At 34.7% G+C, this 57,671-nt stretch carries 47 protein-coding genes (1 of these 47 running past the window's edge); 24 read left to right on the top strand and 23 right to left on the bottom strand.

Features of this window, described 5'->3' with window-relative positions:
* From ABJF08_RS04180 to rpmH, 3 genes are all read right to left on the bottom strand, one after another.
* Positions 1-25: the 5' end (the start) of a hypothetical protein gene (locus tag ABJF08_RS04180; protein ID WP_348114806.1), read on the bottom strand. It extends 806 nt beyond the left edge of the window; 25 of the gene's 831 nt are visible here — the first part of the coding sequence; the start codon lies at positions 23-25; its stop codon lies off the left edge, out of view.
* 764 nt (positions 26-789) lie between these two features.
* A complete protein-coding gene (gene carB, locus ABJF08_RS04175) occupies positions 790-3,642 on the bottom strand; it encodes a carbamoyl-phosphate synthase large subunit (protein ID WP_348114805.1) in 2,853 nt (950 codons plus the stop codon).
* Between the two features lie 104 nt (positions 3,643-3,746).
* Positions 3,747-3,911, bottom strand: a complete 165-nt coding sequence (gene rpmH / locus ABJF08_RS04170; protein ID WP_082438615.1) for a 50S ribosomal protein L34 — start codon at positions 3,909-3,911, stop codon at positions 3,747-3,749.
* A gap of 447 nt (positions 3,912-4,358) precedes the next feature.
* Here rpmH and ABJF08_RS04165 point away from each other — a divergent pair, with 447 nt between their 5' ends.
* Positions 4,359-4,874, top strand: a complete 516-nt coding sequence (locus ABJF08_RS04165) for a hypothetical protein (protein ID WP_104515143.1) — start codon at positions 4,359-4,361, stop codon at positions 4,872-4,874.
* A 75-nt stretch (positions 4,875-4,949) separates the two neighbouring features.
* On the opposite strand, the gene ABJF08_RS04160 is transcribed toward ABJF08_RS04165, so the two are convergent.
* The 5 genes from ABJF08_RS04160 to rpsA form a co-directional block, all read right to left on the bottom strand.
* Complete coding sequence (locus tag ABJF08_RS04160; RefSeq protein WP_348114804.1) at positions 4,950-5,855, bottom strand: ribonuclease Z; 906 nt, start codon at positions 5,853-5,855, stop codon at positions 4,950-4,952.
* Positions 5,856-5,936: 81 nt separating this feature from the next.
* Positions 5,937-6,269, bottom strand: a complete 333-nt coding sequence (locus tag ABJF08_RS04155; RefSeq protein ID WP_348114802.1) for a ribonuclease Z — start codon at positions 6,267-6,269, stop codon at positions 5,937-5,939.
* Positions 6,262-7,197, bottom strand: a complete 936-nt coding sequence (locus ABJF08_RS04150; RefSeq protein ID WP_104515147.1) for an aspartate carbamoyltransferase catalytic subunit — start codon at positions 7,195-7,197, stop codon at positions 6,262-6,264. Before ABJF08_RS04150 ends, ABJF08_RS04155 begins: the two co-directional genes overlap by 8 nt.
* Complete coding sequence (gene pyrR, locus ABJF08_RS04145) at positions 7,197-7,742, bottom strand: bifunctional pyr operon transcriptional regulator/uracil phosphoribosyltransferase PyrR (RefSeq protein ID WP_104515148.1); 546 nt, start codon at positions 7,740-7,742, stop codon at positions 7,197-7,199. The genes ABJF08_RS04150 and pyrR overlap by 1 nt, the downstream gene beginning before the upstream one ends.
* A gap of 338 nt (positions 7,743-8,080) precedes the next feature.
* Positions 8,081-9,925, bottom strand: coding sequence for a 30S ribosomal protein S1 (rpsA, locus tag ABJF08_RS04140; protein WP_348114801.1), 1,845 nt, complete (start codon positions 9,923-9,925; stop codon positions 8,081-8,083).
* Positions 9,926-10,404: 479 nt separating this feature from the next.
* On the opposite strand from rpsA, the gene ABJF08_RS04135 reads away from it, so the two are divergent.
* Both ABJF08_RS04135 and ABJF08_RS04130 read left to right on the top strand, forming a co-directional pair.
* Complete coding sequence (locus ABJF08_RS04135; RefSeq protein WP_348114800.1) at positions 10,405-11,049, top strand: carboxypeptidase-like regulatory domain-containing protein; 645 nt, start codon at positions 10,405-10,407, stop codon at positions 11,047-11,049.
* Positions 11,050-11,085: 36 nt separating this feature from the next.
* Positions 11,086-11,550, top strand: coding sequence for a DUF1801 domain-containing protein (locus tag ABJF08_RS04130; RefSeq protein ID WP_348114799.1), 465 nt, complete (start codon positions 11,086-11,088; stop codon positions 11,548-11,550).
* A gap of 794 nt (positions 11,551-12,344) precedes the next feature.
* Here ABJF08_RS04130 and cmk read toward each other — a convergent pair.
* From cmk to ABJF08_RS04110, 4 genes are all read right to left on the bottom strand, one after another.
* On the bottom strand, positions 12,345-13,037 hold the full coding sequence (gene cmk, locus ABJF08_RS04125) for a (d)CMP kinase (RefSeq protein WP_348114797.1): 693 nt from the start codon (positions 13,035-13,037) through the stop codon (positions 12,345-12,347).
* A complete protein-coding gene (porQ, locus tag ABJF08_RS04120; protein ID WP_348114795.1) occupies positions 13,038-14,051 on the bottom strand; it encodes a type IX secretion system protein PorQ in 1,014 nt (337 codons plus the stop codon).
* A 79-nt stretch (positions 14,052-14,130) separates the two neighbouring features.
* Positions 14,131-15,459: a tRNA (N(6)-L-threonylcarbamoyladenosine(37)-C(2))-methylthiotransferase MtaB gene (mtaB, locus tag ABJF08_RS04115; protein ID WP_348114794.1), complete on the bottom strand. Its 1,329-nt coding sequence runs from the start codon at positions 15,457-15,459 to the stop codon at positions 14,131-14,133.
* 162 nt (positions 15,460-15,621) lie between these two features.
* Entirely contained in the window at positions 15,622-15,984 is a 363-nt protein-coding gene (locus tag ABJF08_RS04110) for a nuclear transport factor 2 family protein (protein ID WP_348114793.1), read from the bottom strand.
* A 170-nt stretch (positions 15,985-16,154) separates the two neighbouring features.
* On the opposite strand from ABJF08_RS04110, the gene ABJF08_RS04105 reads away from it, so the two are divergent.
* From ABJF08_RS04105 to ABJF08_RS04080, 6 genes are all read left to right on the top strand, one after another.
* The gene (locus tag ABJF08_RS04105) at positions 16,155-16,763 is read left to right on the top strand and encodes a tRNA-(ms[2]io[6]A)-hydroxylase (RefSeq protein WP_348114792.1); all 609 of its coding nucleotides are present in this window, start codon (positions 16,155-16,157) and stop codon (positions 16,761-16,763) included.
* A 29-nt stretch (positions 16,764-16,792) separates the two neighbouring features.
* Positions 16,793-17,845: a COX15/CtaA family protein gene (locus ABJF08_RS04100; RefSeq protein ID WP_348114791.1), complete on the top strand. Its 1,053-nt coding sequence runs from the start codon at positions 16,793-16,795 to the stop codon at positions 17,843-17,845.
* Positions 17,846-17,949: 104 nt separating this feature from the next.
* Positions 17,950-18,426: a Dps family protein gene (locus tag ABJF08_RS04095; RefSeq protein WP_348114790.1), complete on the top strand. Its 477-nt coding sequence runs from the start codon at positions 17,950-17,952 to the stop codon at positions 18,424-18,426.
* A 161-nt stretch (positions 18,427-18,587) separates the two neighbouring features.
* Positions 18,588-18,815 carry a DUF2007 domain-containing protein gene (locus ABJF08_RS04090; protein WP_348114789.1) on the top strand — a complete coding sequence of 76 codons (228 nt, stop codon included), beginning with the start codon at positions 18,588-18,590 and terminating at the stop codon, positions 18,813-18,815.
* Between the two features lie 152 nt (positions 18,816-18,967).
* Entirely contained in the window at positions 18,968-19,498 is a 531-nt protein-coding gene (locus ABJF08_RS04085; protein ID WP_348114788.1) for a hypothetical protein, read from the top strand.
* 3 nt (positions 19,499-19,501) lie between these two features.
* Positions 19,502-20,560 (top strand): nucleoid-associated protein, encoded by a 1,059-nt coding sequence (locus ABJF08_RS04080; RefSeq protein WP_348114787.1) that lies wholly within the window; start codon positions 19,502-19,504, stop codon positions 20,558-20,560.
* Positions 20,561-20,629: 69 nt separating this feature from the next.
* Here the strand turns inward: ABJF08_RS04080 and ABJF08_RS04075 are convergent, their stop codons facing one another.
* Positions 20,630-21,694 carry a hypothetical protein gene (locus ABJF08_RS04075; RefSeq protein WP_348114786.1) on the bottom strand — a complete coding sequence of 355 codons (1,065 nt, stop codon included), beginning with the start codon at positions 21,692-21,694 and terminating at the stop codon, positions 20,630-20,632.
* Between the two features lie 59 nt (positions 21,695-21,753).
* Between ABJF08_RS04075 and ABJF08_RS04070 the strand changes: the two genes are divergently transcribed.
* The 11 genes from ABJF08_RS04070 to ABJF08_RS04020 all read left to right on the top strand — a co-directional run bounded on the left by ABJF08_RS04070 (position 21,754) and on the right by ABJF08_RS04020 (position 40,110).
* Positions 21,754-22,650, top strand: a complete 897-nt coding sequence (locus ABJF08_RS04070) for an ATP-binding cassette domain-containing protein (protein WP_348114785.1) — start codon at positions 21,754-21,756, stop codon at positions 22,648-22,650.
* Positions 22,651-22,658: 8 nt separating this feature from the next.
* Positions 22,659-23,501: an ABC transporter permease subunit gene (locus tag ABJF08_RS04065; protein ID WP_348114784.1), complete on the top strand. Its 843-nt coding sequence runs from the start codon at positions 22,659-22,661 to the stop codon at positions 23,499-23,501.
* Positions 23,502-23,638: 137 nt separating this feature from the next.
* Complete coding sequence (locus ABJF08_RS04060; RefSeq protein ID WP_348114783.1) at positions 23,639-26,914, top strand: T9SS type B sorting domain-containing protein; 3,276 nt, start codon at positions 23,639-23,641, stop codon at positions 26,912-26,914.
* A gap of 30 nt (positions 26,915-26,944) precedes the next feature.
* Entirely contained in the window at positions 26,945-28,993 is a 2,049-nt protein-coding gene (locus tag ABJF08_RS04055; RefSeq protein WP_348114781.1) for a gliding motility-associated C-terminal domain-containing protein, read from the top strand.
* Between the two features lie 33 nt (positions 28,994-29,026).
* Positions 29,027-31,951 carry a gliding motility-associated C-terminal domain-containing protein gene (locus tag ABJF08_RS04050; protein ID WP_348114779.1) on the top strand — a complete coding sequence of 975 codons (2,925 nt, stop codon included), beginning with the start codon at positions 29,027-29,029 and terminating at the stop codon, positions 31,949-31,951.
* A gap of 198 nt (positions 31,952-32,149) precedes the next feature.
* Positions 32,150-32,608, top strand: a complete 459-nt coding sequence (locus ABJF08_RS04045; protein ID WP_104515169.1) for a MarR family transcriptional regulator — start codon at positions 32,150-32,152, stop codon at positions 32,606-32,608.
* Position 32,609: 1 nt separating this feature from the next.
* Positions 32,610-35,018 carry a 3-hydroxyacyl-CoA dehydrogenase/enoyl-CoA hydratase family protein gene (locus ABJF08_RS04040; RefSeq protein ID WP_348114776.1) on the top strand — a complete coding sequence of 803 codons (2,409 nt, stop codon included), beginning with the start codon at positions 32,610-32,612 and terminating at the stop codon, positions 35,016-35,018.
* Between the two features lie 4 nt (positions 35,019-35,022).
* The gene (locus ABJF08_RS04035) at positions 35,023-36,213 is read left to right on the top strand and encodes an acetyl-CoA C-acyltransferase (protein ID WP_348114775.1); all 1,191 of its coding nucleotides are present in this window, start codon (positions 35,023-35,025) and stop codon (positions 36,211-36,213) included.
* A gap of 39 nt (positions 36,214-36,252) precedes the next feature.
* A complete protein-coding gene (locus ABJF08_RS04030; RefSeq protein ID WP_348114774.1) occupies positions 36,253-38,058 on the top strand; it encodes an acyl-CoA dehydrogenase family protein in 1,806 nt (601 codons plus the stop codon).
* A 161-nt stretch (positions 38,059-38,219) separates the two neighbouring features.
* Entirely contained in the window at positions 38,220-39,041 is an 822-nt protein-coding gene (locus ABJF08_RS04025) for a mechanosensitive ion channel domain-containing protein (protein WP_348114772.1), read from the top strand.
* A gap of 208 nt (positions 39,042-39,249) precedes the next feature.
* Positions 39,250-40,110 (top strand): mechanosensitive ion channel domain-containing protein, encoded by an 861-nt coding sequence (locus tag ABJF08_RS04020; protein WP_348114770.1) that lies wholly within the window; start codon positions 39,250-39,252, stop codon positions 40,108-40,110.
* A gap of 64 nt (positions 40,111-40,174) precedes the next feature.
* On the opposite strand, the gene ABJF08_RS04015 is transcribed toward ABJF08_RS04020, so the two are convergent.
* Positions 40,175-41,029, bottom strand: a complete 855-nt coding sequence (locus ABJF08_RS04015) for a polysaccharide lyase family 7 protein (RefSeq protein ID WP_348114768.1) — start codon at positions 41,027-41,029, stop codon at positions 40,175-40,177.
* A 272-nt stretch (positions 41,030-41,301) separates the two neighbouring features.
* Between ABJF08_RS04015 and ABJF08_RS04010 the strand changes: the two genes are divergently transcribed.
* From ABJF08_RS04010 to crcB, 3 genes are all read left to right on the top strand, one after another.
* Positions 41,302-42,642 carry a M28 family metallopeptidase gene (locus tag ABJF08_RS04010; RefSeq protein WP_348114767.1) on the top strand — a complete coding sequence of 447 codons (1,341 nt, stop codon included), beginning with the start codon at positions 41,302-41,304 and terminating at the stop codon, positions 42,640-42,642.
* Positions 42,643-43,095: 453 nt separating this feature from the next.
* On the top strand, positions 43,096-44,118 hold the full coding sequence (locus tag ABJF08_RS04005) for an SRPBCC family protein (RefSeq protein WP_348114766.1): 1,023 nt from the start codon (positions 43,096-43,098) through the stop codon (positions 44,116-44,118).
* Positions 44,119-44,496 (top strand): fluoride efflux transporter CrcB, encoded by a 378-nt coding sequence (crcB, locus tag ABJF08_RS04000; protein ID WP_348114765.1) that lies wholly within the window; start codon positions 44,119-44,121, stop codon positions 44,494-44,496.
* Here the strand turns inward: crcB and ABJF08_RS03995 are convergent, their stop codons facing one another.
* On the bottom strand, positions 44,497-44,706 hold the full coding sequence (locus ABJF08_RS03995) for a DUF1328 domain-containing protein (protein WP_348114764.1): 210 nt from the start codon (positions 44,704-44,706) through the stop codon (positions 44,497-44,499).
* A gap of 55 nt (positions 44,707-44,761) precedes the next feature.
* Between ABJF08_RS03995 and ABJF08_RS03990 the strand changes: the two genes are divergently transcribed.
* Entirely contained in the window at positions 44,762-45,538 is a 777-nt protein-coding gene (locus tag ABJF08_RS03990; protein ID WP_348114763.1) for a DJ-1/PfpI family protein, read from the top strand.
* A gap of 48 nt (positions 45,539-45,586) precedes the next feature.
* Here the strand turns inward: ABJF08_RS03990 and ABJF08_RS03985 are convergent, their stop codons facing one another.
* From ABJF08_RS03985 to ABJF08_RS03950, 8 genes are all read right to left on the bottom strand, one after another.
* Entirely contained in the window at positions 45,587-45,982 is a 396-nt protein-coding gene (locus ABJF08_RS03985) for an endonuclease/exonuclease/phosphatase family protein (RefSeq protein ID WP_348114762.1), read from the bottom strand.
* Positions 45,982-46,668, bottom strand: a complete 687-nt coding sequence (locus ABJF08_RS03980) for an endonuclease/exonuclease/phosphatase family protein (protein ID WP_348114761.1) — start codon at positions 46,666-46,668, stop codon at positions 45,982-45,984. Before ABJF08_RS03980 ends, ABJF08_RS03985 begins: the two co-directional genes overlap by 1 nt.
* 72 nt (positions 46,669-46,740) lie before the next feature.
* On the bottom strand, positions 46,741-47,244 hold the full coding sequence (locus tag ABJF08_RS03975) for a DUF805 domain-containing protein (protein WP_348114759.1): 504 nt from the start codon (positions 47,242-47,244) through the stop codon (positions 46,741-46,743).
* An 81-nt stretch (positions 47,245-47,325) separates the two neighbouring features.
* The gene (locus ABJF08_RS03970; RefSeq protein WP_348114758.1) at positions 47,326-49,608 is read right to left on the bottom strand and encodes a BamA/TamA family outer membrane protein; all 2,283 of its coding nucleotides are present in this window, start codon (positions 49,606-49,608) and stop codon (positions 47,326-47,328) included.
* A 10-nt stretch (positions 49,609-49,618) separates the two neighbouring features.
* Positions 49,619-54,733, bottom strand: coding sequence for a translocation/assembly module TamB domain-containing protein (locus ABJF08_RS03965; RefSeq protein ID WP_348114757.1), 5,115 nt, complete (start codon positions 54,731-54,733; stop codon positions 49,619-49,621).
* A gap of 107 nt (positions 54,734-54,840) precedes the next feature.
* A complete protein-coding gene (locus ABJF08_RS03960) occupies positions 54,841-55,593 on the bottom strand; it encodes a hypothetical protein (protein ID WP_348114755.1) in 753 nt (250 codons plus the stop codon).
* A 343-nt stretch (positions 55,594-55,936) separates the two neighbouring features.
* Positions 55,937-56,896, bottom strand: coding sequence for a DUF3078 domain-containing protein (locus ABJF08_RS03955; RefSeq protein ID WP_348114754.1), 960 nt, complete (start codon positions 56,894-56,896; stop codon positions 55,937-55,939).
* A 177-nt stretch (positions 56,897-57,073) separates the two neighbouring features.
* Positions 57,074-57,671 (bottom strand): T9SS type A sorting domain-containing protein (locus ABJF08_RS03950; protein WP_348114753.1); only part of this gene is annotated, 598 nt, incomplete at its 5' end.

Raw genomic sequence — 57,671 nt, 5'->3', positions numbered from 1 at the left:
TCAATATGTAAAAGGTTTTTTTCAAATAATTATTTTTAATATCATAAAAATATAATTAAAATAGACATTTCAGCAACTATTATCAATAATTCAGAAATTTAAAAACAAATAAAAGCCAGTTAAGCGATAATCGAGATCTTTAAATAAAATCAAGAAATGATTTAGACAATGCCAATACAGATAGTTGGCATGTCAAATCTTACCGACTTCTCCAAAATCAAAAAGTTTTTAGAAACCAACATGCAAAGTATTTCTCTTGGCATGTTTGGTTTAAATCGAGATCTTTAAAGAAAATCGAGAAATGATTTAGACAATGCCAACACAGATAGTTGGCATGTCAAATATTAACGACTTCTTCGAAATCAAAAAGTTTTAGAAACCAACATGCAAAGTTTTTGTCTTGGCATGTTTGGTTTAAATCGAGATCTTTAAATAAAATCGAGAACAGATTTAGACTATGCCAACACAAATAGTTGGCATGTCAAATCTTACCTACTTATTCAAAATCAAAAAGTTTTCAGAAACCAACATTCAAAGTATTTCTCTTAGCATGTCTGGTTTAAACCAAGATCTTTAAACATAATCAAGAATAGATTTAGACTATGCCAACACAAATAGTTGGCATGTCAAATCTGAAATGCTTCTTTAAAACTAAAAAGCCCTAGAAGCTTAATGCTTTTAGGGCTTTAATTTATAATACTGTTGCCAGTCTGAGCCTGTCTAAGACGAATTACTATCGAGATGTTAAATAAACTTCGACAGGTTCAATTTTATACTTACATATGTAATTTACTTACTCAAATACATTCTTCTACGAGCATACAAGTCATAGAAAGCATCGTCTTTAAGACTGTCTATAAATAAGATACTTTCTCCAGTAGATTTCATTTCTGGTCCTAGACGTTTATCTACGTTAGGAAACTTGTTGAAAGAGAATACCGGCTGCTTGATCGCATAACCATCTAACTGCGGATTAAAATCAAAATCAGTTACTTTATTATGACCTAACATAACCTTAGTAGCATAGTTTACATAAGGTTCTTTGTATGCTTTGGCAATAAATGGTACCGTACGAGATGCTCTAGGATTTGCTTCAATGATGTATACTTTTTCATCCTTAATCGCAAACTGTATATTAATCAACCCTACTGTATCTAGCGCAAGAGCTATCTTCTTAGTATGATCTTTAATTTGTTGCATAACCAGGTCACCTAGATTAAATGGTGGTAATAACGCATTAGAATCTCCAGAGTGGACTCCACAAGGTTCTATATGCTCCATAATACCTATTATGTAAACATTCTCTCCGTCACAAATAGCATCTGCCTCTGCTTCTATCGCTCCATCTAGATAATGGTCTAATAAAAGTACATTGTTAGGTATCTTCTTTAAGATATCTACTACATGCTCTTCTAGCTCGTCTTTATTGATAACGATTTTCATCCCTTGACCACCTAATACATAAGAAGGTCTAACTAAGATAGGGAAATCTAATTTCTCAGCTACTTGAAGCGCCTCAGCTGGTGTAGTCGCTGTTGCAAATTCAGGGAAAGGAATGTTATTCTTAAGTAACATTTCAGAGAACAGCCCACGATCTTCGGCAAGATCTAGAGCTTTATAACTCGTTCCTAAAATCTTAATACCGTAACGTTCTAGTTTTTCAGCAAGCTTTAAAGCCGTCTGTCCACCTAGTTGTACGATAACTCCTTCTGGCTTTTCATGACGTATAATGTCATAAATATGTTCCCAGAATACTGGTTCAAAATATAACTTATCTGCAGTGTCAAAATCGGTAGAAACCGTTTCTGGATTACAGTTAATCATGATCGTTTCATAACCACATTCTTGCGCTGCATAAACTCCATGCACACAACAGTAGTCAAATTCTATTCCCTGACCGATACGGTTAGGACCAGAACCTAGTACAATAACTTTCTTTTTATCAGATACCACGCTTTCATTTTGCACGTAGCGCTCTCCATCTGCTGTTTCTATATCAGCCTCAAATGTGGAGTAATAATATGGTGTATCTGCTTTAAATTCTGCCGCACAGGTATCAACGAGTTTATAGACTCTATTGATTTTCATTTCTTCACGTAAATTATATACCTCTGACTCGAGACATCCTAACATATGCGCGATCTGGCGGTCTGCAAATCCTTTTTGTTTTGCTTCTAGTAGTAGCTTTCGCGAAAGCGTGCCCACATCATATTTCCCTATTTCTTTTTCTAATAAGAAGAGTTCTTCAAACTGCTTTAAGTACCACATGTCTATTTTAGTAATCTCAAAAATTCTATCTAATGAGATTCCCATAGCTACAGCATCATACAGAGCAAAAACACGATCCCAACTTGCGTTAGTCAGTTTTTCAATCACCTGATTATAATCGGTATAGCCTTTACCGTCTGCTCCTAGACCATTGCGTTTAATTTCTAATGACTGTGTCGCTTTATGAAGTGCTTCTTGGAAAGAACGACCTATTCCCATTACCTCACCTACGGCTTTCATCTGAAGACCTAGGGTACGATCAGATCCTTCAAACTTATCAAAGTTCCAACGTGGTATTTTTACAATTACATAATCTAAGGTAGGCTCAAACAATGCCGATGTATTACCTGTGATTTGATTATTTAACTCGTCTAGTGTGTAACCTAGCGCTAGTTTAGTTGCAATTTTTGCAATAGGGTAACCTGTCGCTTTACTTGCTAGTGCTGAAGATCTAGATACTCGAGGGTTGATCTCGATAGCGATAATCTCTTCTTTTTCATCAGGACTTACTGCAAACTGTACGTTACATCCACCTTCAAACTCACCTATACTACGCATCATGTGAATAGCCATATCACGCATTTTCTGGAAAGTGCGGTCTGATAGCGTCATAGCAGGAGCAACTGTAATAGAATCTCCCGTATGGATTCCCATAGGATCCATATTTTCAATGGTACATATAATAACTACGTTATCATTCTTATCTCGTAGTAATTCTAATTCATACTCTTTCCAGCCTAGTAAGGCTTTATCGATCATTACCTCGTGAATAGGAGAAACTTCTAGACCGACGGTTAACAACTCGTCATAATCTTCTTCATTATGAACAATAGCTGCACCAGCACCACCTAGAGTAAATGAAGATCGTATACATAAAGGAAAACCAAATTCTTGGGCAATTTCTTTACCTTTTAAGAACGAAGTAGCAGTGGCCTGTGGTGCCATACCTACTCCTATTTCACCCATTAATTTTCTGAATTTTTCTCTATCTTCAGTAATGTTAATTGCATCGATATCTACACCGATCATATCTACATTATGATCTTCCCAAATACCTTTTTCTTGTGCCTCGATACAAAGGTTTAAAGCTGTCTGTCCACCCATAGTAGGAAGTACGGCATCAATTTGAGGATGTTCTTCAAGAATTTGTCTAAGAGATGTAGTTGTTAATGGTAATAGGTATACATGATCTGCCATGGAAGGGTCAGTCATGATAGTTGCCGGATTTGAATTTATTAAAATGGTCTCTATTCCTTCTTCTCTTAGAGATCTTAAAGATTGAGAACCTGCATAATCAAACTCACAAGCTTGACCTATGATTATAGGCCCGCTACCTATTAATAAAATGGATTTGAGGTCTTTTCTTTTTGGCATTATAAAGTGATTTTATGGGACTTAGGTAATTTGGTAATAGGGTACAAAAAAAGGCGTCAATTCTAATGAATTAACGCCTAAAGTATAATTAAAGATAAATCATATTATCTTTTGTGTCTTCTTTCAGTAGAAACAGATAATTTTTTACGTCCTTTAGCTCGGCGACGAGCAAGAACTTTACGACCGTTTGCAGAAGCCATGCGCTCTCTGAAACCGTGCTTGTTTCTTCTTTTCCTTTTACTTGGTTGGTATGTTCTTTTCTGTGCCATAGCTTGAAATCTGTATCTATATAATAAAAAGGCTTTAAACCTTAGATTTTAATCGGCTGCAAATATAACAACTCTTATTTTACTTACAACAGGAAATTGACTTTTTTTGAAATTATTTTTCTACTAATTCCTAATCAGTTTCATTTTCAAGTATAAAGATAATCATAAGCTCAATACCTATCTAACAAGGAAGGCATAAAGTTTTAATACTACCATCTCTAATCTTATCACGCAGTAACATTGCACCTATTCCTAGTCTGTACAAAAACCAACAAGATTAATATCTAAGTGAGAATAACCTATGTTCTTATATTATCGTACTAGTAATTTTTTTAAACCACCCTATTATTAAGATCTATTTTTTTTTAATAGATAAAACCCTGCCAATTCCTAAAAACAAAAACTCCTTAAATACTTATCTTTGCAAACTTCAAAACACACCTACTAATGTTTAACAAAAACATCAAACTGGTTATCACTGCTATTATTGTAGCATATGCCATATATCAATTTACTAGAAACGAGATTCTTACAGGAATTTTCTTAATCTTATTTTCAGGAATCTTCATATTTCTATACTTTAAAAATGAGATGATCTTACTTGCATTTAATCGTTTAAGAAAGCAAGATTTTCCAGGTGCAAAAAAATGGTTAGATAAAATAACAGACCCAGAAGCTGCTCTAGTACAAAAGCAACAAGGTTATTACAACTATTTACACGGTCTTATGATTTCTCAAGAAAACATGACCAAAGCTGAGAAATACTTTAAAAAAGCAATCGCATTAGGTCTAAACATGGACCAAGATCTTGCGGTTGCAAAATTAAACCTCGCAGGTATCTCTATGATGAAGCGCCGCAAACGTGAAGCTACCGCCCTACTTAGTGAAGCAAAGAAACTAGACAAACAAGGAATGCTAGCCGATCAAATTAAAATGATGAAACAGCAAATGAAGAAGATTTAATTTTTCTTAGAATGTATTAAACAACAAAAGCCCAATCTTGCGATTGGGCTTTTGTTGTTTAGCAAGTAAGTTTACCTAAAACTCAAACACCTTTCCATCCATAGCTAGCTTACTGTTTTCAAAGACTTCTCTAGCCTCTGACCTGAAGAACTCATAATCACCATAACGAGCCGAATAATGACCTAATATAAGTGTACCTACTTTTGCTTTTAAAGCGATAGTAGCCGCTTGCTCTGCTGTGCTATGCTTTGTTCTATCGCAAAGATCTTCATGCGCTTTTAAGAATGTACTTTCATGATACAAGGCTGTTACACCTGTAATTTGTGGTACGATATCTTCTTTGTACACCGTATCACTACAAAAAGCATAACTTTTAGGCGTATCACCATCCATAGTTAACTCTTCATTTGCAATCACATCGCCGTTATCCAGAGTCACATCATGACCTTGTTTTACTTTACGATAATAAGCCTGATCTACTCCATATTCTTCACAAGCGACTATATCCAGACGCCTATCTCCTGGCTTTTCTTGAAATAAGAAACCATGTGTAAATACGCGATGCTCCAGCGGTATAGTTGTTACCGTTAGAGAATCATCTTCTAGTAGAAGTTGTGGGATATTTTCTACGCTTTCGCGAAAGCGTAAATCAAAAGCTGTATATACTTTTGCTAACTTTAATTGAATTAGAATTAACTCCTTAATCCCTTTAGGACCATAAATAGTTAACTCAGAATCACGACTTAACAAACAAAAAGTAGAAATTAAACCTATCAATCCATATACATGATCACCATGTAAATGAGAAATAAAAATATGCTTGATACGAGCAAACTTAATTCGGTTTCTACGCAACGCCATTTGTGTACCTTCTCCACAATCTATGAGAAATAAATGACCTTTCATCTCTAGAATTTGAGCCGTAGGACGTGCGTTATCTCTAGGTGTTGCACTATGACAACCGAGTATAGTTAATTTCAAATCGTGAGTTTTAAGGCTATTAAATAGCGTTTAAGAATCTATGAAAGTCACCGCTTTATTGCAGCAGTATGATTGTTAAATCTAAAAACCTAGATCGCGCTCTATCTCTTCCATCTCTATCACATCTTGAGCTTCTTGAATAGTAGGCACAATCATTAATTCTTCTGGAATCTCGTCTATAGAAATTGCTGTATTTACCATCACAAAAGACTGCTTTGAAGCTCTGTGACTATTACTTAATTCTAAAAAGGAAATTAAATCCATTAAAGAAGCTTTATCATACTGTAGGAGGTCAACGACTACATTCTTACCAGTAAATTGATCTTTTATTCGGTTTAAAAATGAGGCGAAATCTTTAATATCATCTCGTTCATCTTTCAATATTATATACTTATCGTGTTCTTCACTAATCATTTCTTCTAATTTTTGCAGCTACTAAATATAAAACTGCCATTCTAATAGCGACACCGTTTTCTACCTGATTCAAGATAATTGCTTGATCAGAATCTGCGACATCACTTGTTATTTCTACACCTCTATTAATAGGTCCAGGGTGCATGATGACGATATCTTTTTTAAGGCTGTCCAATAACTCTCGATTTACACCGTATTGCTGAACATATTCTCTTACACTTGGGAAATAAGAAATATCCATACGTTCATTTTGAACGCGTAGCATATTTGCTACATCACACCACTCTAAAGCTTTTTTAAGATTAAGCTCTACCTTCACTCCTAAAGATTCAATGTGTTTAGGTAAAAGAGTCGCAGGACCACATACCATAACCTCGGCTCCTAGTTTCTTAAGACAGTAAATATTTGATAATGCTACACGACTGTGTAATATATCTCCTACAATAACTACTTTCTTACCTTTAAGACTACCTAGTTTTTCTCTTATAGAATAACTATCCAGTAACGCTTGTGTAGGATGCTCGTGAGCGCCATCTCCTGCGTTTACTATTCTTGCGTCTACATGTTTAGAAAGAAAAACTCCAGCACCAGGATGAGGATGCCTCATCACGACTAGATCCACCTTCATTGCTAGAATATTATTCACTGTATCAACAAGAGTCTCTCCTTTCTTAACTGAACTTTGTGCCGCACTGAAGTTAATCACATCTGCACTCAATCTTTTTTCAGCAAGTTCAAAAGATAGTTTTGTTCTTGTAGAGTTTTCAAAAAAGAGATTTGCTATGGTAATATCTCTTAAAGAAGGCACCTTTTTAATAGGTCTGTTGATCACTTCTTTAAACTGATCTGCAGTTTTGTGAATTAAATTGATATCCTCGACAGTAAGGTATTTAATCCCTAAAACATTATCAACACTCAACTCACTCATTAGTCTTCATTTTTTAAAAGGTAAACAGCATCTTCTCCTCCATTCTCTTTCCAGAGCACTTTTACTTTTTGATTATTTATTGCATCTACCTGTCTACCATTATAATCTGGCTGTATAGGTAAATGTCTAGAAAATCTTCTATCGATAAGAGTTAACAACTCTATAGTATCTGGCCTACCGAAGGATTGTAACGCAGTAAGTGCTGCACGTATACTTCTACCAGTATACAACACATCATCCACTATAACCACACGCTTATTTTCTACTAAAAAATTAATCTCTGTAGAATTTGCTTTTAACGGCTCATCATTTCTTCTGAAGTCGTCTCTATAGAAAGTAATATCTAACAAACCAGTTTTTAAGTTTTTAATCTTATAGTTGGTTTTTAAAATCTCTGCAAGTCTATTCAGTAAAAAACTACCTCTAGGCTGCAAACCTACAAGAGCAGTATTCTCAAATGTATCGTGATTTTCAATTAATTGGCAAGCTAATCTGTGAAGTATAATATCCAGAGCTGCGGCGTCGAGAAGTAATTTTTGACTCATGAAACCAATTTAATTTCAAAATTACAGCAGTAAAATTACTGCTTATACTAGCAAAGATAAGTATTTTGAACTGTCCTTAAACTCTGTATTTTGTTTATTGAAATAAAAAAAGAAGTTTAGATAAAAATGGACTGCATTACTATCATAACAAAGGCCTGAAAAACAATATAAAAACTAGTTTTTTTTATCACATAGCATACAGGATACTTCTTATTATAATTATATACATTACCTATTACCATCCTATTAATACTAGTTAGATCATTAATAAAAGGCATAAAAAAACCCTTATCAGAAAACTGATAAGGGTTTTAAAGTTCAGAATTTAAAAACTATTACTAGTTCTTACCTTCCATTCTATCTTTAAGTGCTTGTAACTTAGAGTTTGCATCACCTAATGTAGGCTTAGACTCTTCAGCAGACTTAGCAGCTGCTTGTTGTACATTCTTAGCTTCTTCTTCTTTATGAAGAATCATGTGAGAACCTACTACACGCTTAAATTCTTTGTTGAATTCAATGATCTGGATTTGCGCCTTCTCACCTTTCTTCAATTTAGAACCGTCTTCTTTTTCTAAGTGACGTGTTGGAATAAACACTGAGATATCTTCATTAAAGTTAACTACAGCACCTTTGTCTACAGTTTCAGTAATTTCAACATCATGAGTTGTTCCTACACCGAACTCACCTTCGTACTTATCCCATGGGTTAGGCATAGTTTGCTTATGACCTAGAGATAATTTACGTCCTTCTACGTCTAGTTCAAGAACCACTACTTCTAGTGTATCTCCTACTGCACAGAATTCAGATGGGTGCTTCACTTTCTTAGTCCAAGAAAGGTCAGAGATGTAAATTAATCCATCAACACCTTCTTCAAGTTCTACGAATACACCGAAGTTAGTAAAGTTTCTTACTGTACCAGAGTGCTTAGAACCTACAGGATACTTAGTAGTAATGTCAGTCCATGGATCTGGGTGAAGTTGCTTCATACCTAGAGACATCTTACGATCTTCTCTATCTATAGTAAGAACCTCAGCATCGATGATATCACCTACTTTTACAAAGTCACCAGCACTTCTTAAGTGCGTAGACCATGACATTTCAGAAACATGAACAAGTCCTTCAACTCCTTCTTCTACTTCTACAAATGCACCGTAATCAGCAATAACTACTACTTTACCTTTTACTTTATCTCCAGTTTTGATCTTGTCAGAAAGAGCTTCCCAAGGGTGAGCTTCTAATTGCTTAAGACCTAATTGGATACGAGATTTATCTTCGTCAAAGTCAAGGATTACCACGTTAAGTGTCTGATCAAGTTCTACAACCTCGTTAGGGTGGTTGATACGTGACCAAGAAAGGTCAGTAATGTGAACAAGTCCATCAACACCACCTAGATCAACAAATACACCGTAAGAAGTAATGTTTTTAACAACACCTTCAAGTACCTGTCCTTTTTCTAGACGAGAGATAATTTCTTTCTTCTGCTCTTCGATATCTGCTTCGATAAGCGCTTTGTGAGATACTACAACGTTTTTGAATTCGTGGTTGATTTTCACAACTTTAAATTCCATTGTTTTATCTACGTACTGGTCATAATCACGGATAGGCTTCACATCAATTTGTGAACCTGGTAAGAATGCTTCGATACCGAATACATCTACGATCATACCACCTTTAGTACGACATTTAACGTAACCATTTACGATTTCGCCAGTGTCATGTGCATTGTTAACGCGTTCCCAAGCCTTGATAAGACGTGCTTTACGGTGAGAAAGGATCAATTGACCAGTCGCATCTTCACGTACATCTACAAGAACCTCAACCTTATCACCTTCTTTAAGGTTCTGGTTGTAACGGAATTCGTTAAGAGAAATAGCACCTTCAGACTTTGCGTTAATATCAATGATAGCATCACGATCAGTAATCTTGATAACTACACCTTCAATTACATCAGTATCGATAGTGTCAACAAAGTTGTCAGATACTAATTTTTCAAAAGCCTTTAATTGCTCCTCATCAACTTTTTCAATTCCTTCACTGTAACGTTCCCAGTCAAAAGAGTCTAGAAATGCAGCAGGATCTTCTTGTTGTGGAGAAGTAATTACTGGAGTTTTTTTCTCAGTTTGAGCGTCTGCTACACCATCTTGTGAAGCGTCCCACTCTTTGTTTGTTTGATTTTCAGCCATAATAGGTTGCTGATTAAAATTTGTATTCTAAAAAAGTAGCGGAAACTTATAGAACCTTTTAAAGAAGAGTTATATAAAGATTTGATTCCCAACCGGTTTCCTTATTCTCGATTTGGGTTTGCAAAAGTACGTTCTTTTTTAATCATTAACAATACTTAAGTAGTTGAAAATAATGATTTAAAAATTCCGCTTTCGCGAAAGCGGAACTCGCAACATACACTCACCACATACAGCTTTTTACATAATCAAATCCCTCGTTCACTCATTATAGATGGTTACTTCTCTTCTAAATATGTAGTTTTATAAAAAGGTTTAATACTATTTAAATGAAATCAGACGTTTGTTGATCCTATCTAGAATCAAGAACGACAATCTAAGATTACTTAAATAAAACCTCGCAGGTGACTAAAATGATTGACTTAAAAGCCAGAAGTATGATCATTATCTGCGAGGTTATTTATAGATTTAAAATACTTGTTATGAAATCAATCTCTTTCTTATTTCTTATCACATCATTATTCTCTTATAGTCAGCAAAAAATTAGTGGAACTGTGCATGATAATAATGGCAGCTTATTTGGAGCAATCATATCAATTCATAAAACAAATAAAGTAACATCAACAGATTTTGATGGAAATTACAGCATACTAGCTACCACAGGAGACACATTACATTTCAAACATGACGGATATTTTTCAGATCAAGCTGTAGTAGAAAATGATACTATCATAAAAACAAAGATGAAAATGATAGCACCATACACCTACATAGGATATCAAGGTGTTTATATGAAATGTTTTGGTGCTTTCACTATACCGATTAATTACTTACCATTAAGAGATTTGTTAATGGCAAGAAAGAATATGGAAAACTCAATTACAACACAATTAATTGATGGTAGATTAATCTCTCTAGATGGTATTTTCATAAATAAAAAAGAATTCAACAATATTCCTCCGCTAGAAATTAAGTCTATTATTCTTTTGAAAAACTCAAAAGAAAATATTGGACATATGAAAACTACTCCTCATTTGATAATAACTACAAAAGAAGAGAATTTCAAAAATTTATTTGAATTCATAAAAGACTTTAGAGATACTATTCCAGTTGATTTAAGGAAATGAAAAGTAATTGTATTTTTAAATTCTAATTTACAACTCATGACCTCAACAGCAACCACACCGCAAGAATACTTGAAGCAATTACCAGAAGAACGCAAAAAAACAATTCAGGACCTGCGAGAAGTATTACTCCATAATTTACCTAACGGCTATGAGGAAGGAATGCTTTACGGTATGTTGGGTTATTATGTACCCAAAGAGATTTATGAGCCAGGTTACCACGTAGGCAAAGAATGGACGCCATTACCATTTATAAATATCGCTTCTCAAAAAAACTTTATAGCTTTATATCACTCTGGCATTTATGCCAGTCCTGAATTAATGGAATGGTTTAAAGAAGAATATCCCAAGCATTCTAAATATAAACTGGATATGGGTAAAAGTTGCATCCGTTTTAAGAAAGTAAATGATATTCCATTAGATCTTATTGCAGAATTGTGCCAGAAAATGACACCGCAAGAATGGGTGAAGATTTATGAAAACGTGATTAAAAAACAATCATAAAGAAACCAGAGTTTTTATACCTATTGCTTGGAGCTAGTTTTGTTTCATATCGTTTTGCAAAAAGATTTGTAAAGGATAAATTAAAATCAGATTTTAAATATGATATTATTTTAAACTATTCAAATGACGACCATGCTATGGAACAATTTGATTTATATCCAGAAGATAATGATAAAAGATTTTTCAACCTTAATGAGAATGAAGTTGTCGATATATTATGTAGAAATAACAAAGTTCCCGTATGGATAGATATTTCAGTATGTAAAGTAGATAGAAATTTACAACATTCAATTTATTATGCGCAGGACGATACTCTGATAATCCTGATGAATATTATTATAAGATAAATGGTTCAGGCCCATTCGGTATTAAAAGCCCAAATTTCCCACCTGGACATAATAAAGATGAAAAATTTAAGCTCAAGAATTCTAATCAATTAAAGTTTTAAGAATAATAACTTTCTAACGAAAGGGAAAATAGGGAAATATAAACTTTTGGAAATTAAAAAACTATCATCGAGATCAGATATATACAATGCCAACACAATTAGTTGGCATGTCAAATCTCACAAATTCTTCCAAAAGTAAAAAGCAGCTTTGTTTGGCAAAGGAAAGGTGGGCAAAGTGAGCGGTAGCGAGTTTTGGTCGGAAAGGATTGTTGCGATGTTTTTACTCTAGACAATTTCAAAAATCAATTGAACAAGTTCCAGCAGATCCCTGGTAAATTTGGAACTAGCACTTTGCATTAATTAAAAGTCTTGAGCGAAATATTATAGGATGACAGTAAAACATTAACTAATCCAACAAAGCCTCCTCAGCCCAAGAGACTAACAATTCAAACTGCTCTTCTCTCGTCATTTTTGAAGTGTCTAATAACTTTGCGTCTGGTAACTGTATAAGTGGACTATCTTCTCTAGTAGAATCTATATGATCTCTTCCTATTACATTTTCTAGCACTTCTTCTAGCGAGACGTCATCACCTCGTTCTAACAACTCTGCATAACGTCTTTGCGCACGTACTTCTGGTGCTGCGGTCATAAATACTTTAAGCTCTGCATCTGGGAAAACAACACTTCCTATATCGCGACCATCCATAACGATGCCTTTCTCCTCACCCATAGCTTTTTGTTGCTCTACTAGCTTTGCACGCACTTCAGATATTTCTGCCACTTTACTCACTATGCCACTTACTTCGAGCGTGCGTATTTGCTTTTCTATATTTTCTCCATTTAAATACACATCTGCCCTATCAGTTTCTTTATTGTATTTAAAACTGATGTTAATATCAGGTAAAAAGTTAACAAGTTTTTCAATATCTAAAGAACCTTTTACAAGCAAGTTTTCGCGTAAAGCGTAAAAAGAAACCGCTCTATACATCGCTCCAGTGTCTACATACACATATTGCAATTTTACAGCAAGTTGTTTTGCTGCTGTACTTTTACCAGTACTAGAATGTCCATCTATAGCGATTGTAATTTTCTTACTCATTTATTGCAAATTTATATTGACACCAAAAAGGCTCGTATGTGACGCTAGAGTGTACCTAGCATGTGTGTAACTAAATCTTAAATTATTCATTTTTAAAGAAAAACCAGCACTCACACCAGAAAAAGCTCTCGTGTTCTCAATGCGTAATTCTTCGGCTCTTCTAAAACTGTAACCCAAACGTACTTCAAAAACTTGTTCAGGAAAAATCTCTAATCCTAATACAGTATGACGTAACGCATTATTAATAAAACCAGGCTCATCATCTGTTACATTACCATCTAGATCTGTTTGTGCATTTGCCTCATTTACAAATGCTAAATTCCATTGCTGTAGATTTTCTAAAGTAACGTGCAATCTTAAAGGAAGATACTTCATGTTATTAGAAAAACCTGCCGATATTTCTAAAGGTAAATCTTCATAAATCTCGTTATAAGGTGTAAACTGTGTCCCTAGATTACGTATAACTACGGCTGCACGTATAGCTTTGTCTTCATTATAATATAAGAAACCTATATCTACCGCTCCACCAAAAGATGTGTAGATATCTAATTTTGAAGAAATAAATTTCAAGTTAGCGCCTACATAAAAATCTGACCACGGTATATTATAGGCGTAACCCATAGAAACGGCCACCTCACTACCACCGAATTCTCCAGTAGAATTACCTTGCTCATCAAAACCATCAAATTTTCCGTAATTTAAATAAGTAACACCGGCATGAAAGGTTTGAACGTGTCTGTCCCAGGTATAAGCATAACTAGCAGTACCATAATTTACATCTCCTAAGTAATTGACATAATTTACCTGTAACTGATTATCCATTTTAGGATTAATGGTCGCCGGATTAAGAATTCCAGACGTAGGATCATAATCCACTGCAGTAAGTACCCTACCACCTAGAGCTGCTTGCTTTGTTCCAGATACCAGGTTTAAAAACTGATAAGTAGATTGTCCTCCTATTTGCGCTTTCGCGAAAGCGGAACATAACAAAATAACAAGAAACAAGTGACGCATCAATGGTTTTTGAATAACTGCAAATGAATAACGCTTGCAAGTTTAATTTATTTTTATGGTAAGTAAGGTATTTTAATGTTTAATCTATTAATTCTATGCGCACTAATCCATCCTCTTCTATAGATAGCAATTTTACATCATGCAATTGGTTTACATATTCTGGATTCCAGTAGGTTTTTACTTTTACATAATTCTCTGTAAAACCATGTATAAAACCTTCTTTATTCTCTGCTTCCCAAAGAACTGTTTTAGTCTTTCCCAACTGGCTTTCATAAAATGCACGACGTTTCTTTACAGAAAGACCACGCAGCATTTTTGATCTTTTCTTACGCACATTCATAGGTACAGCACCTTCCATAGTAGCGGCTGGCGTATTTTCTCTCTCTGAGTATGTGAATACATGTAGATAAGAAAGATCTAATTCACTTAAATAATTATATGTATCTAGAAAATGATCATCTGTCTCTCCTGGAAAACCTACTATCACATCTACTCCTATGCAACAGTCTGGCATTACTTCTTTAATCTTACTGACACGATCTGTATATAGTTCTCGATTATAGCGACGCTTCATCTTACCTAACAACTCGTTATTACCTACTTGTAATGGGATATGAAAATGAGGCACAAATGCATTTGCTCCAGAGACAAATTCTATGGTCTCATTTTTTAATAAATTAGGCTCTATAGAAGAAATACGCAAACGCTCTATTCCTTTTACTGTGTCCAGTGCATGAACTAGATCTAAAAAAGTATGCTCATGACGTTTATTACCGTGTTCTCCTTTTCCATAATCACCTATGTTAACACCAGTAAGAACTATTTCTTTAATCCCTTGCTCGCTTATCTGCCTTGCGTTATCCATTACATTTTGTAAAGTATCACTACGCGAGATTCCACGTGCTAGTGGTATGGTACAGTATGTACATTTATAATCACAACCATCTTGTACTTTAAGAAAAGCCCTGGTTCTATCACCTATAGAGTAGGATCCTACGTAAAAATCTGCCTCGTCTATTTCACAAGAATGCACTTGTGCTGGCTCTTCTTTAGACAGCTGATTCAGGTAATCTGTGATTTTAAATTTTTCTGTAGCACCTAGAACGAGATCTACACCATCTACAGCGGCCAGTTCTTCTGGTTTTAATTGCGCATAACAACCTACTGCTATCACAAATGCGTCTTCATTTACCTTCTGTGCTTTTTTAACCACAGATTTAAAACGTTTATCTGCATTTTCTGTAACACTGCAGGTATTCACTACATAGATATCTGCTTTTTCTTCAAAATCTACTCTACCAAAACCTTCTTGTTCAAAAGAACGAGCAATGGTACTGGTCTCACTAAAATTAAGTTTACAACCTAATGTGTAAAAAGCGACTGATTTTGTAGCTGTTTCTACGGGCATAATCTATGATGATTTAAGGGCTGCAAAGATAGTTTTTTAGTCGTAGAATTTTACCTCAACCCTGTAGACTGTTTTAGGATTATGATTAGGATGTTTTTTCCGCTTTCGCGAAAGCGAATTTTACATCAAAAAATAAGATATTTTTAAACAACAGAAATAAAACTACTCTTCAGTATCGTAGAAAAATTGCTCTCTCCATATTTTACCGTTTTTCACCTGGTACACTCCTATTTCATTCATTTGAGAACGCTGTCCACTAGGTTTATGAGTGGTATCCATCCAGAAGGTGACAGCAAAATGACCGTCTGCAACTACAGGATCTGAAACCCTATTGCCATGCACTTCAAAATTTTCTTTCCACCACTGCCCCTTTTTCTGTAATCCATCAAAACCTTTTACTTCTTTCATAGGCTCTGACATTTCTACACTAGTTATATCTGGACTATACAATTCTTCATAAGCTTTATGCTCTTCATTATTGCGACAGTATGCTACTAATTGATCTGCTACTTCTTTGGTGGTCATGATGATATGATTTTAAGTTAGAACTTAAATGTACAATAATTATTTTTTAAGTGACTGCTTTAATAACCATATGTAAATCGAGAGAACTATTTACTGGTTGCATATAATTTTATAGAATGAAAAGTCAACAATTCTTGTTATAAATCCACAAGGTTCACGACCTTTGTATTATGAAAATGAAAGCCGAAAAGAAATTTACACTAGGTCTTAAACTACCTACTGATCCACGATGGGCAGATATTTCTACCATTAGTTTACAACACATTCTTACCGACCATGCTTTTTGCGAACAAAAGGCAACAAGTAACATCATATCGTTGATACAACAATATTCTGAACGTGAAGGTATCGTAGAACTTCTATCTCCTGTAGTTACAGAAGAATGGGGCCATTTTAGAATGGTTATTGCTAAGTTAAAAGAACGAGGTCTAGAACTAGGTTTACAAAGACAAGATGAATATGTAAAAAAACTGGTCAAAGGAAAGAAAAAAGGCCAAAGCCGTGAAGGGTATTTTCTAGATCAACTTCTTATTTGTGCTATGATAGAAGCTCGTAGTTGTGAGCGTTTTAAAACGTTATGGCAAAATCTAGATGATGCAGATTTACAAGAGTTCTATTATAAGTTTATGGTTGCCGAAGCTTCTCATTATAAACTCTTTTTAGAACTTGCAAAAATGCATTTTCCTGAAGATGACGTCATGGTACGCTGGAACTATTGGTTAGAATATGAAGCTAGCTTTATAAGTGACCTAGAAGTACGTGGTGATAGATTACATTAATTAAGAAGGTTATAAAAGAAACGATTGCAATGAATAACACTATCCAAAATTTCTTCTCAGAAAAAAGATACCGTCAGTGGCTATCTCTCAGCATCTTACTAATTTATCTTATAGTTATCGCTGGCGCTGTGGTACGCATGACTGGTAGCGGTATGGGATGTCCAGACTGGCCTAAATGTTTTGGTTACTTAATACCACCTACAGAGCAATCTCAAATAGAGTTCTCTCCAGAGACACCTTATAAAGAAGGTATGGTGATTATAGTAGACGAAGAATTGCGTGTAGCCAAAGATGATTTTTTCTCTACAAAAACCTTTTCTGAAGAAAACTGGGAACCTTACACTAAACACGATTATGCAGTATTTAACGTCTATCACACTTGGACAGAATATGTTAACCGACTAGTAGGCGCACTAGGTGGTCTGGTAGTTTTGATCATGTTTATATTTTCATTGCGCTATATTAAGAAAAGACCATGGCTTACTGTATTGAGTTTTGTTGCTGTTATATCTATGGGTGTTCAAGCTGTAATAGGAAAAATAGTTGTAGATACTCATTTATCCCCTGCATTAATTACCTTTCATATGATAGTAGCGTTACTTATAGTAGGGCTATTGATCTATTTGTTGCACGAGGTAAAACCTATTGATTACCGTTTTAAATCCAATAAGAAAATGGCTCGATTTGCTGTTTTGCTTATCATTCTAACTCTTGTGCAGGTAGCGATGGGAACACAAGTACGACAGTTTATAGATCATCAAGTAGATTTATTGGGCTATCCATTAAGTTCTACATGGTTAGAGAATGGGCCGTTAGTTTTTATTATACATAGAAGTTACTCTATCTTATTAGTAATTGCACACATTTGGTTTTTCTACCAGATGATAAAGAGGTTTCAACATCCTAAAACTCCATACTATCTGCTGGCAGGTTTATTTGTAATTACCATTTTAAGCGGTGTTTTTATGAATTACTTAAATTTTCCTTTTGGCTCCCAAGCGGTTCATTTAGTTATCGCCTCTTTGATCTTAGGCGTACAGTTCTATTTATGGATGCGATTAAGGGTTGCACTAAAGTCATAACATGAATAGTGCAATAAGTAACATGTGTCACATAAACCTCTATAGATAAAGACTAACTTTATATCAAATAATTAAGAATCCACACAATTTTAAAATTATATACCATGAAAAATACCAACTTAATAGGACTCGACAGCGACAAAGCAAAAGAACTAGCTGAAAAACTAAATGAACTTCTAGCTAATTACTCCATTTTCTATCAAAACACCAGAGGTTATCACTGGAATATTAAAGGAGAAAAGTTTTTTGAACTACACGTAAAATTTGAAGAATTATACAATGACCTTGTTCTTAAAATAGACGAAGTTGCCGAAAGAATCTTAACACTAGGACACACTCCTAAGCACAACTATGCAGATTATAGAGCTGCTTCTCAAATTAAAGAAAGTGCACAAGTAAGCGATGGTATTGTAGCAGTAGAAGACATTTTATCTTCTTTTCAAACTATAATTATCCTTCAACGTGAATTACTAACTCTTTCTTCTGATGCTGACGACGAAGGTACTAGCGCCCTAATGAGCGATTACATAAGTTCTCAAGAAAAATTAGTATGGATGTATTCTTCATTCTTAAATAAGTAAGAAATGTAAACCATTATTTTTATAAGTAAATAAAACTCTCATAATCCTTAAAAAGATTACGAGAGTTTTTTTTTTATGAAATTCTTATCAAATATTTGAATTTTCCATGAACTAAGTCCATCAATCTAACGTTTTAAATAAAAGCATTAAACAACATACTCATGGCAGATCAAATAAGAATATACACAGCAAGTGCTATAACTATTAACAGACTAGCACAATTACTAGAAGAACAAAACATACCTTCTATTATAAAAAACAATCAAGAGTCTGGTAGACTAGCCGGTTTTGGTACCACAGCAGAAAGTGTAGAACTATACATTCTAAACACTGATTTAGAAAAAGCGCAAAAAGTAGTAGATGTGTTTAATTTAAAAAACACGCCATAAATATCGTTTTAATAATTCTTTAAAGAAATGGTTTAGAAATGAAAAAGAAATTCTAATCTACAAAGTGATTTATTACTCAAATAGATCACCTTCTTATCGCCTAACTTCAGATTCAAAATTCATATCTTTGCCATCCTTAAAAATTGAAGTAAATGATCTATAGAATAAGAGTTCTACTTGATGCAAATGATGACTGTTTTAGAGACATAGAAATTGATGCAAATAGCACACTTGAAGAGTTTCACAACGTTATTGTGCAGTCCTTTCAACTAGAAGGTGATGAAATGGCTAGTTTCTATGCTAGTGATGAAGAATGGAATCAAGGTGAAGAGTATTGCCTATTTGATATGAGTGGTGGTATGGCTCCAGTTAAGAAAATGGCAGACACTTTATTAGAAAACGCCATGAGTAAAACTAAGACTAGGATGATCTATATTTATGACTTCCTAAGTCTTTGGACATTCTCTGTAGAACTAGCAGATATTGTTAGTAATGTATCTGGAACAGCTTATCCACAGGTTATATTTTCTGTAGGTGAATTACCTGATAACGCTCCTGATAAAGAATTTGAAGCCGACCCACGTTTTCATGAAGATGGAGAAGAAGAATATCGCGGTGATATAGATGACGGTGATGACGAGTTCTATGACGAGCATTCCTTTGACGAAAACGACCTATACTAGCCTATGATCAATTTATTTAATACTAGAATTGAAAACCTTGCCATACATCGTGTAGGTAATAAGAATAAAGGAGAGCACCTTCTTACTTCAGATAACACCACGCCGCTAGATGACGAGATGCATTCTCTTTTAAAAGAATATTTCTTAAAATCTTTCCGTTCTAAAGAAGAGGCTTATTATAGTTTCACACATGAAGATGACTTAGAGTTTCATGAGATGTACGCTTACGCGAAAGCGATATTCTCAACACCAGCTTCCTTACTAGAAAATAGTAAGAAGATGGCAAAACACTTATACCAGCAGTCAGACCATCCACACATAAGAAGTGGTGAGATATATATCTGTTACTTTGATAACGTAATGGTGGACAACAATAAAACTGACGCAATAGGTATCTTTAAGAGTGAGATAAAACAAGAGTTTTTACAATTTGAAGAAGGAGAGTCTGATTTAAAGATGATCTTACAACAAGGAGTTAACTTAAATAAACTTGATAAAGGTGCTATCATATTTAACGTTGAAGAAGAAGTAGGGTACAAAATCCTTTCTGTAGATTCTAACCGTTATGATGCAAAATACTGGCTAGAGAGTTTCCTAGGTGTAGATGTTTTTGAAGACGAAAATTTCTTTACTAAGAAGTATTTGAAATTTTGTCAAGACTTTGCAAAAGACGTAGTTCTACCTGCTGAGGATAAGAAGGAAGAAGTAATGTTTATGAATCGTGCAGTAAATCATTTTGCAAAAAATGACACTTTTGAAGAATCTGCCTTTTTAAATGAAACATTAGATAATCCAGAACTAATTCCAGAATTTAAAAATTATAAAGTAGATCAAGGTGCAAAACACTCTATAGAAGATGTATCTAGCTTTCCTATCTCTAACACTGCAGTAAGTGCAGCTCGTAAAGGAATAAAAAGTGTTATCAATCTAGATACTCATGTTCAAATAAAAATGGACTTTACTAATCCTGATAGTGCTGATAAGTTTATTGAAAAAGGATGGGACGAAGAAAAACAAATGTATTACTATCTAGTTTACTTTAATCGTGAAGAAAAGAAATAAACTTTCTTACTCACAATTTAAAATTTAAAAATGTCTCTAACGTACTTAAATCGTTAGAGACATTTTTATTTAATGATCTAAATCGTGGTAATTTCTTTTAACAAACTCCATAGCAGTATTTAAAATACCTCCCATACTTCTTGCTGTTTTAAATTTAACATCACCAGTAAATTCATGTAATTCTCTTTTGAGTTGTTTAAACTTTATAGGTGTAGATATAAAGTCGGCTCTCATACACTTTATAAGCTGTTTATACCTAGTTTGAGTATTAATTAAACGCTTTGCGATCAAGGCACGTTCTTCTTTTTTATATTGTTCAATACTGGCGCTTTTTAAACACTCTGCAACATTAGTTACCATAGGAAGGTTTTCTTTAAAAAACTGCGGTCGATACACTTTTAATTTCCCCTCATAGGATTGCTGGTCAAAATCTATCGCACGTATAGCGTAACTTACTCTATCAAAATCATGAGTTGGGATAACCACATAGTTGTAAGAACGCATATCGCCTAGCAACCGTATCAAACAACGTTCATTAAACTTTACAAATTCCTTTGCAATTTGAGTTAGCTCTTGATGATCGCAACCATCCATATAGTCTGCAATAAATTCATCACCTGGTATACCTGCTATATGCTCTTCTATAAGAGTGTCTTTATAAACTAAAAAATTAATACGGTGTGGTGAAAGCAAATGCTCTAACTCTAGCCCATAAACGCGGGAGGCATCTGCTTTTTTTACATAAAAATAGGTAAATGCATCATTAAGAATATTACTCACCTTAATACGGAATGGCTTCGTATTACCAAAAGTGCAATAATCAACAGCATCGACACTTAAGTAGTCTAGAGTCTCATCACGTCCATCACTATGGAGAATATCATAAATTCTTTTAAGATGTCTATCTATTTGCTCCCTATCAGAATCAGAATAATAACATCTTACCCATAAGGTATCTTCATCATTCTTATCATAAACCGTTATACAACCAGCAAATCTCAGTAAATCATCATACGACACAGGTATACTAGTAGCTCGATTATACCGCTTCACATAGTCTGATAATGAACTACCTATAGGAAATGTAGGTTTCTTATTTGACAATAATTTATCATTGAGAATCTTTTCTGACATAATTACAGTAACATTTTTCGTTTCTTGCAGTCACATAATACAACAAAAAAACCTCATTCATGGAAACCATCCTTGAAATTAACCAACTTCATAAAACATATGGCGCCTTAACAGCAGTAGACCATATTTCATTTAAAATTAAAAAAGGCCACGTCTATGGTATACTAGGACCTAATGGTAGTGGTAAATCCACAACTTTAGGAATGGTGCTCAATGTGGTAAATCCCACTAGCGGTGATTATAAATGGTTTGAAGGATCTACCTCTAATCATGATGCTCTTAAAAGAATAGGCGCTATTATAGAAAGACCTAATTTCTACCCTAGCATGAGTGCAATTCAAAACTTAGAATTAGTTTGTAAAATTAAAAATATAGATAAATCTAAGATTGAAGAAAAACTAGCTGTAGTAGACCTTCTAGATCGCAGGAATTCAAAATTCAGTACCTATTCATTAGGTATGAAACAACGTCTGGCAATAGCAAGTGCATTACTTAACGATCCTGAAATATTAATTCTAGATGAACCTACTAATGGACTGGACCCACAAGGTATAAGACAAATTAGAGATATTATACAAAAGATCGCATCAAACGGTACTACCATACTACTCGCCTCTCACCTACTGGACGAAGTTGAAAAAGTATGTACAGACGTTATTGTATTAAGATTAGGTAAAATGCTTTACGCTGGACCAGTAGATGAAATGAATAGGAATCATGGTTCTATTTTTATAGACTCTAGTGATAGAAAGATTTTATATAATTTCATCAAAAACAAGCCTTACGCAGGTACCATCACTACACATGATAACGGTTTAGAAGTTAAACTTTATGAACCTGTTGATAATGCACAAATCAATAAAGATGCATTTGAGAGCGGTATTATTCTAAGCAAATTAGTGCATAGGAAACAAAGCCTAGAAGACCAATTCATCGAGTTAACTAACAAAAACTAATCCACGCCATGAAAAGATTATTAGATATAGAATTTCACAAATTTAGATATAGTAAAAGCAGTATAGTACTTACCATTATTTATTTAGTCATCGTAGTTCTTATGACGCTTAGTGGTATGATAAGAATAGACATTAATGGATTTAACGGTAGTTTTTCTGATTTAGGAATTTTCAACTTTCCATTAGTTTGGCATATCAGTACTTATTTCACTAGCTTTTTAAAAATATTTATAGCCATTGTACTAGTATCACTTACGGCAAATGAATATAGCAATAGAACGATTAAGCAAAATTTAATAGATGGATTAAGTAAGAAAGAATTGATACTTTCTAAGTTATACTTAGCCTTGTCTTTAGCAATTTTAACCACCGTTGTAGTATTTATAGCCTCATTAATATTAGGCTTAATTTATTCTGACTTTGACGAGCCTTCTATAATATTCTCACAAATGGGATATTTAGGTGCATTCTTCTTAGCACATTTGGTATTCTTTTGTTTCTGTTTATTTGCTGGTATTTTAGTCAAAAGAAGCGCCTTTGCATTAGGTTTTGTATTTGTGTGGTACATTTTTGAAGGAATACTAAACTTATTAGCTAAAGGAGTAGATACGTTTTACGATACCCACATTTATGAATGGTTGACCCATATTTTACCATTAAATGCTATGTCTAATTTAATTAAACAACCCTTTACAAAAATTGATCTAGTGGAGTCTGCTTTGAATCAAATTACTGTAGAAGGTATGGATTTTGGTTACGACATAGAATGGATAGATGTAGCATCTGTATGTATATGGAGTACATTATTTATTTACTTCTCATATGCCTTATTAAAAAAGCGAGATTTATAATCTCTATTAATATAATTGACTTATAAAATGTCGCTATAATTAATTTTATAGCGACATTTTCATTATTATCCATTTGCTTAAAATCAGGAAATGTTAAAAGAGTCTCAATTGTGATATGTGTATATTAAATTCGCACTATGCAGAAAAAGATATTCCTTCATGCCATTCCAATTTTGGCAATATTATTTAGTTGTGGTTTAGTTAATGCTCAATTAGAAGCCTCAAATTGGTATTTTGGTTTTAATGCAGGTATAAATTTTGATCCTACAACAGGTGCTGTTACCGCTTTAACAAATGGCCAAGTATCTACTAATGAAGGTTGTGCCAGCATATCTGACGAAAATGGCCAACTTCTTTTCTACACAGACGGATCTACTGTTTACGACAGTTCACATAACATAATGGTTAACGGCGTGGGCTTAAGAGGTAATCCTTCTAGTACACAAAGTGCTATTATCATCCCAAAACCACAGGACCCAAATATTTATTATATTTTCACAGTAGATGTACCAGCCTTCGGAGGTTCTGATGGGATACATTATTATGAAGTAGACATGACCGGAAATCGAGGTCTTGGAGAAGTAATTACTAACATCGCAAATCCTCCACAGCTCATAGGTCAGGCTGCAGAGAAGTTGACTGCAATTAATCATTCTGTCAATGACGAAATTCTTGTAACCGCGATGGCAAATGCCTCTGGGTTTGGTGCCTATGATTCATTTTTCACCTATACCGTAAGTGCCACAGGTGTTAATATAACTCCAGTAATATCTACTGTAGCAACTTCAACCACAGAAAGAAGAGGGAATTTAAAAATATCTCCTGATGGTAGATATATGGTATCTTGTAATATGAATTCAGGTACATTTATCTACGATTATGACCAAAGCTCTGGTGTTGTCTCTAATGAGCGTAGGTTATCTTTTACCGGTGCAAATCAAGCTGGTTATGGAGTAGAATTTTCTCCAGATGGAAGCTTATTATATGTTACAGCATCTAACGATGCTGGTGGATCTGGTGCTGCAAACCATACCTCTACCCTTTACCAATACCAACTTACGAACACAAACTTAGTAAATCCTATTGTTTTCGGTACCGTTATAGACACAAGACAGGGATACCGTGGTTCTTTACAGTTAGGAATAGATGGAAAAATCTACAGAGCCATATCAGATTCTTATGATATAGGCAGACCTTTTTTAGGAGTAATCAATAACCCTAATACTATAGGTGCAGGTTGTAATTATCAACATGATGCTATACCACTTTCTGGACGCGCATCAACACAGGGATTACCTCCTTTTATTCAAAGTTTCTTCGCTCTTATAGAAGTAGAGAATTTATGTCTAGGAGATGGTACCACCTTTGAATTTCAATCAGACACACCACCAGATGCAGTATTATGGGATTTTGGAGATGGAAATACTTCTACACAAGAAAACCCTACCCATACATATGCAGCAGCTAGAATTTATAATGTTGTACTATCTCTTACTAGTGGAGGTAGCACCAGAATATATCGTAAAAACGTTCAAATTTATGAATCTCCTGTAGCAAATCCTATATCAGATCAAGCTGCTTGTGATCTGGACTTAGATGGTATGGCCACTTTTGATTTAGATAATACTGCAACCCCAGAAATTTTAGGATCTCAAAGTGATTTAACTTATACGGTAAGATACTTTACAAATCAAAGAAATGCAGACGATAACTTAAACCCTATCACCACTCCATATGAATCAAATATCGCTAACCAAAGCCTAATCGCTAGAATCTATAATTCTAATAATGCTGAATGTTATGAAACTTTAAGTTTTAATCTAGAAATTTTTGATCAACCTGTTTCTAATACAGTAGATGATTTAGAAGAATGTGATGATGATTTTGATGGAATCATTGACTTTAACCTTAGTGATCAAACAGCATCAATTTTAGGAACTCAAAATTCAAGTGATTTTAATGTTTCTTATCATACTTCACAAAACGATGCAGATTTAGGAACTAACCCATTACCTAACACGTATAGAAACACCACTCCTTTTAATGAAACGGTCTTTGTACGTGTAGAAAATGTATTATCTAACAGTTGTGCCGACACTACACAATTCTTTGAATTAATAGTTAACCCTAAACCTATCGCATTAGATTTTACTGCTTTTCAATGTGATGAAGACGGCACCGTAGATGGTAGAACAGTTTTTAGTTTTGATAGTTTCAGCAATTCAATTAGTGATAATGCAACCGGAGTTTCTGTTACCTATTTCATTAATCAAAATGATGCAGATAATGATGTTAATCCATTAGATAGCACTAGCTACACTAATTTAACACCTATGCAAACAATAGTCGCAAGAGTAACAAATGATACTACTGGCTGCTTTACAACTGCAACAGTCACATTATCTGTAAGCGCTAGCGATGCTCAAGACACCACACTTTCCACTTGTGATGATGACGGTATAGAAGATGGTTTTTCAGAGTTTGATCTAACTACAGCTAGTAGCAATGTTCTTGTTAATGCTCCTGCTAATGTGACACTTAACTACTACCTAACTCTCAACGATGCTTTAACAGAACAAAACGTTCTACCTATCGCATACACAAACACCACAGCAAATAACCAGACTATTTTTGCAAGAGCAGAATCTCCTGATGGTAACTGTTTTGGAATAAGTGAAGTAGAGCTTATAGTTAATCCACTTCCTGTGATTGAACTTACAGAGCTCTATGATTATTGCGGTAATAACCCACAAGCATTGGTTATAGATAGTGGTCTTATAACTGGCTCTACCACAGATTACACTTATTCTTGGAGTACAGGAGAGACCACAGAGTCTATATCTGTAACTAATGGCGGTGATTATACAGTAACAGTAAGTAATTCTGATGGATGTTCGAGACAGCGACTAGTTACTGTTATTATAAGTGAACCTGCAACTATAAACAGCATAGAAGTAGTAAATGCTGGCACAAATGAATCTGGAAGCGCAACTATTAATGTTACTGGTCTGGGAGACTACGAGTATTGCATAAGTCTAGATGAACCTTTTCAAGACAGCCCTATTTTTGATAACATTGCTCCAGGATTCTATACTGCTTACGTAAGAGATAGAAATGGTTGTGGAACTACTACACAAGATTTCAGTATAGTGGGATACCCTAGATATTTCACCCCTAATAATGACGGATTTCATGATTACTGGCAGTTAATAGGTGTTTCTGTAGTTTTTGAACCTAATAGCGAGATTTACATATTTGATCGTTATGGTAAATTACTCAAACAACTATCTCCACAAGGTCCTGGCTGGGATGGAAATTATAACGGTACTCCATTACCATCTAGCGATTACTGGTTTAAAGCTACTTTAATGGACGGAACTACATTTTCTTCTCATTTTACGTTAAAAAGATAAATTATGATTGCCTATTTTTACAATAGAGCAATGAAGTATATATTTTATTTATTCGTTTTTATCTGTTCCGCTTTCGCGAAAGCGCAACTAGAATCATCCTATTGGTATTTTGGAATCAATGCAGGTATCGATTTCTCATCTGGTAATGCAGTGGCTGTAGATAATGGTCAGTTAGTAACTGGAGAAGGTTGCGCAACGATTTCAGATCCTTTTGGAAATTTATTGTTTTACACAGATGGATCCTTAATTTATGATGCAAATCATGTAATCATGCCTAATGGGACTGGATTAAAAGGAAACTCTTCTAGTACAAGTAGTGCTATAATAGTACCACTACCAGGCAGTTCTAGTCGATACTATGTTTTTACAGTAGATACAGATGACTTAGTATATCGCAATACAGAAGGTCTACATTATTCTATAGTAGATATGTCACTCAATAATGGTACCGGTGATGTAGATCCTTTTAATAAAAACATCAACCTATTACCCATCACATCAGAAAAACTTACGGCTATTACAAATGCAGCAGGTGATGGTTTCTGGATCATATCACAATTTGAAGGTTCTTTTTATTCTTATGAACTTACATCTGGTGGACTTAATACATCACCTGTAATTTCTCAAGTTGCTCCGTTCATAGAGTTAATTAATTCTCCAGTTACAAATGTAGATGTCGCGGCAATGAGAGGTTATATAAAAATAAATGCTCGAGGAAATAAACTAGCCGCAGCTCATTTTTCAAATAACACAACAGCAGAATTCTCTGGTATTACAAACGTGTTAACAGCTAGAAGTCTTGCATATACTAACGGTGGCGAACTTTACCTATATGATTTTGACAATGCAACTGGCGTGGTTTCTAATCCACAAGCATTACTAACACGATCTGATGGCGGTTCTATTTATGGAGTGGAGTTTTCTGGAAATGGACAGTTTTTATATGCCGAGGTAGATTATATGAATGCATCTACCACACAAATTTTTGACTTTATAAGAGGAGAAATCGTCCAATATGACTTAACGGCAAACAATATAACTGCTAGCGCACAAACAGTTCACCAGGATAACATTACCCCTTTTAGAGGTGCTTTGCAATTGGGTTTAGATAATAAAATTTACCACAGTAGATTTCAGCAAAATGCTTTAAGTGTTATAAATGATCCCGATTCTTCTGGCGTTAATTCTAATTATGTATTCAATTCATTCCCTTTATCTCCTAATACAACTGCATGGTATGGACTACCCATCTTTGTACAATCATTTTTACTTAATGGAGAGATCGAGACGATGGATCATTGTTTTGGTGAACTCCAAGATTTTAGTATTCGAACTGCTGCTAGCATCGTTTCAGTAAATTGGGATTTTGGCGACATAGATTCTGGAGAAAATAATTTTTCAAATGACTTAAATCCAACTCACTTATTCTCTACTCCTGGTACATATACGGTAACAGCCACTGTAGAAACATTAGTACAAACATTTACAATAACACAAGATATAGTTGTTTTCGATCCTGTTGAAATTAATGATTACACATCCGTAATTGAAGAGTGTGAACTAGGCTTTGACAAAGCAATTTTTGATTTAACACAAATAACAGATCAAATAAGTAGTAATTCAAATCAGGAGGTTACTTATTTTGAAACTGAAAATGATGCACATGAAAATAGGAATCAAATAATCAATCCTAACAATTATACTAATCTTTATTTAACGCAAGAAATATTTGTGAGAGTATCTAATTCGAATTGTTTTGATGTTTTTTCTTTCAAAATAATTACCACACCCTGTCAAGTAGAAGTTTTTAACGTCGTAACACCTGACGGTGATGGATTAAATGATACGTTTATCGTTTCTGGCCTATATAATATTTATGATAAACATAAAATGTATATATTTAACCGGTACGGACAAAAGGTTTGGGAAGGAAATAACATAAGTGGTAGATGGGACGGCACATCAAATACTGGTTTACTTCACTCCAATGACATTTTACCTACAGGTACATATTTTTATGTATTAGAATTAAATGAACCTAACACAAAGCCCCAAGCCGGTTATGTTTATTTAAGATAGCAATTAACTACAATCCAATTAACTATAAATAAAATGAAAAAACTTTTCCTCCTAACCTTAACTTTTTTTCTAAGTTTTCAAATCAATGCACAAGTAGAAGCCTCATGGTGGATATTTGGTAATGGTGCTGGCTTAGAGTTTACACCTAATCCTCAAGTTAGATCTACGGCACCTTTTTTATTAGCTTCGGGCTATAATCAAGAAGAAGGAGTTGCAAGTATTTCTGATGATGCCGGAAATTTACTTTTTTTCACTAACGGTAGTGATGTATGGAATAGAAACGGTTCTATTATGCCTAATGGTACTGGCTTATTAGGAAACGCATCTTCCACACAAGCAGCTATAATCGTTAAAGCACCAGAAACACCAGGTGTTTATTTCATCTTTACTGTAGGTACCGCAAATGGTGCTGGACCATTAGCTTACTCAAGAGTAGAAATGGCTTTAAATGGTGGACTAGGTGACGTTGTATCTGGTGTTAAAAATGTCATACTTCTTCAAAGTTGTGCAGAGAAAGTCTCGGCAACTATCAAAACTGGTTCAAATAATGCATATGTAATGACGTTTGCAGAAAGAAATGCTACAGCAACCTCTACAGGAACTGGTAATCATGATTCTTTATTTGCGTGGGAAGTTAGAGGGATACCAGGTGCAGGAATATCATTTGTAGCAGCTACTCCTATACCTCAAACAGCAAATGGTAATTTACCTTATTACACAACCTCCTTAGCTAGTGCTACTAGTGTAAATGGAATGCTAAGAACATCTCCAGATGGTACCAAAATCGCTATTGCAAATAATAATTTCGGTACTCCTAGTGTGGCATCAGGATCTGGTTGTTATTTATATGAATTTAATCCAGGTAACGGTCAGTTTGCAGGTGCTGGTTTACAATTAGATGCTGGAGCAGTTTATGGTGTTGAATTTTCTAAAACATCTCAGTACCTTTACTGTGAAACAGGTTCTAGATTTGGTACGGTAACAAGAGATGTCTTTCAATTTGATTTATGTGACACAAATAATATAATCGCCTCTAAAAACACTTTAATAACTGGTGCTCCAGATGGAAGAGGTACTTTACAATTAGGTCCTGACGGAATTATTTATGCAGCGAGGGCAGACAGCAATTACTTAGGTGCTATTTTAAATGCAGATAGAGCTACAGCTACTTATGTTTCAGATTACATCGATTTAAGCCCTGGAATTTGTAGAGAAGGATTACCTGTATTTATTCAATCGAATTTTCAAAGTTCATTTGTTGCAAATGATCAATGTCAAGGTGATATTACCGAATTTGAATTAGCATGTTTACCGCAAGTAGCAGCATCTATGTGGGATTTTGGCGATGGGAATACTTTATCAGTTACTGGTCCTGGTGTAGTTCAAAACACTTATGCAACCGCAGGTACTTATACCGTTAGAGTGAATGTAACCGATGTTTCTGGCGACATAAGAGACTTTGTTCAAGATATCGTTATATACGAAAATGGAATTGTAGATCCTATTGATACTACATTATTAGATTACTGCGATGATGATAATTCTGGTTCAGAAATTATTGATTTAACGCAATTCACAGCCGATGTTTTAGGTACTCAAGACGCAGCAACCTTTAACATCTCTTACCACCCTACTCAAACAGATGCTGAAATGGATACGAACCCATTACCAGATAATTACGATGTGAGTGTGGGAACAGTACAAGTATGGGTTAGAATAGCAAACAGTACCTCTCCTATAGACGACGGTTGTAGCGCTGTAGCATCATTTGATCTTACCGTTAGCACCACACCTAGTGTATCAAATATACCAGACTTTGAACTATGTGACGACTCTAGCGAGGATGGTATAGAAGATTTTGATCTTGCAGGCTATCTAAGTGTTATAGAGAACACCGCTGGTAATCCTGTAGATGTAACATACACCTACCACCCTACACAAATGGATGCTGATATGAATACAGCTGTTATTGATACAACTGTACCGTTTACTAACACTATATCTCCACAAATAGTTTACGTAAGATTACAGAATATTAATGATGTAGACTGTTTTGGTACTGCACCTATAAACTTAAGTGTACAAGCATTACCTTCCATCTCTACTCCTAGTGATATAGAAGTATGTGATGATGCACCATTAGATGGAAGTAGTGACTTCATATTATCAGATCAAGATAACAACGTGGATCCTACTGGATTAAACACTGTTACTTATTATAACAGTTTAAATGATGCTGATTCTGGGAACAATCCATTACCTAATACATATAATGTAACAGGTTCTGAAGAAATCTTTGTGAGATCAGAAACACCTGATGGCTGTTACAACACTACCAGCTTTAATATCACCGTACAAGCAGCACCTGCTATAGGTAATGCACCAGATCTTACTAACATTTGTGACGATAGTGTTGATTTGAACCAAAACCTTTTTGAATTATCTGTACAAGATGATATTATCCTAAATGGTAATAATCCTGCAGACTTCACTATTAGTTATTATACTACTGATGCAGACGCTCAAGCTGGTATTAACGCACTACCCACTTCTTACGTAGTTCCTTTTCAAGCAGGAACAACTTCAGACTTACTATTTGCTAGATTAGAAGATAATGTTACTGGATGTTTCAACACGTCTCAATTTACTATCATATTTGAGCGTTGTGAAATCATCTTCCCAGAAGGATTCTCTCCTAATAACGATGGCATAAATGATACGTTCTCCATTCCTGGACTGGCAGAGCAATACAATAACTTTACACTTCAAATATTTAATCGTAATGGATCAGTTGTTTATGAAACAGCCGCTAGTAATTATGTAGAATTTGCAGGTATACCTAATAAAGGTGTATTATCTGGCGACGGTCTACTACCTACAGGAGTTTACTTCTACGTTATTAAATATAATGACGCAGACATAGAAGACACAGCAAGTTGGGTTTATATCAATTACTAAATAAATTGACTTATTAAATAATCAAAATCCTAGTTTTAATTAACTAGGATTTTTTTTTATCTTTAAACTGTGCTGTTAGTTACGCTTTCGCGAAAGCGAAACGGAATAAAAACACTTTAAACTATATCGTTTGAAATTTTACAGCATTTTACTATGCATGCATAATAAAAATTACTATATTGCAGTATATTTATAATTATGAGAGATAAAACAATCGATTACATTCTTAGAGCTACGTGGATGTCAGTTTCTAAAATGTATAATGAACAAGCTGCTGTTAAGGGCAGTACTATGTCTACAGGGTTTGCTCTTATTAGTATAGATCCAGAAACAGGAACACCTAGTACGGCTTTAGGACCTAAAATGGGAATGGAAGCTACTTCTCTATCACGCACACTTAAAATGATGGAGAATAAAGGTCTCATAGAAAGACGTAGAAATCCAGAAGATGGAAGAAGTGTATTGATCCACCTAACAGATTTCGGCGCTGAAATGAGAGAATTTTCAAAGTCAGTTGTTAAAACTTTTGACCAAGTCGTTAAAAATGAGATTGAACCAGAAAAAATAGATACCTTTCTAGAAGTTGCCTTTAAAATTAACGAAATAGTAAACTCTAAAAAAATCTTCAAAAAAAAAGCTCTATTAGCTCAAAAATAATATGGGAAAACGTAGAATAAAACATGTAACCGTAATAGGTTCTGGTATCATGGGAAGTGGAATTGCTTGCCATTTTGCAAACATAGGTTGTGAAGTACTCCTACTGGACATAGTCCCAAGAGAACTTACTGACAAAGAAAAGGCCAAAGGTCTAACTCTAGAAGACAAAGTAGTCCGTAACCGTATGGTTAACGATAACCTTACCGCTTCTGTAAAGAGTAAACCGGCACCTTTATACAATAACTCATTTGTAAACAGGATTTCTACTGGAAATCTAACTGATGATTTATCAAAAATTAAAGACACGGACTGGATCATTGAAGTCGTTGTTGAAAGGTTAGATATTAAAAAATCTGTTTTTGAACAAATTGAGAAGTACCGCAAACCTGGTACTTTAATTACCTCAAATACTTCTGGTATTCCTATATCTTTCATGAATGAAGGGCGTAGTGAAGATTTCCAGAAACACTTTGCAGTAACTCACTTTTTCAATCCGCCGAGATATTTAAAATTATTTGAAGTTGTTCCAGGTCCTAATTGCGATCCTGCAGTTACTGATTTCCTAATGGAATATGGAGAGAAATACCTAGGTAAGACATCAGTTCTTGCAAAAGATACTCCTGCATTTATAGGAAACCGTATCGGTATCTTTTCTATACAGAGCTTATTCCACACGGTTAAAGAAATGGGTCTTACTGTGTCTGAGGTTGATAAACTTACTGGTCCTGTCATTGGACGTGCTAAGTCTGCAACTTTTAGAACGGTAGATGTTGTTGGACTAGACACCCTTGTACATGTTGCAAATGGTGTTTATGAAAACTGCCCAGAAGACGAGCATAAAGACACCTTTAAATTACCAGACTTCATCAACACTATGATGGAGAACAAGTGGTTAGGTTCTAAAACAAAGCAAGGATTTTATAAAAAGAACGTCACTAAAGAAGGTAAGAAAGAGATTCTAGCATTAGATCTAGACTCTATGGAGTATGTGAAACAGCCACGTGCTAAGTTTGCTACTCTAGAATTAACAAAAACAATTGATAACGTAGCAGATCGTTTTCCTGTATTAATTAAAGGAAAGGATAAAGCTGGTGATTTCTATAGAAAATCATTTGCATCTCTTTTTGCCTACGTGCAACATAGAATTCCAGAAATAAGCGACGAATTGTACCGTATAGACGATGCAATGAGTGCAGGTTTCGGTTGGGAACATGGACCATACCAGGTTTGGGATGCCGTAGGTGTTGCAAAAGGTGTGGAGTTAATGGAAGCAATCGGTAAAAAACCAGCTGCTTGGGTAACAGAAATGTTAGAGAAAGGATTTGAATCTTTCTATACCGTAAAAGATGGATCTACCTACTACTACTCTATCCCAGATAAAGATTATGTGAAGAAACCAGGTCAGGATGGGTTTATCATTCTGGACAATTTACGTGCAAATGCTCCAGTATTTAAAAACTCTGGTGTAACCGTACATGATATAGGTGACGGTATCCTAAATGTAGAATTCACTTCCAAAATGAATTCTATAGGTGGTGACGTACTTGCTGGTATGAATAAAGCAATTGATATCACTGAAGATCGTTTTGACGGTTTAGTAGTAGCAAATAATGGTGCTAACTTCTCTGTAGGAGCAAATATCGGTATGATATTTATGATGGCTGTAGAGCAGGAATATGATGAGCTGAATATGGCTATCAAGCAATTCCAAGATACAGTGATGAGATTGCGTTATAGTAGTATTCCTACTATCGTAGCGCCGCATCAAATGGCATTAGGTGGTGGTTGTGAAATGACTATGCACTCTGACGTTGCTGTTGCAAGTGCAGAGACTTACATCGGTCTAGTAGAATTTGGTGTAGGTGTAATTCCTGGTGGTGGTGGATCAAAAGAAATGGCACTAAGAGCTAGTGACACTTTTGAGAAAAACGACGTAGAGTTAAATAGACTAAGAGAATATTTCCTTACTATAGGAACTGCTAAAGTTGCAACAAGTGCGTATGAAGCATATGATCTAGGTATCTTGAGAAAAGGTGTGGATCATGTTGTTGTAAATGATAACAGACGTATTGCCTTTGCAAAAGCACAAGCAAGACTTCTAGCTGACAAAGGTTATACACAACCTGCTAAGCGTAAGGATATAAAAGTATTGGGCCAGCAAGCATTAGGAATGTTCTTAGTAGGAACTGACGCTATGAAAGCTGGTAAATACATAAGTGAGCATGATTTAAAAATCGCAAATAAACTAGCTTATGTAATGGCAGGTGGTGATTTAAGTGCCCCTACCCTTGTCTCTGAACAGTATTTATTAGACCTAGAACGTGAAGCATTCTTAAGTCTTACTGGAGAGAGAAAAACACTGGAGAGACTTCAACACATGATCCAGAAAGGTAAACCTTTAAGAAACTAAGAAAATGACAAACGCATATATAGTTGCCGCAAAAAGAACGGCAGTAGGAAAATCAGGTCGTGGTGTTTTTAGATTTAAAAGACCAGACGAGCTAGCAGCAGAAACTATTCAAGGAATGTTAAAAGACCTTCCTGAATTTGATAAAGGTCGTATCGATGACATGATTATAGGTAATGCAATGCCAGAGGCTGAGCAAGGTCTTAATATGGCACGTCAGATATCACTTCTAGCATTAGATAGAGTGGATATTCCAGGTATAAGTATCAATAGATGGTGTGCATCTGGACTAGATGCTATCGGTGCAGCTGTGGCAAGAGTACAATCAGGTATGGCACAATGTATCGTGGCTGGTGGTGTAGAAAGCATGAGTTATGTTCCTATGGGTGGTTATAAACCTGCTCCAGCTTATAGTCTGGCAAAGCAAGGTCACGAAGACTACTACTGGGGAATGGGACTTACTGCCGAAGAGGTTGCAAATGACTATAAGGTTTCTAGAGAAGAGCAAGATCAATTTGCTTATGACTCTCACATGAAAGCCTTAAGAGCACTAGCTGAAAACCGTTTCCAAGATCAAATCGTCCCTATAGACGTAGAAGAAACGTATCTAGACGAGAATGGAAAAAAGAAAACTAGAACCTATACAGTAACTAAAGATGAAGGACCTAGAAAAGGTACAAGTCTAGAGGCTCTTGCAAGATTACGTCCAGTATTTGCTGCAGGTGGTAGTGTAACTGCTGGTAACTCTTCACAAACTAGTGATGGAGCCGCATTTACACTTGTAATGAGTGAAGAAATGGTAAATGAATTAGGTATAAAGCCTATTGCAAAACTAGTAAGCTTTGCCGTAGCAGCTGTAGAACCTAGAGTAATGGGTATCGCACCTATAGAAGCTATTCCTAAAGCGCTAAAACAAGCAGGTCTTAAAAAAGAAGACATGGCTCTTATTGAGTTAAATGAAGCTTTTGCAAGTCAATCTGTTGCTGTGGTTAGAGAACTAGGTCTTAATAAAGAAATAGTTAATGTAAACGGTGGTGCTATCGCACTAGGTCATCCACTAGGTTGTTCAGGAGCAAAACTATCTGTGCAAATCTTTGACGAGATGCGCAAGAGAGGAAACCAAGGAAAACACTGTATGGTAACCATGTGTGTGGGAACTGGACAAGGAGCTGCTGGTATTTTTGAGTTTTTAAATTAAGAATTACGCTTTCGCGAAAGCGAGATAACAATAAAAATTATGTCAACAGAAAATAAAATAGAAATGATACGCGGTGGACAATTCATCGTGAAAGAAACAAATCCATCAGAAGTATTCACTCCAGAAGACTTCTCTGATGAACAAAAGATGATGCGCGAGAGTGTACAAGAATTTGTAGACAAAGAGATCGTTCCTAATAAAGACCGATTTGAAAAGAAAGACTATGCACTTACTGAAGAAGTAATGCGCAAAGCCGGAGAAATGGGCTTCTTAGGTATCGCTGTTCCTGAAGAGTATGATGGACTAGGTATGGGCTTTGTCTCTACTATGTTAGTTTGTGATTATATATCTGGTGCAACTGGATCTATCGCAACTGCTTTTGGAGCACATACAGGAATAGGTACTATGCCTATTACATTATATGGTACTGAAGAGCAAAAGAAAAAATATGTTCCTAAACTGGCAACTGGTGAGTGGTTTGGAGCTTATTGTTTAACTGAGCCTGGTGCAGGATCTGATGCAAATTCTGGTAAAACAAAGGCAGAGCTTACTGCAGATGGAAAACACTACAAGATCAATGGTCAAAAAATGTGGATTTCTAATGCAGGTTTCTGTAATGTATTTGTAGTATTTGCTCGTCTAGAAGATGATAAGAACATTACTGGATTTATCGTAGAAAACGATCCTAGTAATGGAATTACAATGGGAGAAGAAGAACACAAATTAGGTATTCACTCCTCTTCTACTCGTCAGGTATTCTTTAACGATTGTCTAGTTCCTGTAGAGAACATGCTTGCTGGTCGTGGTGAAGGTTTTAAAATTGCGATGAATGCATTAAATGTAGGTCGTATAAAACTGGCTGCAGCATGTCTAGATGCACAACGTCGTGTAATTACACTTGCTACTAATTATGCTAATGAGCGTGAGCAGTTTAAAACTCCTATCGCAAAGTTCGGTGCAATTAGAAAGAAACTAGCTGAAATGGCTGTTAATGCTTATGTAGGTGAAAGTGCTTCTTATCGTGCAGCGAAAGATGTAGAAAACCGCATCCACTTGCGTCAAGAAGAAGGTGCAACGTTTGCAGAAGCAGAATTAAAAGGTGTTGAAGAATTTGCTATAGAATGTTCTATCCTTAAAGTTGCTGTATCTGAAGATATGCAAGCATGTAGTGATGAAGGTATACAAATCTATGGTGGTATGGGCTTCAGTGCAGACGCTCCTATGGAGGCTGCATGGAGAGATGCTCGTATCTCACGTATTTATGAAGGTACTAACGAGATCAACCGTATGCTAGCAGTAGGAATGCTTGTTAAAAAGGCTATGAAAGGGCATGTAAATCTTCTTGAACCAGCAATGGCAGTAGGAAATGAGCTTACTTCTATTCCTTCTTTTGATACACCAGATTTCTCTGAGCCATTATCTGAAGAAATGGATATGGTTAAGAAGCTTAAAAAAGTATTCTTAATGGTAGCAGGAAGTGCTGTTCAAAAATTTGGTCCAGCACTAGAAGAGCACCAGCAATTATTAATTGCAGCGTCAGATATTCTTATCGAGATCTATATGGCAGAGAGTGCTATTCTTAGAACTCAAAAGAACATCGCACGTACTAGTGTAGAAGAGCAAAAAGAACAAATTGCAATGTCGCAATATTACTTATATCAAGCGTCTAAAATTATCCAAGCAAGAGCTGAAGAAGGTATTTCTAGCTTTGCTGAAGGTGATGAACAACGCATGATGCTTATGGGACTTAAACGTTTCACTAAATACACAAACCTACCTAACATTGTAGCTCTAAGAGATACTATCGCAGATAAGGTGACTGAAGCTAATAAGTACCCTTTCTAGTATTCTAGAAATTTTAAATGAACTAAAGCCGCTATTGGATTTTCCAAATAGCGGCTTTTTTAATTAAATAGAAATCAATTATTAAAATTAATACTTAAAGTTCTCAACTATTAACAAATCATAAACATGGTTTCTCTTGCCTTCCTATACTTTTGTAACATATGAAAGAGATATTAGACAACTTTAATGTTGAAAAAGGATTTGAGCTTATTTTAGAATACGGCATTCCGTTAGTAAAAGCTATTCTAATTTTTATTGTAGGAAGGTGGTTAATTAAGAAAGCTCTTAAGCTAACGAGAAAAATAATGTTAGCTAGAGACTACGATATAACTTTAGAAAAATTCTTACTCAACTTAATTAAATGGGGCCTTTGGATTTTACTTATTATAACGGTAGTAGGAACACTGGGTATACAAACAACAAGTTTTGCCGCAGTTATTGCTGCTGCAGGACTAGCTATAGGACTAGCATTACAAGGATCGTTGTCTAATTTTGCTGGTGGTGTTTTACTTTTGTTATTTAAACCCTTCAAAGTGGGAGACACTATCGAGGCACAAGGTGTTTTAGGTACTATTAAAGAGATAGATATCTTACAAACTAAAATAGTAACACCACAACGTAAACTAGCTATTATTCCCAATGGCCCATTACTTAATGGTAATATAATCAATTTTAATACGGAAGGAATTTTGAGATGCGACACTACCATAGGGGTAAGCTATGATGCGAATATTACTCAAACTCTAGAAGCCTTGAGGAAACTAGTAGAAGACCATCCTCTGGTCCTAAAAGATCCTGCTCCACAAATTATGGTGGCAGAAAATGCTGACAGTTCTATAAATATTAACGTAAGACCGTATACTCTTACAGATGATGTATGGACTGTTTACTGGTTTTTACAAGAAAACTTTAAACCTACACTAGATGCTATAGGTGTTGATATACCTTACCCACATCAAGTAGAGATTAAGAAACAAGGATAAATTAAATTCATTCAATAATTATCAAAACCGCTCCACAAGAGCGGTTTTTTGTATCCAGTATTTGGGTAATATAGATTAACGACAGAAAATCTGTTAAAACGTTTTTTTAAACGATAAAGCGTATTTCTTAAAAAAACACATCATCCTTTTTATATTCCCATATTTTACTAGTTAATTTTGAGTTCAACAAACAAAAACATTAGTAAAAATGATTCAAGAACCTGTAGTACAAGCAGACAATTTAGACCTGAATATAAGTCCTGACGGATTTAGCTTAGAAAACATTACTGGTTATGCCCTAGAATACGGTATACCACTTTTAAAAGCTATTTTAATTTATATAATTGGTGCATTTATTATTAAGAAGCTAGTAAAAGTAACTAGTAAATTAATGGATAAAAGAGATTATGACGTTACCTTAAAGAAATTCTTAACCAGTTTACTTAAATGGGTTTTAACCATACTTCTTATAGTAACAGTAGCAGGTACATTAGGAATTGAGACAGCTAGTTTTGCTGCGATTCTTGCCGCAGCTGGTCTTGCGATAGGACTTGCTTTACAAGGTTCTCTATCTAACTTTGCTGGTGGAGTCCTTATCCTAATTTTTAAACCTTATAAAATAGGTGATCTAGTAGAAGCACAAGGAGAATTAGGTGTTGTAAAAGAAATCGACATATTAGTTACTAAATTAATAACTCCTGCAAACAAGCTTGCTCTTATACCTAATGGCCCTATGGCAAACGGTAACATTATAAATTATACTGCCGAAGGTAAAATGAGAGTAGATACTACTGTAGGAATAGGATATGGTGAAGATATTAAACAAGCTAAAGATGCTTTACTTGCCATGTTAGAATCTAATCCTAAAGTACTTAAAGATCCAGCACCATCTGTAAACGTTAGTGAACTAGCAGACAGCTCTGTTAATCTTGCTGTAAGACCTTACTGTGCGCCAGAAGATTACTGGGATGTTTACTTTTGGACTATAGAAAACACAAAACTTGTACTAGATAGAGAGAAAATTGAAATTCCTTATCCACACGCAGTGGAAATACACAAAGAGGCTTAAAAATCCTTTCTTATCGTAACTAGAATAGCTTATGCACTTAGTGCATAAGCTATTTTTATTTTTATTAATAAGAGTATTGTAAACTGTAATAACTAACTCGTGGCGCTTTACCTGCTACTTGCAAATAAGCTCCTGTTTTAAAGTAAAAATCTCCATCTTTTTCTAACCACTTGTTATCTACCGTATAGATTTTAGTCTTTGACTTTCCAGTATTGATATTCTTAACATAAACGCTAATTTGATTACCAGATTCTAAAATTTCTAGTTTACAATAGAGTTCATGCCCATCTCTAAAACCAACTAAATAATCATTTATAGATTCTCCTTCATATTTAATGTACGTATCGGTAAGAACAGCTCTTAATTCATTTTCACCTGTGTATTCTACTCTAAATAGAGGCCTACCTACCCCACGAGCATCATTATGTATTTGTGCTAAGGTTACTCCTTTTCGATCATTAGAATTAGGTAGATTTTCAAATTTTGCTTGAAACCTCAAAATACTTTGATCATTAAGTTTTAGGTCTTTGAGCTGTCTAAACTCTACACGATCATTCTTATCGTCAGTTGCTTGTAAAACCATGGCATCACCACAAACCTTAAAAATAGTATCATCGCAAAAAGTATCTAAATTTTTAAACTCTTCCCTACTCTTTCCACCGTTTTTATACTGTTGTAACTTTGAGTCTGTTAGAGCTGTTTTAAATTGATCTAAATGTATAGGCTTTTTTTCATCACAAGAAAAACATTCGTTTGTGTCCTCTTGAAGTGGTAATATAAATGGCGACTCTGTATCTTTTACATTAGTACTGTCTATGGATTTACTTGCACCACCACATGAAACCAGTAGACTAGTTAAAACTAATCCTGAGATCAAAAACATCTTCTTATAACTTTTCTTTTTTATTTCTTTAATCATCGATCGATTTATTTAAAATTATATTATGCTGTAAATCTACAGTATCTGTAATTTATTTCTATTAAAATCTTTATAGGCATTATAAAGACTTTCAAAAGCGTTTGACTTCTCTAAATAATACAGTGTGGTAAATTAAGCACACGTATTATTTTAAGGTTTTAGAAGTTTATAAATTCCGCTTTCGCGAAAGCGTGCTCATAAATTATCCTTTTAACAATTTCATAGAATATCATAAAATCATAGCTCTTATCTTAGGGGCTAAATTTTTTATCATGAAAAACCTATTAATATTATTACTACTATGTAGTTATTTATCTATTGCACAAGTACCTACAGACCATCAAATGGACTTATACAGTATTATTAATGAAGTAAGTGCAGATAGAATCGAGAACGATGTACGTACCCTAGCCGATTTTGGAACAAGAAATACTTTTTCTGACACGGTATCTGATACGAGAGGAATAGGTGCAGCAAGAAGATGGATAAAGGCGCAATTTGATCAAATATCAAAAGAGTGTGGTGACTGTCTAGAAGTATTCTATCAAAAAGATTTTGTTTCTACAGATATGGGAAGTCGCATACCTAAAGATGCTTGGGTAGTAAATGTGGTTGCTATTCAAAGAGGTACTTCTAGCCCTAACGATATGGTGATGATGAGTGGTGACATAGATTCTCGTGCTAGTGACACTATGGATTTTACTACAGATGCTCCAGGTGCAAATGATAATGCTAGTGGTATGGCAGGTACTATAGAAGCTGCTCGAGTTTTGAGTAAACGCAAGTTTAAGAACAGTATCGTTTATGTAGGTTTAAGTGGTGAGGAACAAGGCCTTTTTGGAGGAAAAGGACTAGCCGAATATGCTAAAAATAAAAAATGGAATGTCATAGGGTTTTTAAATAACGATATGATAGGAAATATAGAAGGTGTAGATGGCGTAATCGACAACAGAGAATTTAGAATTTTCTCTGAACCTACAGACCCTACTGAGACAGAACGCCAGCGTAATGGTAGACGTTTTTATGGTGGTGAGGTAGATGGTATCTCGAGACAACTGGCTCGTTATATTCATAAATCTGTAAAAACATATATGCCAGAGATGAAGCCTATGATGGTTTATAGACTGGACCGTTTTGGAAGAGGTGGTCATCACAGACCTTTTGCAGATCTAGGTTTTCCTGGTATACGCATTATGGAAGCACATGAAAATTATACACAACAGCATCAAGATATTAGAACAGAAAACGGTATAGCATATGGAGATGTCGTAGAGCATGTTAACTTCCCTTACACTAAAAAATTAACTGCTGTAAATGCTATTAACCTAGCTCAACTGGCATGGGCTCCGAGCAGACCTCAAAATGTAAAAATAGGTGGTATAGTAGAAGCTGATGTGAAATTTAAATGGGACAAAGTAAAAAATGCCGTAGGATATAAAATTTACTGGAGAGATACTACTAGTCCTACTTGGGATAATTCTCGATATGTAGGTGATGTAAACGCATTTACTTTAAAAGGAATAGTTATTGACAACTCCTTTTTTGGTATAGCTGCAATAGGAAAAGATGGTATAGAGAGTATGGTTAGTTTTCCTAGCGGTACTTTTAGATAATTAGATTCTACATGTAAAATAAAAACTGTTTTCAAGTAAGTAATTACTCTACAACATGTCAATTAAAGAATATGAAAAAAAGGCTTTTTTCCACACAATTAACTACGGTTAAACAAAACAGCTATTTTACTCTGTTTTTTTAACAAAAAATACCCCTTAATGGGTATTTTTTAAAGGATTAATTAGACTTAATTTTACTCATGTGTTATAGACTAACCAACCAAATAACACAAAGAATTTTAGGGGGAAGAAAGCTCATTTATAATGACTTTCTCTAAAACTGCCAGATCTGATCTGGCAGTTTTTATTTACGCCTATTTTAAAATATTTCTTATTTTCATTTAATTATAGATTACTCATTTGGCGTACGACATGAGAGACCTATTCTTGTATATCTTTTCTAACCAAGATCTTTTTCAATAATCGTATCTTTGATATATAATTAGACCCTAAATGAAAGCTTTCAAGTACATTTTTATACTTTTATTAATCGCTGTTATAGGTGGCGCCATTTATTTTTCCTTAAAAGATGGAAAATATGATATAACAGAATCTCGAGTTATAGCTGCTCCTCCATCTCTTATATATGAGCAACTAGCAGATTTTAAAGAATGGGATAACTGGAATCCATGGCTAGAAGATGAAGAAATAACCTCTACTATGGGTACACAAACTAAAGGTGTAGATGGGAATTATTCTTTTACAGATCCTTATGGTAATGGTAAAATGACTATAACAGGAATAGAGCCTGATAAATATGTGGCTATGAATATGTTTTATGATAATGGTATGACTAGTTCTAATAGTGATGTAAAAATGGATCTAGAACGTGTTGAAAATGGTACTAAAGTAACATGGAATATTAAAGGTGAACAAGGTCTTTTAGATAAAGTAATGACTACCGTATTAGGCTTTAATATGGAAGATGAAATTAAACCTAAGTATACTGCAGGTTTAGAAAATCTAGACAACTATGTGAATAACCAAATGTCCGTGCACCAAGTTCATGTAGACGGTATCATTGAGACTGGAGGCGGTTATTTTTTATATATGTCTTCTAGTTCTAAAAGAGATAAATTACAAATTGTAAAGTCTCAAATGCTTCAAAATATCATGTCCTACATGAATCGCAATAATATCGATATGTACGGAATGCCACGTGTGGTATATGAAAAGATAGATCCTACTAATAATAGTGTTTTATTCTCTGCAGCGATTCCTGTTCAAAATAGAGAGATTACAGCTACTAACAGCAATATCTTATCTAGTTATCAAGAACCTGGAAAAGCGGTTAAAATAACTCTTAATGGAGCGTATAGTAATCTAGATGAAGCATGGAAAAAAGGTGAAGAGTTTATATCTAAAAATGGGCTGGTAAAAGCAATAGCATCTCCTTATGAAATTTATAAAACAGACCCTATGCTTACTCCTAACCCAGCAGATTATCGTACCGAAATTTATATACCGATAGAATAAATGAAAGAATTTCTATTCGTTTTTATAGGTGGTGGACTAGGAAGTAGTTTAAGGTTTTACTTTTCTTTAATAGAAAATAACAATAGCCTAAAATGGATTCCTACAATAGGAGTCAATATTTTAGGTTGCTTACTGCTAGGTGGGTTTTTAGCTGCTTTTCACAAAGAGCAACTATCTCATCAATGGTATATATTATTAGGAGTAGGTTTTTGTGGTGGACTTACCACATTTTCCACCTTCAGTGCCGAGTTGTTTCTACTACTTAAAAACGGCTCATACGCATCTGCGATATGGTATTTGATACTTAGTATAAGTTTAGGAATAATAGCGGCCGGTGTTAGTTATAAGTTTGCAGAGGCATTTTTACTAAAACCCTAATTAAGAAGTACGTATACTTTTATTTCTTCCTTTTGATCGCAAAGCTCTATTACCAGCAAATAACAATTTAGCGAGTAACATAATGATCAATACATCTGCAGATATGAGAAATACAATTCTTAAAAATGTAGTAAATGGTGTAGATGTATAAAAACCTACTATTCCAGATATCAGTGTTACTATACTAACAATAAAAATAATCTTATTCATGAGTTTTAGTTTGGTCCCACAAAAATCGATAAGAAGTCTAATTCCTACAGTTAATATGAAATCAATTGTCTATAATTTAACTAACAGTGCCAATTTAATCTTAACAGCATTCTTAGTCATATTACTTACTTCTTGTAATGACTCTAGTAAAACAGAAACGCAAGCCGCAAAAGAAGAAATTTCAAAACCTGTACTGACAGAAAACGCATACAATGTAGGTTTTCTAATTATGGATGGTACTTTTAATACAGAACTCACTGCACCATTTGATATATTTCAACACACCAAATATCGAGAAGGTATTAAACCTATGAATGTCTTTCTTGTGGCACAAACTATGGATGCTGTCACTACATTTGAAGGAATAAGAATATTACCTGATTATACATTTGAAAACGCACCTAAGATTGATATACTCGTGGTTCCCAGTGCAGAGCATCATCTGGATACAGATCTAGAAAATGCTACCATGATTAACTTTGTAAAACAAGTAAGTGAAGATGCTGAGTATATCACATCTCATTGCGATGGTGCATTTGTACTAGCACAAGCAGGTATTTTAGATCAAAAAGTAAGTACTACCTTCCCGTCAGATATTGATCAAATGAAGGATCGTTTCCCTCTTTTAGATATAAGAAAAAATGTTTGGTTTGTACATGATGATAAGGTAATTACTAGTGCTGGCGGTGCGAGATCTTTTGAGGCTGCCATGTATCTTTGTGATGTACTCTATGGACCTAAAATCACTCAATCCCTTGCTGGTGGGCTAGTTCTCGATTACGACTTAGATAATTATCCTCATTTAATAATTGAATCTAAAAAATCAGAATAGATCACCCTTATCTGTTACAGAGACTATATTAAATTTTTAAAATATACCTCAAATATCTAACAGAGATTTTAAATCAGTACTTTTTAACTGCTTTTTTGCTTCTTTCCAGCCTTCGTCATTTGGCTCTTTGGGCTTTTGTTTTTCGGCAAGTTTGGGTTCGTAAGTTAAAACTGCCCAAGAAGGAAAATGATCACTTTCAAAATCTGCGCCAGTACCTGCTTTTTTCAACCTAAATTCTGGTGAGATAAGAATATGATCTAGTGGCCACCTCATCAATGGATATTGTGCATGATAAGTACTATAGAAACCACGCCCTATTCTCAAATCTAATAATTTACCTACTGTTTTAGTCAATTGAGTACTATGCGACCAGGCCACATCATTAAAATCTCCTAGAACAATCACAGGAATTTTAGACTTATTACTTGCGATAGCAGTAAGCATTAACTCCTTATCACGATCTGTATACTTAAAGGATTGTGCTGCGGCATGGGTGGTGTGGGATGAATTGCAAATAATTGAAATAAATCTCCGTTCTTCATCCTGACCTTAGCATCAATAGAAGGTATTTCTGGATCTACTTGAAACTTAATTCTTGTGTCTGATAATTCTAACCTAGAATACACTAGCATACCATAAGTATTCTCCTGTGGTTGCTCCACTTTAAAAGGGTATGAATTGCCTATTCTATTTTTTATAGCATCACTCCACCTATCATTAGTCTCTGTAAAAACAATTAAATCTGGTTCTTTAGATTCTATTTCTTTAAATAATTCTTCTGTGTTTTTATTTTCTTGCAACACATTTGCTGTATAAATACTAATGTAATTATCCTCAGAAATTGTAGAAGAACTGTCCTCCACTTCTACTGGATATAACGGTGTGTAATCAACTATTTTAAAAAATTGAAAAGTAAAACAACCCAATAAAACCGTTATGTATGCATAGTCGTTGATCCATTTAGGCTTAAAAGTAAAGAAGTAAAGCAAGATCGCTAATAAGGTAAAAGCGGTAAGTTGAAGATGTGGAAAATCAAAAATTCTTATCCACCAGTAATCTGCAGCTATAAGAGGTAGTAAACTTAAAAGTGCTGCGACTAGTCCTAACACTTGAAATACTTTTCTCCACATAGTTTTTTCACAAATATAATATCAGACTAACGGCGTTTACCTCTGTTTTAGAAATATTTAAACTTTATTAAGTTAAAAACCATCATCATATTCATTTTTAGGAGCAATATACTTTCCATCTCCTAATCCTTTAGGATTAGGTCCCCATTGATTTGCATCATATTTACTATCTTCAGTTAGGTAAATAAGTATTATTATACTTGCTACAGGAACAAACGCTAATAGAAAAGTCCATCCAGATCTACCTGTATCGTGCAGTCTTCTAATGGTAACTGCCACACTAGGTATAATGGTTGCGACTGCATAAAGAATATAAATGATCAATAAAACAACACGCATTTCTTTCACAGAACCTAATAAGATAAATATGAAAAAGAAAAACAACAAAACTATGAGGTTGAACAATCTAAAATACCAATATTCTGACCTGCGAGCTCTTCCTGTAAAGTTTGCATAATTAGTAAAACACTTGCCTATCATCTCAAACATTCCTGCATCATTAATTGCAGCCGGATGGTACTCTTCTCTACCTCTTCTTTGACGGTAAGCACTATTATTGTTATCGAGACTCTCCATTGTTCTATTTATTTAAAAAAAGCAGCAATATAGTGCTTTTAAGTATTCCGCTTTCGCGAAAGCGGACACTGAAAAAAATTCTTAGAAAGGATAACCTATGGCAAAGTTGAATACAGGATTTTCTACATCAAAATTCCAACGTTCATTTTCTGGAAGAGATGGATCGTGCCATGGAGCAGCGAGATCAAAACGTATCACAAAACCTTGAACATCTACACGCATTCCTATTCCTGCACCTATACCTAGTTCATTCACAAAATCACTACTGAACTCGCCACCATCTAAACCATTTCCTGCAGTAGACCACACATTTCCTGCATCCACAAAAAGAGCTCCTTTAAAATAGCTATAAATAGGAAAACGATACTCTACGTTTGCCTCTAGACGCACGTTACCAGATTGATCAAAGAAAGAACTGTCGTCTGCAGTATTTGCAGTATACGTACCTGGTCCCAAAGATCTAGTTCTGAATGCTCGTACACTATAAGCTCCTCCAGAAAAATACTGTTTGCTAAATGGTAAGACATCGCTATTACCAAAAGGCAATCCATAACCAGCAAAGAATCGTGTAGCTATTCTAGATTCTTCATTTAACAGATAATGGAATCTAAAATCCACATCGGCCTTTGCATATTGTGCATATTCTAATCCTAAGAATTCTTTCTTACCTAGATCATTTTCTTGTGCTAGTAGACTAATGCTATTACCAGCAACATCTACCGTACTATTCACATAGAACAAGGCTCTTTTGCTCTGACTCAACATACCGTTATAAGTAAATGAATAAGTTAATCCAGAAATAAATTGTTGATCAAAGCTACTTTGTAAGAAAGCATTATCGTCTAGTATAGCTTGAAATTCTTCCGAAATATTAGTAGGTCTCACATAGTTAATAGACACCGGATTTAACTCGTGCGTCACATATTTATTTGCTTGCCAGACATAACCAAAACTACCAGAAAAAGTCAACAAACTGTACAACTGGCTGCGATTTAAGATCGATGCATTAAGACTGGTTTTAGTTTTAGGAATAGCATATTCAAAGTAATCACTATCTACTTTAAAAGGAGCTAACACGCGAGGAAAAATCAAATCTGCACCTAAGCCAAATTCTGTACTTGTTAAACCTCCACTACTGTTACCAGCTACTTGTACTTCATACGTCCCAGTGGCTTTTATATTAAGCGTTTCTCCACCTTTAAATAAATTACGATTAGAAAAAGTAAGTCCTAATGTAGGTCCAGAAAAATCATTTGATTTTGTTACTGCTTGCAATTCGGCACGGATGGCTCTTTTATTTAAAGGAGATAGAAAGATGTTTGCTTCTAGGTAATTGAGACTATCTGTTTCTTCTCCTTCTATTTCTGTATATTCTATATTGACAAATTTATAGGCACCTATAGATCCTAAACGCCTGCTAGTAGCCTTAGACTTTTCTGGATTATACAAATCCCCTTTCTCTAAAAGTATAAATGGATCTAATCGATCTGGTCTAAAGAAATCTGATTCTTGGATATAGTCTTTATTTGCATAACGTACTGTGTCTAACTTAACCGTGTCGCTAGTAGTAACGTTATAAGGAAAAACATTTACTGATTTTATTTGATACGGTTTTATGGCCTTTGTAGGTACATCTTGTTTCAATTTTAAAAACAGGTCAAATTTTCTATTTTTATATTGATTAGTGTCTGCCTGAAATATTAAAAAACCAGAATTGAAATTATAATACCCTTTATCCTTTAAATTTAAATCTATACGTTCCCTTTCTAGCTTTAAAGCAGATAAATCAAAACGAGAATCTACTTTTATAGGAGATTTTTTTATCTGATCTTCTAAAACAGCATAAAATGGAATAGAGTCACGATCTACCTGATAGGTTTTCATGCGGTATGGATTAGGCAACGTAACGTCGTACGATACGTTACCTTCCTTTGCATCTTCATCTTTAAAGGTCTTTGATGATATATTACTGAAGAAAAACCCTCTGTTTTCTAATCTATTGCGCAATAAATCTCTAGTCGCTTCTTCTTCTACATCGCTTAAATAAACAGGCTTCTCTCCTATTTTCTTGTTTAAAAATCTTGCTATAAATCCCGCACTATCTTTATTCACTTTATAGTAATAATGCAATCCTGGACGCATTCCTAGAAACTTTGAATTAGGTTGTGGAGAAAGTGTTGCTTCTAGCTCTAATTTAAGAGCAGCTACATTTTTAACATCAGTTAGGGAATCTAATTTTATATCAAGTGAAGAGCCCGTAAATAACAATTCATCTTCTGGTACGTATTTCTTTACCGCACATGAAGAAGCTATAAGAACAATACTTATAACTAAAATGGTTTTTATGTAATTATTTAAATTCAAGTGCTTTGATTTAGTTTTTATTTTCTTCTGTTGTTTTACTCTCGTTGTCCTCTTTCTTCTTTAATTCTTCCTCTTCTTCTTTTCTAGCTTTTTGATTTTCGGTTAGAACTGTCTTTGCAAATAGGTTTTTAAATTCATTAAATTCTTTAGTAAAGATTAATGAAATACCACTTACTACCAGCTGTCCATCTACCACATTATCATACTGATTGCGACGGAAACCTTTTAATCTCCACTGGCCAGTTTCTGTCAGTAAATATTCTAGACTTACATTACCTATTACAGGAGCTTCTTCTCCATCTTGTGCACTACCTTGAATATCTACTTCACTACCTACGCTTACTATTAAACGGTCGTCTAATAATTTCTTACTAGCTGTTACATCTAACTGTGTTCTTTCCTGACCACTACCGCTGGCATAGTCTGTATAACTATCTAATCCAAAATTAAAATCTATCCCTGTTTTACCTAATAATTGCCCACCATACTGATTTAATTGATCACTCAAAGCCTGGTTTAAATTATCTCTAGCAATCGTAGCTGTACCTCCATTACTACCATCTGCTCCACTAGTTGGGAAAAATTTATTGAGAACAAGAAGAGAAAATACTTGTTTATTTAATTCTTGATCTTGAGTATTAACTTGTTGTAACCTGCTATACACTTCACCACCCAAAGCACCTTGTTCATCTTCTGGTAAGTCAAGTTTAAAATTAATTTCAGGTTTGAGTAGCTCGCCATCTATATTTAAGTACACTATAAAGGGCAATCTCTGTTGGTATTTTTCTTGTGTTGCTAGATCTGCACCACTGGTCTGACTCGCCATTATAGCACTCGCACTAGTTTCTACTTTATAAATAGCGCTTACATCTAGATTTGCATCAAAAGGATCACCAGACCAGTTTACACTACCACCTTTAGCCAGGTCAAAACGTCTAGAAACAATATCGTATAGATTAAATTGGTAAAAACCTTCAGAAATCTCATACCTTCCTGCCAGTGTCATTCTTCCATTAGGCGTCATTCTATATTTAAAATCTGCATCTCCAGAAACCTGTAGTTGATCTCCCGTATCTGGATCTATAATTATAGTAACCTTTGCCTCCCTGCGTACTTTAAAATTTGCTGTTATATCAAAACCTGTTAACGTTGCAGACTCTTCTTCTGTTTGTGTGAGAATCGCATCTGGATTTACCTTATTGACAAATTGTACAATACCATCACGCTCTACCAGATCTAATTCTGTCGCTGGTAAAACATAAGTTACATCAGTGACATTCTTTACCGTTAAATCGAGATCAATTATAGGAACGTCTGTTGTACCAGTTATCTTGGCACTAGCATCAAAGGTAGCCTTACCATAATATAGGTCATTATCCTTTGCAGTACTATTAAGCGCTGTAAAATTAATTGCCTTTAAATTTAAGTCCAGAGTCGGTTGTAATAGATTTTCTGTTCCTATCGTTCCATCAATTGTAAATGGATTTCCATTTGCGTCTGTAATTGCTAGGTTATTCATGTAAACGCCAGCATTATCTATTTTAATCTCTTCATTTTTAAACGTAAAACTAGTGTCTAGCATAGAAACACTAGCCGTAGCATTATTAAACTTTAAAACCCCATTATACTCAGGATCTACGGTCGTTCCTGCTACTTTAAACGTTCCATTTATAGAACCATTACCATCTTTGAGAAAACCGTCAGAAATACCTGCTAGTGTGCTCATGGCAACTTTATTAATATCCAAATCTAAGTTTAATTTTGCAGCAACTTCATTTGCCTCATAATCCCCATCTAACACTATATCTACGTCATCACCCTTTACACTCATGTTCATATTATACTTAGATGCGTCTAGAGATTTCGCATCTAACTTTAAAACTCCCAACGGTGTTTCCATTGCATGAAAATCTTCTATCTGTAAATCTGCTATAAAACCTGTTGCTCCATAAATATCATCTATGACAAATTCTCCATTTACATTTCCTGTAGCTAGTTTCTCATCAGAATTTAAGAAACTAAGCAATCCTTGCAACCTAAAATTATTGATCAACATCGCCACGTGTTCATTTGTGGTATTAGACCTGTCTGATCTTAATTCTATACTTTGATCTCCATTTGTTAATTTAAAATCATTAAATAACACCTTACTTTCTCCTACCGCTATTTCATTATTTGAAGGTATGGTCCAGGGTTGTTTATTCAGGATAAGATCGTCTACAGAAAGGTTAAAAATGAGATTCTCTAGACCGTTTTGATCTCGCTTTCGCGAAAGCGTGCTAGCAAAATGCATCAACTTCTCCTCATCATCATAAGATGTAAAATCTAGGTTTAACCTGTTACCTGCCACTATACCAGTCATCGCAGTACGTTTAACATTGACTGGCCCAGATCCTATTTTCTTAAAACCTAATTGGAACTTGAGGTTTTGAGCATCTGATGCAGACGAGATAACTAGACTATCTACCTCACTATCTGCATATTTTAAATAAGCCACTTTTACATCACTATTTAATCTACGTTCTTTTTCATCAAAATCTACAGCTATATTTATGGTATCTAGCGCTTGCAACCCTGGTAATATAACATCTCTCAAAATAGGTGCTGGACTTATATTTCCTTTAATCTTCATAACCACCGGTTGTGCCGTGTCCATTGCCGTGCTAGTAGTTAGGTATCTATTAATATGACGTTCTAAGGCAACGGTTAGATTTTCTGGATCTACATTAGACCTTAACTCTAGATCTAACATCTTGTTATGTATATCTACCGATGTAGAATCTGGTTGTACAAATGCAGCAATATCTACATTTCCTAACAAATACGACTGATTATCAAAAACAGCAATTCCATCTTCTATCGTAGAATTAACTTTATAATTAATTCCATCACCTTCATAAGAAACACCTAAATTACCAGCGGCTTTTACATTTTGAGAAGTAATACCAAAGGCTCTTAAATCTACACCTACCACATTAATTTGTGCATTTGCTTTATTAACATCTGTATCTATGGTAGCGTCTGCAGTTAGAGATATATTGATATTATCATCTCTATACTCAGTGTTTATCTCTCCATTACCATTTTTCATCTTTCCTTCTATAGGAATGTTTTTTAATGGATAATCGTTGTAAGCAAATTCTAGGATCTTTCCTTTTAAAACTGCATCTAGCGTGCTGATGTCATTACCGCTCCCATTGATTGTTAATTCTAGGCTTAGATCTCCTAAACCTTCCATAGCTAGCATTTTATTAAGATTAAGAGTGTCTAATTTTACACCTGCATCAAACTCTATAATCTCATCATTTTTAAAAGAACCATCTAAAGCGATGGCTCCATAACTGGTGGTCAGATTTGCCTTTGTTTTTACATCAGTAATAGTACCAGAGGCACTTGCTTTAAGTCTCGCATTTTCTGGTAATGTGATTCCTAGATCTTCTTCTTTTATAAAATTGAGAATGGTAGCTCTGGTCGTTACCGCATTAATAGTGTCTATATTAAAAGACAGTTGATCTACATCTGTCACGTTTTGTAACGTACCACTTGCATTTATGGATGTAGAGCTGCCCCAGTTTACTATAAAACTGTCCAGCTTTAAATTTCTAGTACTACCACTAGTTATCAATTTACCATTCAATGGTTTTTCAGCTAGCTTGCTTACATACTCGTTTTGTGCTAATTCTGGCATAAACGAATAAACATCACTTAGATTAAAATTGTATTGCGGTACATTAACCTGCACATTTAAGCGTTCTGGATTATTTATTAAAACATCTATGTTAGGATAACCTAAATTTAAATTTCCTGATAATGAGCTTTGATTTACACTAGCATATAAATTGTTCACATTTAATTTCTCATCTGTGATGCTAACAGAACCTTTTAAATCATTAACGCTTAAACCAGAAATTTCTTTCAGTTTTAATTCATTAATAGTTACTGCTGCTTTATGATCACCTAAATTAAAATCACTTAGACCTAATGTAATATCTTGTAAAGAAATAGCATCTGGATTGAGCTCGTTTTCAGAAGGTACAGCGCCATTAACTGTGTAAAGAAAGTTATTGTTTTTAAAATCTAACTTTTTTAAAGCTACTTTCATGTCTGGCCATTGAAAAGTAGCAGGATCGATAGATTCTACTGGCGCTGCTGTATTTGCAGACACATCACTCATATGAACTGCTACATTACTATTTTCTAAATTAAAATAAGAAACCAGTATATCACTACTCTCTACATTTGCCTTAGGTATGGAGGTTTCCATAATACCGAAGTCCGTACTTAAAACAATACCATCTGGCTCTGAATTATAATTCATTACCACATTATCTAGTCTTATCTTACCTGCTTTGAGTAATGGCAATGGAGAATCGTCTGCATTATCGGTTATGGCTTCTGCTAGGTTGGTATCTTTTGTGAGGTCGGTATCTTGTTCCGCTTTCGCGAAAGCGGTAACCACATCTTTCTCATAATTAACAACAGCATTTTTGAGAGTCAAAGTCTCTATATCTACTATCATTTTATCTAGGTCTAGAGTATTCATCTCTAGAAATAGCTCGTCAAAATTTGCACTAGCATCCATTTCATCAACTTGATCCTGATAAATAATATCAAAACTAGTGAGATGAACGGCTCCTATATTAATATCTAAGGGTTCACTAGAAGTTGTAGTATCTGGTGCAGTTGCAAATGCATCCATTAGAAATTTATAATTAAAACCGCTAAGAGAATCCTCTCTATTCACTCGAGCTGTAAGCCCATCCCACTCTACGTCATCTACTTCAAAAGCTGTTCCCTTAATAAGTGGTAGTAATGCAATATTTGCCTCGAGACTTTTAGAATAAACCAGCGTATCATTTTTGAGATCGCCTAGATAGAGACCTTCTACTTTTATATCTCCATCAAATGTTATGAAGGCAGCATCGAGTTGCACATCTGTACCAGTTTTATCTTTTACATAAGAAACTGCTTGATCTATAATTATACTCTGTCCCCACGGACTGCGTATAAATAATAGCAACAGGATAAGAACTATTAGAATACCCAGCATAGTGCGCGCGATCCTGCGCAACCACGTGTATTTCTTACCTTTTTGAGGTTCTTTAATATCTTCTTTTTCTGTCAATGCGATATGTAGGAATTAGGTTACCTAACTGGCTTGCAAGTTGATAAAATACCAACGTATTAACAGAATTATCTTCGATAAAGTTGTGTTAAGAATAAAAAACTGATTTAATCTATTTTTTCTATATTAAAACTAGTTTGATTCTTAAGAATAGTAATACTTAAATTTTGTGGTGCTATATCACTTTTTGAAATACCTAATCCATAATATTGATAGGCATCTAGATTCATTAACTTTGAGAAGGAAACTGTATTCACTGTTCTGTTTAAAGGCGCTTTAATCTTTGCGTCATTAATGGCATTGTTATTTTTAAATAAGTAGAACTCTATTTCACTTGCTCCATTGTCAGCATTCTTACGATACGTAATAGTAAAAGTTACTCTGTATAAACCTGCTACTTCTGGTCTAAGAGAAAAATTATTACCATCATTAACACGCACGTTAGACGTTGCCAGTCCTGACGAGTTAGAATTTACACTAGTAAATGTATACTGTTGTAAGTTAGTGTTCCAATCATTATTAATAGATAGCTGTCCATAAACTTTAGTATCTACAGTGCCTGGAGCACTTACCTCGTTGGACCCTAACTTCATCCAGTTATTATTCCAAAAGTAAAAACCTTTTTCTGCACCGTTATTTGCCGCATCTGTATTCCATACTACAAGTCCGGTAGCTGGGTTATTAACTGGTTGCGCTTCTGATAGGTTTTTTAAATCCATACGTGGAAATAAAACACCTTTATCTTCAGAACTAATATCTAGTATAGCAGACTGGTCTGGATTCTCTACATTTAAACCTACTTGAGCATTTACAAAACCTAGTGATAGAACACATAGCATTGCCATTAAATAATTTTTCATCTTTCTTTTCATTATGGAAATAATAGCCACATAAACGTACCATAACGCCACTACAGATGTGAAAATTTAGTTAAATCGAACAGTAAATGACATTTTATCGATTAACGGTAAATAGCAAGCTATGACTAGCCTAGGAGCTGAAAAAATGTCTGAAATGCTACCATGTCATATGACTACATTAATATGACAAGCGCATGAATTCAATGTAGAAGTAAACTACTTTTTTAAGAAGTATATATATACGAGAAGGAATTTTAATCGGCTAGATGGACAGCTTTATTCAAAATCTAAATTTAATTTCACTAGAAAAAATCACTCAAAAGAAGATTTATTAGTTTCCTAACTATGCGGTTTTCTTAGGATGCTCTCCTAGGTCGTATTTAAAACCTAATCCTATAACCTGACGTATTTGAAATCCTTTTGTAGTATTATCATCATAGATAGCCTGAAATTCAAAATTACCGCTGATGTACTTATTTACCTTTAAAAATAAATTAAGATTAAAATCTATATCAACATTCTCTGGATCTACGAGGTAATCACTGTAAAGACTCAACACATTTTCCATTTGAATATTTTTTGCTACTTCAAATTTTGTATATCCTCTAAAAGAAGCACCCACTTCCCATCGTGAAGTTCTATTTGCTTCTACACCAAAAAAAGGTTCATAAGCCTCAACAGCTACAGGGTCATTAATATCTACATCAGTAAAATTTGAAGATACTTTTATTAACCTTGTTGTAGCAGGAGCTATATTGAAATTAAAATTTTTAGACTTTTTCCATAAAAAACCTAATCCCAACTGATAATACGATGGTGAAAAACTACCTGAAGTCTCACGACGTTTCTGAACTGTTCTTGTAAGACCATCAGCACCTGTCTCCTCTTCTGTAAAGAATTCGTAGCCCGATATAAACTGAGATCTAAAATTAAAAATCGTACTGTAATTCCAAAAACTTTGATTGATTTGATTACCGAGAATACTATTTAGCTCCATTCGGTCGGTAGTTTTACGTATAAATCGTTGATCCTTAACTTGAGACAGACCGAAATCTGTAATCAATTTAGTATCCCATGAAAGCTTTTTACGCTTGTACTGTATGTCATAACTAATTCCTAGGTTACCTGAAACATTTGTTACACCACCACCTTGCCAGTCTGCATTAAACGCACTCTGATTAAATATAAAACTAACTCTACCCCAAGACATCCAGTTAGATTTTTTTACAGGAGGAATACTGTCCTGCGCTAAAGTTATACTGGTGATTAAACAAAATAAGATGGAGAAAAAATAAGACTTCAAACTAGTAAATTATGCGTTTGAAACAAATATATTAAACCCAAAATAGAGACTATAACCTTATCAAAATTTTAAGTTTTCTTTAAGTTTTGTGTTGTAACGGCTTTCGCGAAAGCGGAACGAAAAAAAGCCTCTTCTATTAAGAAAAGGCTTTTTATTTTATTGGAATTCATGAGAGATTTACTCCACAAGTAACTTCTCTATTTTCTGGCCTACATCACTTTTAATAGTTACAAAGTAAATACCAGAAGACAACTCACCTATTTCTAGACGTTGCTCGTTTGCTGCGCCTGTAAATTGTGTTGCTGTGATCATTCTACCGTTCATATCAGTAATGCTGATGCTCTCTATGGCGTTGTTTGCTGTCGCCGTAATAAAGCTGTTTGCTGGATTAGGATATATGGAAATACTGCTATCTGTAGCTTCTCCTACGCTTGCTGTACTCATGATACTCACTGTCTCTGTATTGGTTACAATTGGAGCGTTGAAATCAAAATAAATATTAGCTGTATTATCAAAAGTATCACCTGCAACAAGAGTATTTAAAGTTTTGATTTTGAATAATACATAACCATCGTTAGTCGCGTCATTAAAATCTAGATTGATGTTTTCATGGATGAATTCTACAACATTTCCTTCTCTGATTCTCGTATAATAATCGTGACTACCACCTAGCGGAATCAAAGTAGTAATATCGAATTGAGTCAAATCAATTTCATCTTTCACGACGATGTTCACCGCACTTGCCGTACCTGTATTCTCAAAACGAATCATATAA

This window comes from Nonlabens sp., from assembly GCF_039941875.1.
Taxonomy (GTDB): domain Bacteria; phylum Bacteroidota; class Bacteroidia; order Flavobacteriales; family Flavobacteriaceae; genus Nonlabens.
The sequence above is the reverse complement of the archived record's forward strand: the minus strand, read 5'-3'. Positions and strand labels throughout refer to the sequence as shown.

Bases quoted from the DNA above. Each gene is read 5' to 3' on its own strand.
- carB (WP_348114805.1), bottom strand. From the start codon at position 3,642: ATGCCAAAAAGAAAAGACCTCAAATCCATTTTATTAATAGGTAGCGGG.
- rpmH (WP_082438615.1), bottom strand. From the start codon at position 3,911: ATGGCACAGAAAAGAACATACCAACCAAGTAAAAGGAAAAGAAGAAAC.
- ABJF08_RS04165 (WP_104515143.1), top strand. From the start codon at position 4,359: ATGTTTAACAAAAACATCAAACTGGTTATCACTGCTATTATTGTAGCA.
- ABJF08_RS04155 (WP_348114802.1), bottom strand. From the start codon at position 6,269: ATGATTAGTGAAGAACACGATAAGTATATAATATTGAAAGATGAACGA.
- ABJF08_RS04150 (WP_104515147.1), bottom strand. From the start codon at position 7,197: ATGAGTGAGTTGAGTGTTGATAATGTTTTAGGGATTAAATACCTTACT.
- pyrR (WP_104515148.1), bottom strand. From the start codon at position 7,742: ATGAGTCAAAAATTACTTCTCGACGCCGCAGCTCTGGATATTATACTT.
- rpsA (WP_348114801.1), bottom strand. From the start codon at position 9,925: ATGGCTGAAAATCAAACAAACAAAGAGTGGGACGCTTCACAAGATGGT.
- ABJF08_RS04135 (WP_348114800.1), top strand. From the start codon at position 10,405: ATGAAATCAATCTCTTTCTTATTTCTTATCACATCATTATTCTCTTAT.
- ABJF08_RS04130 (WP_348114799.1), top strand. From the start codon at position 11,086: ATGACCTCAACAGCAACCACACCGCAAGAATACTTGAAGCAATTACCA.
- cmk (WP_348114797.1), bottom strand. From the start codon at position 13,037: ATGAGTAAGAAAATTACAATCGCTATAGATGGACATTCTAGTACTGGT.
- porQ (WP_348114795.1), bottom strand. From the start codon at position 14,051: ATGCGTCACTTGTTTCTTGTTATTTTGTTATGTTCCGCTTTCGCGAAA.
- mtaB (WP_348114794.1), bottom strand. From the start codon at position 15,459: ATGCCCGTAGAAACAGCTACAAAATCAGTCGCTTTTTACACATTAGGT.
- ABJF08_RS04110 (WP_348114793.1), bottom strand. From the start codon at position 15,984: ATGACCACCAAAGAAGTAGCAGATCAATTAGTAGCATACTGTCGCAAT.
- ABJF08_RS04105 (WP_348114792.1), top strand. From the start codon at position 16,155: ATGAAAATGAAAGCCGAAAAGAAATTTACACTAGGTCTTAAACTACCT.
- ABJF08_RS04100 (WP_348114791.1), top strand. From the start codon at position 16,793: ATGAATAACACTATCCAAAATTTCTTCTCAGAAAAAAGATACCGTCAG.
- ABJF08_RS04095 (WP_348114790.1), top strand. From the start codon at position 17,950: ATGAAAAATACCAACTTAATAGGACTCGACAGCGACAAAGCAAAAGAA.
- ABJF08_RS04090 (WP_348114789.1), top strand. From the start codon at position 18,588: ATGGCAGATCAAATAAGAATATACACAGCAAGTGCTATAACTATTAAC.
- ABJF08_RS04085 (WP_348114788.1), top strand. From the start codon at position 18,968: ATGATCTATAGAATAAGAGTTCTACTTGATGCAAATGATGACTGTTTT.
- ABJF08_RS04080 (WP_348114787.1), top strand. From the start codon at position 19,502: ATGATCAATTTATTTAATACTAGAATTGAAAACCTTGCCATACATCGT.
- ABJF08_RS04075 (WP_348114786.1), bottom strand. From the start codon at position 21,694: ATGTCAGAAAAGATTCTCAATGATAAATTATTGTCAAATAAGAAACCT.
- ABJF08_RS04070 (WP_348114785.1), top strand. From the start codon at position 21,754: ATGGAAACCATCCTTGAAATTAACCAACTTCATAAAACATATGGCGCC.
- ABJF08_RS04065 (WP_348114784.1), top strand. From the start codon at position 22,659: ATGAAAAGATTATTAGATATAGAATTTCACAAATTTAGATATAGTAAA.
- ABJF08_RS04060 (WP_348114783.1), top strand. From the start codon at position 23,639: ATGCAGAAAAAGATATTCCTTCATGCCATTCCAATTTTGGCAATATTA.
- ABJF08_RS04055 (WP_348114781.1), top strand. From the start codon at position 26,945: ATGAAGTATATATTTTATTTATTCGTTTTTATCTGTTCCGCTTTCGCG.
- ABJF08_RS04050 (WP_348114779.1), top strand. From the start codon at position 29,027: ATGAAAAAACTTTTCCTCCTAACCTTAACTTTTTTTCTAAGTTTTCAA.
- ABJF08_RS04045 (WP_104515169.1), top strand. From the start codon at position 32,150: ATGAGAGATAAAACAATCGATTACATTCTTAGAGCTACGTGGATGTCA.
- ABJF08_RS04040 (WP_348114776.1), top strand. From the start codon at position 32,610: ATGGGAAAACGTAGAATAAAACATGTAACCGTAATAGGTTCTGGTATC.
- ABJF08_RS04035 (WP_348114775.1), top strand. From the start codon at position 35,023: ATGACAAACGCATATATAGTTGCCGCAAAAAGAACGGCAGTAGGAAAA.
- ABJF08_RS04030 (WP_348114774.1), top strand. From the start codon at position 36,253: ATGTCAACAGAAAATAAAATAGAAATGATACGCGGTGGACAATTCATC.
- ABJF08_RS04025 (WP_348114772.1), top strand. From the start codon at position 38,220: ATGAAAGAGATATTAGACAACTTTAATGTTGAAAAAGGATTTGAGCTT.
- ABJF08_RS04020 (WP_348114770.1), top strand. From the start codon at position 39,250: ATGATTCAAGAACCTGTAGTACAAGCAGACAATTTAGACCTGAATATA.
- ABJF08_RS04015 (WP_348114768.1), bottom strand. From the start codon at position 41,029: ATGATTAAAGAAATAAAAAAGAAAAGTTATAAGAAGATGTTTTTGATC.
- ABJF08_RS04010 (WP_348114767.1), top strand. From the start codon at position 41,302: ATGAAAAACCTATTAATATTATTACTACTATGTAGTTATTTATCTATT.
- ABJF08_RS04005 (WP_348114766.1), top strand. From the start codon at position 43,096: ATGAAAGCTTTCAAGTACATTTTTATACTTTTATTAATCGCTGTTATA.
- crcB (WP_348114765.1), top strand. From the start codon at position 44,119: ATGAAAGAATTTCTATTCGTTTTTATAGGTGGTGGACTAGGAAGTAGT.
- ABJF08_RS03995 (WP_348114764.1), bottom strand. From the start codon at position 44,706: ATGAATAAGATTATTTTTATTGTTAGTATAGTAACACTGATATCTGGA.
- ABJF08_RS03990 (WP_348114763.1), top strand. From the start codon at position 44,762: ATGAAATCAATTGTCTATAATTTAACTAACAGTGCCAATTTAATCTTA.
- ABJF08_RS03985 (WP_348114762.1), bottom strand. From the start codon at position 45,982: ATGCTTACTGCTATCGCAAGTAATAAGTCTAAAATTCCTGTGATTGTT.
- ABJF08_RS03980 (WP_348114761.1), bottom strand. From the start codon at position 46,668: ATGTGGAGAAAAGTATTTCAAGTGTTAGGACTAGTCGCAGCACTTTTA.
- ABJF08_RS03975 (WP_348114759.1), bottom strand. From the start codon at position 47,244: ATGGAGAGTCTCGATAACAATAATAGTGCTTACCGTCAAAGAAGAGGT.
- ABJF08_RS03960 (WP_348114755.1), bottom strand. From the start codon at position 55,593: ATGAAAAATTATTTAATGGCAATGCTATGTGTTCTATCACTAGGTTTT.